The 57471-nt window shown below is 70.8% G+C and carries 51 protein-coding genes and 3 pseudogenes (2 of these 54 only partly in view); 36 read left to right on the forward strand and 18 right to left on the reverse strand.

Annotated features, from left to right (window positions below; all coding sequences use genetic code 11):
* Positions 1 to 336: the 5' end (the start) of an ABC1 kinase family protein gene (locus ABEA87_RS03985; RefSeq protein WP_345626130.1), read on the reverse strand. It extends 948 nt beyond the left edge of the window; only the first 336 of its 1284 coding nucleotides appear in the window; the start codon lies at positions 334 to 336; the stop codon falls past the left edge of the window.
* A gap of 108 nt (positions 337 to 444) precedes the next feature.
* Between ABEA87_RS03985 and ABEA87_RS03990 the strand changes: the two genes are divergently transcribed.
* From ABEA87_RS03990 to ABEA87_RS04030, 9 genes are all read left to right on the forward strand, one after another.
* Positions 445 to 879 carry an SRPBCC family protein gene (locus tag ABEA87_RS03990; RefSeq protein WP_345626132.1) on the forward strand — a complete coding sequence of 145 codons (435 nt, stop codon included), beginning with the start codon at positions 445 to 447 and terminating at the stop codon, positions 877 to 879.
* A gap of 239 nt (positions 880 to 1118) precedes the next feature.
* A complete protein-coding gene (locus tag ABEA87_RS03995; protein WP_345626134.1) occupies positions 1119 to 1598 on the forward strand; it encodes a VOC family protein in 480 nt (159 codons plus the stop codon).
* Positions 1599 to 1819: 221 nt separating this feature from the next.
* Entirely contained in the window at positions 1820 to 2791 is a 972-nt protein-coding gene (locus ABEA87_RS04000) for a DUF1702 family protein (RefSeq protein ID WP_345626136.1), read from the forward strand.
* A 93-nt stretch (positions 2792 to 2884) separates the two neighbouring features.
* Positions 2885 to 4798, forward strand: a complete 1914-nt coding sequence (locus ABEA87_RS04005) for a CRTAC1 family protein (protein ID WP_345626138.1) — start codon at positions 2885 to 2887, stop codon at positions 4796 to 4798.
* A 164-nt stretch (positions 4799 to 4962) separates the two neighbouring features.
* Positions 4963 to 5943 (forward strand): enediyne biosynthesis protein UnbU, encoded by a 981-nt coding sequence (locus tag ABEA87_RS04010; protein ID WP_345626140.1) that lies wholly within the window; start codon positions 4963 to 4965, stop codon positions 5941 to 5943.
* 8 nt (positions 5944 to 5951) lie between these two features.
* Positions 5952 to 11747 (forward strand): type I polyketide synthase, encoded by a 5796-nt coding sequence (locus tag ABEA87_RS04015; RefSeq protein WP_345626142.1) that lies wholly within the window; start codon positions 5952 to 5954, stop codon positions 11745 to 11747.
* A gap of 5 nt (positions 11748 to 11752) precedes the next feature.
* A complete protein-coding gene (locus ABEA87_RS04020; RefSeq protein ID WP_345626560.1) occupies positions 11753 to 12208 on the forward strand; it encodes an acyl-CoA thioesterase in 456 nt (151 codons plus the stop codon).
* The gene (locus ABEA87_RS04025; RefSeq protein WP_425570746.1) at positions 12189 to 12953 is read left to right on the forward strand and encodes an NADPH-dependent F420 reductase; all 765 of its coding nucleotides are present in this window, start codon (positions 12189 to 12191) and stop codon (positions 12951 to 12953) included. Before ABEA87_RS04020 ends, ABEA87_RS04025 begins: the two co-directional genes overlap by 20 nt.
* Positions 12950 to 13873: a hypothetical protein gene (locus ABEA87_RS04030; RefSeq protein WP_345626146.1), complete on the forward strand. Its 924-nt coding sequence runs from the start codon at positions 12950 to 12952 to the stop codon at positions 13871 to 13873. The genes ABEA87_RS04025 and ABEA87_RS04030 overlap by 4 nt, the downstream gene beginning before the upstream one ends.
* A gap of 70 nt (positions 13874 to 13943) precedes the next feature.
* Here the strand turns inward: ABEA87_RS04030 and ABEA87_RS04035 are convergent, their stop codons facing one another.
* Positions 13944 to 15794, reverse strand: a complete 1851-nt coding sequence (locus ABEA87_RS04035; RefSeq protein WP_345626148.1) for an AfsR/SARP family transcriptional regulator — start codon at positions 15792 to 15794, stop codon at positions 13944 to 13946.
* A 238-nt stretch (positions 15795 to 16032) separates the two neighbouring features.
* Complete coding sequence (locus ABEA87_RS04040; protein WP_345626150.1) at positions 16033 to 16839, reverse strand: helix-turn-helix transcriptional regulator; 807 nt, start codon at positions 16837 to 16839, stop codon at positions 16033 to 16035.
* A gap of 317 nt (positions 16840 to 17156) precedes the next feature.
* Between ABEA87_RS04040 and ABEA87_RS04045 the strand changes: the two genes are divergently transcribed.
* The 10 genes from ABEA87_RS04045 (at position 17157) to ABEA87_RS04090 (ending at position 29929) form a co-directional block, all read left to right on the forward strand.
* Positions 17157 to 18482, forward strand: a complete 1326-nt coding sequence (locus ABEA87_RS04045) for an ABC1 kinase family protein (RefSeq protein WP_345626152.1) — start codon at positions 17157 to 17159, stop codon at positions 18480 to 18482.
* Positions 18483 to 18491: 9 nt separating this feature from the next.
* The gene (locus ABEA87_RS04050) at positions 18492 to 19751 is read left to right on the forward strand and encodes a KR domain-containing protein (protein WP_345626153.1); all 1260 of its coding nucleotides are present in this window, start codon (positions 18492 to 18494) and stop codon (positions 19749 to 19751) included.
* Complete coding sequence (locus ABEA87_RS04055) at positions 19748 to 20881, forward strand: FAD-dependent monooxygenase (RefSeq protein WP_345626154.1); 1134 nt, start codon at positions 19748 to 19750, stop codon at positions 20879 to 20881. Before ABEA87_RS04050 ends, ABEA87_RS04055 begins: the two co-directional genes overlap by 4 nt.
* Positions 20882 to 20954: 73 nt before the next feature.
* Positions 20955 to 21836: an SRPBCC family protein gene (locus ABEA87_RS04060; RefSeq protein WP_345626155.1), complete on the forward strand. Its 882-nt coding sequence runs from the start codon at positions 20955 to 20957 to the stop codon at positions 21834 to 21836.
* 20 nt (positions 21837 to 21856) lie between these two features.
* Positions 21857 to 22696 (forward strand): helix-turn-helix transcriptional regulator, encoded by an 840-nt coding sequence (locus ABEA87_RS04065; RefSeq protein ID WP_345626156.1) that lies wholly within the window; start codon positions 21857 to 21859, stop codon positions 22694 to 22696.
* A gap of 145 nt (positions 22697 to 22841) precedes the next feature.
* Positions 22842 to 24158 (forward strand): HEAT repeat domain-containing protein, encoded by a 1317-nt coding sequence (locus ABEA87_RS04070; protein ID WP_345626158.1) that lies wholly within the window; start codon positions 22842 to 22844, stop codon positions 24156 to 24158.
* A 37-nt stretch (positions 24159 to 24195) separates the two neighbouring features.
* Positions 24196 to 24846 carry a DUF6073 family protein gene (locus ABEA87_RS04075; RefSeq protein ID WP_345626160.1) on the forward strand — a complete coding sequence of 217 codons (651 nt, stop codon included), beginning with the start codon at positions 24196 to 24198 and terminating at the stop codon, positions 24844 to 24846.
* A 109-nt stretch (positions 24847 to 24955) separates the two neighbouring features.
* The gene (locus ABEA87_RS04080; protein ID WP_345626162.1) at positions 24956 to 26239 is read left to right on the forward strand and encodes a cytochrome P450; all 1284 of its coding nucleotides are present in this window, start codon (positions 24956 to 24958) and stop codon (positions 26237 to 26239) included.
* A 131-nt stretch (positions 26240 to 26370) separates the two neighbouring features.
* A complete protein-coding gene (locus ABEA87_RS04085) occupies positions 26371 to 28608 on the forward strand; it encodes a methyltransferase (protein ID WP_345626163.1) in 2238 nt (745 codons plus the stop codon).
* A gap of 10 nt (positions 28609 to 28618) precedes the next feature.
* Positions 28619 to 29929 (forward strand): ABC1 kinase family protein, encoded by a 1311-nt coding sequence (locus ABEA87_RS04090; RefSeq protein WP_345626165.1) that lies wholly within the window; start codon positions 28619 to 28621, stop codon positions 29927 to 29929.
* A gap of 82 nt (positions 29930 to 30011) precedes the next feature.
* Here ABEA87_RS04090 and ABEA87_RS04095 read toward each other — a convergent pair whose 3' ends face one another.
* On the reverse strand, positions 30012 to 30440 hold the full coding sequence (locus ABEA87_RS04095; RefSeq protein ID WP_345626167.1) for an ester cyclase: 429 nt from the start codon (positions 30438 to 30440) through the stop codon (positions 30012 to 30014).
* A gap of 195 nt (positions 30441 to 30635) precedes the next feature.
* On the opposite strand from ABEA87_RS04095, the gene ABEA87_RS04100 reads away from it, so the two are divergent.
* The 6 genes from ABEA87_RS04100 to ABEA87_RS04125 all read left to right on the forward strand — a co-directional run bounded on the left by ABEA87_RS04100 (position 30636) and on the right by ABEA87_RS04125 (position 35825).
* Entirely contained in the window at positions 30636 to 31286 is a 651-nt protein-coding gene (locus ABEA87_RS04100) for a nuclear transport factor 2 family protein (RefSeq protein ID WP_345626169.1), read from the forward strand.
* A 275-nt stretch (positions 31287 to 31561) separates the two neighbouring features.
* The gene (locus ABEA87_RS04105; protein WP_345626171.1) at positions 31562 to 32977 is read left to right on the forward strand and encodes a cytochrome P450; all 1416 of its coding nucleotides are present in this window, start codon (positions 31562 to 31564) and stop codon (positions 32975 to 32977) included.
* Between the two features lie 139 nt (positions 32978 to 33116).
* Positions 33117 to 34091 carry an ester cyclase gene (locus ABEA87_RS04110; protein ID WP_345626173.1) on the forward strand — a complete coding sequence of 325 codons (975 nt, stop codon included), beginning with the start codon at positions 33117 to 33119 and terminating at the stop codon, positions 34089 to 34091.
* 69 nt (positions 34092 to 34160) lie between these two features.
* Positions 34161 to 34856 carry an ester cyclase gene (locus ABEA87_RS04115; protein WP_345626174.1) on the forward strand — a complete coding sequence of 232 codons (696 nt, stop codon included), beginning with the start codon at positions 34161 to 34163 and terminating at the stop codon, positions 34854 to 34856.
* A 176-nt stretch (positions 34857 to 35032) separates the two neighbouring features.
* A complete protein-coding gene (locus ABEA87_RS04120) occupies positions 35033 to 35398 on the forward strand; it encodes a VOC family protein (RefSeq protein ID WP_345626176.1) in 366 nt (121 codons plus the stop codon).
* Between the two features lie 43 nt (positions 35399 to 35441).
* Positions 35442 to 35825 (forward strand): PadR family transcriptional regulator, encoded by a 384-nt coding sequence (locus ABEA87_RS04125; RefSeq protein ID WP_345626178.1) that lies wholly within the window; start codon positions 35442 to 35444, stop codon positions 35823 to 35825.
* A gap of 679 nt (positions 35826 to 36504) precedes the next feature.
* Here ABEA87_RS04125 and ABEA87_RS04130 read toward each other — a convergent pair.
* From ABEA87_RS04130 to ABEA87_RS04140, 3 genes and pseudogenes are all read right to left on the reverse strand, one after another.
* Positions 36505 to 37335 (reverse strand): annotated as a pseudogene (locus ABEA87_RS04130) (transposase family protein); the annotation flags it as partial.
* A 275-nt stretch (positions 37336 to 37610) separates the two neighbouring features.
* The gene (locus ABEA87_RS04135) at positions 37611 to 37748 is read right to left on the reverse strand and encodes a hypothetical protein (protein ID WP_345626180.1); all 138 of its coding nucleotides are present in this window, start codon (positions 37746 to 37748) and stop codon (positions 37611 to 37613) included.
* 27 nt (positions 37749 to 37775) lie between these two features.
* Positions 37776 to 38912 (reverse strand): epoxide hydrolase family protein, encoded by a 1137-nt coding sequence (locus ABEA87_RS04140; RefSeq protein WP_345626181.1) that lies wholly within the window; start codon positions 38910 to 38912, stop codon positions 37776 to 37778.
* 61 nt (positions 38913 to 38973) lie between these two features.
* Here ABEA87_RS04140 and ABEA87_RS04145 point away from each other — a divergent pair, with 61 nt between their 5' ends.
* The 3 genes from ABEA87_RS04145 to ABEA87_RS04155 all read left to right on the forward strand — a co-directional run bounded on the left by ABEA87_RS04145 (position 38974) and on the right by ABEA87_RS04155 (position 41116).
* Positions 38974 to 39927: a helix-turn-helix transcriptional regulator gene (locus tag ABEA87_RS04145; protein ID WP_345626183.1), complete on the forward strand. Its 954-nt coding sequence runs from the start codon at positions 38974 to 38976 to the stop codon at positions 39925 to 39927.
* A gap of 84 nt (positions 39928 to 40011) precedes the next feature.
* Complete coding sequence (locus tag ABEA87_RS04150; protein WP_345626185.1) at positions 40012 to 40569, forward strand: copper resistance CopC family protein; 558 nt, start codon at positions 40012 to 40014, stop codon at positions 40567 to 40569.
* Between the two features lie 4 nt (positions 40570 to 40573).
* A complete protein-coding gene (locus ABEA87_RS04155; protein WP_345626187.1) occupies positions 40574 to 41116 on the forward strand; it encodes a carboxymuconolactone decarboxylase family protein in 543 nt (180 codons plus the stop codon).
* 283 nt (positions 41117 to 41399) lie between these two features.
* On the opposite strand, the gene ABEA87_RS04160 is transcribed toward ABEA87_RS04155, so the two are convergent.
* Complete coding sequence (locus ABEA87_RS04160; protein WP_345626562.1) at positions 41400 to 41864, reverse strand: MmyB family transcriptional regulator; 465 nt, start codon at positions 41862 to 41864, stop codon at positions 41400 to 41402.
* A 163-nt stretch (positions 41865 to 42027) separates the two neighbouring features.
* Positions 42028 to 42312: a MerR family transcriptional regulator gene (locus tag ABEA87_RS04165; protein ID WP_425570748.1), complete on the reverse strand. Its 285-nt coding sequence runs from the start codon at positions 42310 to 42312 to the stop codon at positions 42028 to 42030.
* 963 nt (positions 42313 to 43275) lie between these two features.
* Here ABEA87_RS04165 and ABEA87_RS04170 point away from each other — a divergent pair.
* A complete protein-coding gene (locus ABEA87_RS04170) occupies positions 43276 to 43653 on the forward strand; it encodes a hypothetical protein (protein ID WP_345626190.1) in 378 nt (125 codons plus the stop codon).
* A gap of 293 nt (positions 43654 to 43946) precedes the next feature.
* Positions 43947 to 44549: a dihydrofolate reductase family protein gene (locus ABEA87_RS04175; RefSeq protein WP_345626192.1), complete on the forward strand. Its 603-nt coding sequence runs from the start codon at positions 43947 to 43949 to the stop codon at positions 44547 to 44549.
* Here the strand turns inward: ABEA87_RS04175 and ABEA87_RS42510 are convergent.
* Positions 44500 to 44751 carry a hypothetical protein gene (locus ABEA87_RS42510; RefSeq protein ID WP_425570749.1) on the reverse strand — a complete coding sequence of 84 codons (252 nt, stop codon included), beginning with the start codon at positions 44749 to 44751 and terminating at the stop codon, positions 44500 to 44502. The two genes, ABEA87_RS04175 and ABEA87_RS42510, sit on opposite strands and share 50 nt — an antisense overlap.
* Before the next feature lie 102 nt (positions 44752 to 44853).
* On the opposite strand from ABEA87_RS42510, the pseudogene ABEA87_RS04185 reads away from it, so the two are divergent.
* A pseudogene (locus ABEA87_RS04185) lies at positions 44854 to 45034 on the forward strand (mycothiol transferase); the annotation flags it as partial.
* Positions 45035 to 45619: 585 nt separating this feature from the next.
* On the opposite strand, the gene ABEA87_RS04190 reads toward ABEA87_RS04185, so the two are convergent.
* From ABEA87_RS04190 to ABEA87_RS04200, 3 genes are all read right to left on the reverse strand, one after another.
* The gene (locus ABEA87_RS04190) at positions 45620 to 46411 is read right to left on the reverse strand and encodes an ABC transporter permease (protein ID WP_345626193.1); all 792 of its coding nucleotides are present in this window, start codon (positions 46409 to 46411) and stop codon (positions 45620 to 45622) included.
* Complete coding sequence (locus ABEA87_RS04195; RefSeq protein ID WP_345626195.1) at positions 46408 to 47370, reverse strand: ATP-binding cassette domain-containing protein; 963 nt, start codon at positions 47368 to 47370, stop codon at positions 46408 to 46410. Before ABEA87_RS04195 ends, ABEA87_RS04190 begins: the two co-directional genes overlap by 4 nt.
* A 188-nt stretch (positions 47371 to 47558) precedes the next feature.
* The gene (locus ABEA87_RS04200; RefSeq protein WP_345626197.1) at positions 47559 to 48365 is read right to left on the reverse strand and encodes a GNAT family N-acetyltransferase; all 807 of its coding nucleotides are present in this window, start codon (positions 48363 to 48365) and stop codon (positions 47559 to 47561) included.
* A 192-nt stretch (positions 48366 to 48557) separates the two neighbouring features.
* Between ABEA87_RS04200 and ABEA87_RS04205 the strand changes: the two genes are divergently transcribed.
* From ABEA87_RS04205 to ABEA87_RS04220, 4 genes are all read left to right on the forward strand, one after another.
* Positions 48558 to 49532, forward strand: a complete 975-nt coding sequence (locus ABEA87_RS04205; RefSeq protein WP_345626198.1) for a LysR family transcriptional regulator — start codon at positions 48558 to 48560, stop codon at positions 49530 to 49532.
* A 23-nt stretch (positions 49533 to 49555) separates the two neighbouring features.
* Positions 49556 to 49921 (forward strand): hypothetical protein, encoded by a 366-nt coding sequence (locus tag ABEA87_RS04210; RefSeq protein WP_345626199.1) that lies wholly within the window; start codon positions 49556 to 49558, stop codon positions 49919 to 49921.
* A 55-nt stretch (positions 49922 to 49976) separates the two neighbouring features.
* Positions 49977 to 50864 (forward strand): phosphotransferase family protein, encoded by an 888-nt coding sequence (locus ABEA87_RS04215; protein ID WP_345626200.1) that lies wholly within the window; start codon positions 49977 to 49979, stop codon positions 50862 to 50864.
* 289 nt (positions 50865 to 51153) lie between these two features.
* On the forward strand, positions 51154 to 51738 hold the full coding sequence (locus ABEA87_RS04220; protein WP_345626201.1) for a hypothetical protein: 585 nt from the start codon (positions 51154 to 51156) through the stop codon (positions 51736 to 51738).
* Positions 51739 to 51882: 144 nt separating this feature from the next.
* On the opposite strand, the gene ABEA87_RS04225 is transcribed toward ABEA87_RS04220, so the two are convergent.
* The 5 genes and pseudogenes from ABEA87_RS04225 to ABEA87_RS04245 all read right to left on the reverse strand — a co-directional run bounded on the left by ABEA87_RS04225 (position 51883) and on the right by ABEA87_RS04245 (position 57129).
* Positions 51883 to 52320: a GNAT family N-acetyltransferase gene (locus tag ABEA87_RS04225; RefSeq protein WP_345626202.1), complete on the reverse strand. Its 438-nt coding sequence runs from the start codon at positions 52318 to 52320 to the stop codon at positions 51883 to 51885.
* Between the two features lie 83 nt (positions 52321 to 52403).
* Positions 52404 to 52508: pseudogene (locus tag ABEA87_RS04230) on the reverse strand (hypothetical protein); the annotation flags it as partial.
* A gap of 150 nt (positions 52509 to 52658) precedes the next feature.
* The gene (locus ABEA87_RS04235) at positions 52659 to 53747 is read right to left on the reverse strand and encodes a phosphotransferase enzyme family protein (RefSeq protein ID WP_345626203.1); all 1089 of its coding nucleotides are present in this window, start codon (positions 53745 to 53747) and stop codon (positions 52659 to 52661) included.
* A 125-nt stretch (positions 53748 to 53872) separates the two neighbouring features.
* Positions 53873 to 54448 (reverse strand): sigma-70 family RNA polymerase sigma factor, encoded by a 576-nt coding sequence (locus ABEA87_RS04240; RefSeq protein WP_345626204.1) that lies wholly within the window; start codon positions 54446 to 54448, stop codon positions 53873 to 53875.
* 188 nt (positions 54449 to 54636) lie between these two features.
* Positions 54637 to 57129, reverse strand: a complete 2493-nt coding sequence (locus ABEA87_RS04245) for a hypothetical protein (RefSeq protein ID WP_345626205.1) — start codon at positions 57127 to 57129, stop codon at positions 54637 to 54639.
* Positions 57130 to 57354: 225 nt separating this feature from the next.
* Between ABEA87_RS04245 and ABEA87_RS04250 the strand changes: the two genes are divergently transcribed.
* Positions 57355 to 57471, forward strand: partial view of a response regulator transcription factor gene (locus ABEA87_RS04250; protein ID WP_345626206.1) — the start only. It continues 516 nt past the right edge of the window; only the first 117 of its 633 coding nucleotides appear in the window; the start codon lies at positions 57355 to 57357; its stop codon lies off the right edge, out of view.

Consider the following 57471-nt stretch of genomic DNA (forward strand, 5'->3'; position numbering starts at 1 on the left):
CGGGGCCGGCGTGACGGTCGGGTCGGGAACTCCCAGCACCACGGCGATCTCGGCGGCCGGCGGCGCCGGTACGTCGCGGGTGAGCCGGGACAGCGCCTCGCACCAGTCCTCCGGCAGCAGGTCGCGCCGGGTGCTGAGCAGCTGACCGAACTTGATGAACGAGGGCCCGAGCCGGGCGAGCAACGCCACGGTGTCCTCGCACCACACCTCGCGCGAGCCGCCACGGCGGCGCAGCACGCGGATCACCGACACCAGGGTCGTACGCGACAGGCTCGCGCAGCTCACCGAGAGCACCCACCCCGCGCGGCGCAGCCCCGGCGCCCGGGGCCCGGTCACGGGGCCGCTCCGGGGCACCGGCCGGGCCGACCGGCGCCGCCGCGCCTCGCGCCGTTCTCGGGCGCGGTGGCTTGCGACGACCGATCGATGAAGTGAATAATCCCGAACGTGACTATAGAAAATGATAAGGAACTGGCGGCCCCGGGGGTGGTGCGGATCGGGCGCACGCTCGATGCCCCGCCGGCGCGCGTGTGGCGCGCGTTCACCGACCCCGACGAGCTGGCGGGGTGGTTCTGGCCGCCGAGCTTCAAGACCTCAGCCGCGCTCGACCTCCGGCCCGGCGGGCAGTACCGGATCGCCGCCAGCACGCCCGAAATGGCGGTGTCCGGCGAGTATCTCGAGGTGGAGCCGCCGCGCGAGTGCGCGTTCGCCTGGCGGTGGGACGGCGACGACCACACCAGCGTGGTCAGGATCGAGCTGCTCGGCGACGGCGACCTGACCGAGCTGCGGCTCGCCCACGAGCAGTTGCCCGCCGACGCGGTCGACGCACACCACCAGGGCTGGTCGGACTGCCTCGACCGGCTGCCCGGCCACCTCGCCTGAGCGGACGCGCACCGCGGGCCGCCGTGGACACCTCGCGGATTACGGTCAGGTCGCACCCGTCCCTTCTGTCACGCAACCATTGTCGATGTCAAGAGAATCGATGAATCCCGTCGGTTGCGGCCTCGGACCGGACCGACGATAACTCAGTGCGATGATATGAAAGTTTTCCGCGTTGCGCCCAGCGCGCAACGGCGGCGAGAATCCACCGCGCCGGCGCGGTGCCGGGCGATAATCAACTCATGACGATCGGCAGCGCGACCGAATTCCCCGGCGTGACCGCGCAGCTCACGGTCTCCGACGCCAATGCGGCGGTGCGGTTCTACCGGACCGTGTTCGGCGCCGACGAACTGCTGCGCAATGTCGGGCCCGATGGCCGGATCATGCACTGCGAGCTTCTGGTCAACGGCGGTCGACTGTTCGTGCACGACGACTACTCGCCGGCACGCGACCAGACGCCGACCGCGCTGGGAGGCGCGGCGGTCACCCTGCACATGTATGTCGACGACGTGGATGCCGTGTTCGCCGGCGCGATCGCCGCCGGAGCCACCGAATTGAAGGCGCCGGCCGACCAGTTCTGGGGCGACCGGTACGCGATGCTGCGCGATCCCTTCGGGCACGCCTGGTCGCTGGCGACTCCCCGCGAGGAGCTGTCCATCGCCGACATCGAGGAGCGCGGCGACAGCTGGGCACGGGCGAACTCCGCCGTCGAGCCGGACTGATCCACCCCGCCGCCCCGGCGCACTGACGGCCCCCCGTCGCGTCCTCTCACCCTCACCGCCACTCCCCCCGGCGCGAGCACGCGCGCCTGCCTGGGCAGTGGCGCCACGGTGCCGACGACGCATCGGCCTGAATCGGACTCCAGCGGGCTACAGAAACATTCAACTCGCGGCTGGCAGGCTGTCCCACGGCGTACGGGACCGGACAGCCTCCAGGAGCCGCGATGACCGGAACACACGTCAACCGACGACTTCCCACTCCCGCCGGATGGCGACGGGTACTGGCACTGAAACCCACCATGGTGGACTTCGTCGAGCGTGGTTTCCGGACCACCCCGGCCGGCACCCGGTCCACCTTGGAGAGTGCGGCCGGGGCGTTCCTGGACGGGTTCAACGCCGAACTGGCCAGCCCGGCCGGCCAGCCACCCGACCTGTCGCCGGTGCCGGCGGTGCGCAGGGGTTTCGCCGCCGAGGGTGCCGGCATGGCCGCAGCCCTGCTGGACGCGCTCACCCCGGCCGGCACCCGCCGGCTGGCCCGGCTGCGCGCCGAGTACGACGGCCGGTACGCGTACCTGGTGCACGTCGGGGTGGGCTGGAGCATGGCCAAGCTGTACCGGCACCGGCTGCCGCGCTCCACCGGCGATGCCCCGCTGCTGCGCTGGCTGGCCTACGATGGCGTGGGTTTCTGCCAGTCGTTCTTCGCCTCCCCGCGCAGGTTCGCCCGGTGGTCGGCGCACCCCTCCTCCTGCCCGCCCACCTGTGACATCCAGTACCAGGGGGTGGGGCGCAGCCTGTGGTTCCGCGCCTGCGCGGACCCGGACGTCCTGGGCAGCTACGTCGAGGGAATGCCCGAGGCGCACCGCGGCGACGTGTGGAGCGGCATCGCCCTGGCCGCGACGTACGCCGGCGGGGTGGAGCCGGAAGCGCTGCGGCGCCTGGCCGAGCTGACCGGCGCGCACCGGGCCGCCGCCGCTCAGGGCGCCGCGTTCGGCGCGGAGGCCTGGCGACTGTCCGGCTCCGTTCCCGCGCACGCCCGCGCCGCGGTAGAGGCTCTGGCGAACTCCACGCTGGAGGAGGCCGCCGCGTGGACCTGGCAGGCCCGCCGCGGGCTGGACGTTCCAGGCGCCGACGCCACCCACTACCGGCGCTGGCGGCTGGCCGTGCAGCGACGGGCCACCGTCGCGCTGACCGGCTGAGCCCGCGCGGATCGCCGCGCGCGGCGGCACTGTTTCCGACCGGTGCGAGACCCATCACGACGACCACCCGGAGAACGGAAAGAGGGATGCGAAATGGACGTTCGGCTCCGCGCCCGGCACGCCACGGTCGCCCTGCTCGCCGTCGCGCTCTGCGTAGCGGCCGGCGTCGCCACGCGGATACCCGGGGCCAGTGCCGCGGAAGTCAACACCTTGGCCTCCCGATTCTCCTTTTCCATCAGCGACCTCAACAGCCCGCCACCCGGCGCGCGTACCGAGCGCGTGGTGGAGCCGGAACTGCGCCACCTCCAGTCGTGGATCTCCGCGGTCGGCGCCAGCGCCGGCCTCGCCGACTTCGACGGCGACGGGCTGCCCAACGACGCGTGCCTGGTGGATCCGCGCGATGACTCGGTGACGATCCGGCCGGTACCCGCACGCGCCGACGGCTACCCACCGATCCGGTTGGCGTACAGCGGTGTCGCGTTCGACGCGAAAACCACCGCGCCGATGGGCTGCGTACCGGCCGACCTGAACGAGGACGGGTATACCGACGTGCTGGTGTACTTCTGGGGCCGCACCCCCGTCGCGCTGCTGCGCCGACCGGGCACCGCGCTGTCCGCGTCGGCGTTCCTGGCCGTCAACGTGGCGGCGGATCCGACCCAGATCTGGAACAGCACCACCGCCAACGTGGTGGACCTCGACGGCGACGGGCATCTCGACCTGTTCATCGGCAATTACTTCCCCGACGGCGCCCAGGTGCTCAACGCTGACGCGAACCACGATCCGCTGATGCAGATGCAGGACTCCATGTCGGACGCGGCCAACGGTGGGCGCAACGCGATCCTGCGGCTGGACCACATCGACGTGGTCGACGGCGTGCGGGTGCCCCACTACACCGATCAGTCGGACGCGCTGACGACCAACCAGTCGCGGGCGTGGACGCTGGCCACCGGCGCGCAGGACCTCAACAACGACGGGCTTCCGGAGCTGTACGTGGCCAACGACTTCGGCCCGGACTATCTGCTGCTCAACCGGTCGATCCCGGGAGATATCCGGTTCGGCACGCTGACCGGCTCGCGAGACGCGACCGAACCGAAGTCGAAGGTGATCGGCGGCGATTCGTTCAAGAGCATGGGAGTCACCTACACCGACCTCAACTCCGACGGCCGGCCGGACATCCTGGTCAGCAACATCACCACCGAGCACGGGCTGCAGGAGAGCAACTTCGCGTTCGTCAGCACCAGCACAGGTCCGCTGGTCGGGGGCAAGGCGCCGTACCGGGACGACAGCGAAAGCCTGGGCCTGTCGCGCAGCGGCTGGGGCTGGGACATCAAGGCGGCCGACTTCGACGGGGACGGCACCGACGAGCTGGTCCAGGCGGTCGGGTTCGTCAAGGGCACCACCAACCGCTGGGCCGAGCTGCAGGAGCTCGCGATGTCCAACGACCTCCCGGTGCGCGAGCCGTGGGCGTGGCCGGACTTCCCGCCCGGTACCGACATCGCCGGGCACCAGCGCGACCCGTTCTTCGTACGCGGCCCGGACGGCCGGTTCGTGGACATCGCCAAACAGCTGGGCATCGACAACCCCGGAGTCAGCCGCGGCATCGCGATCGGGGACGTGGACCATGACGGCCGGCCCGACGTGCTGATGGCCAACCAGTGGGCGAACTCCCAGTTCCTGCACAACACCGGGCCGGCGCGTGGATACCTCGGGCTGCGGCTGCTGCTGCCGCCGGTGTCCGGTGCCCCGGGCGCGCTGCCCCGCCCCGCCATCGGCGCCTCGGTGACCGTGACCAAGGCCGACGGCACGGTGTCGCGCGCCCAGCTCTACCCGGCCAACGGGCACACCGGGGTCAACGCGCCCGAGCTGCTGTTCGGGCTCGGCGCGCCCAGCTCCGCGCCGGTGTCCGTGACGGTCACCTGGCGGGACACGACCGGCCCGCACAGCATCGGCACCACCCTGAGCGAGGGCTGGCACGACCTGATGCTCACGCCGGGCACGGCCGGCTGACACCGCTGCCCGCACACCCTCGTCGTCGTCAAGGACAGGAGGCACACCATGAGCGAGCGTGGAATTGGCGAGCGCGGCGGAGCCGCTCCTCCCGTGAGGATCAGGAATCGGAGTTGCAGCGCGCGTGTGCCTCATGCCGGACCGCAGCGAAGCGAGGATCTGGCATGAGCGACCCAGGCGCACCCGCCCGCCCCAAGACCGATCCCGGACTCATCGCTCTGCGCCGGTTCGCCCTCTCCATCACCGCGCTGAACGTGCTGGGCCACCTGTTCCTCGGCTTCGAGCAGGCGTACCTCACCCCGGTGGTGGCGGTCCTCGTCGCGTACGCGCTGAGCATCGTGCTGGAGACGGTGGACGCCTGGGCCAGGCACCGCAGGCCGCGCTATCTCGGCCGATGGGTGAATCTGGTCAATTTCCTGCTGCCGGCGCACATCGCCGGGCTGGCCTGCGCCATGCTGCTGTACGGCAACGAACGGCTGTGGCCGACCGTGTTCGCGGTGACCGTTGCCATCTCCAGCAAGTACGTGCTGCGCCTGACCGTGGGCGGGATACCGAAGCACTTCTTCAACCCGAGCAACCTCGGCATCAGCACCACCCTGCTGGTGTTCACCTGGATGGCGATCGCCCCGCCGTACCAGTTCACCGAGTACTACAGCTTCGTTTCGGACTGGGGACTGGCCGCCCTGGTGCTGGTGCTGGGCACCATGCTGAACGCGAAGCTGACCCGGCGCACCCCGCTGATTCTGGGCTGGGTCGGCGGTTTCGTCCTGCAGGCGCTGCTGCGCGCGGCGTTCCTGCCCGACTCGCTGGTCTCCGAGCTGTTCGTGGTGACCGGGGTGGCCTTCATCCTGTTCACCAACTACATGATCACTGATCCGCAGACCACCCCGAAGCGCCCCCGCGACCAGGTGGTGTTCGGCGCGTCCACGGCCCTGGTGTACGGCGCGCTGGTGGCGCTGCACATCACGTTCGGCTTCTTCTACGCGCTGACCATCGTGTGCGCCGGGCGGTTCGTGCTCACCTTCGCCCGGCAGCGGTGGCAGGCGAAATCGGTCATGCCGGGCCGGCCGGTGGTACCCGACGCCAGCCCACCGGTTCCCGAACCCGAGCGCACCCCGGTCTCCGTGGTACCGCCGGCGAAGTAGCGGCAGCGATGAGCCCCTCAGTCGTCATCGTCGGAATGGCCTGCCGGTACCCGGAGGCCGAAGACCCCGAGCAGTTGTGGGAGAACGTGCTGGGCCGGCGCCGATCGTTTCGTCGCATCCCGCCACAGCGACTGCCGCTGTCGGAGTACGGCGGCACGGAGCCGGACCGGACCTACGTCACGCACGCCGGACTCATCGAGGGGTGGCACTTCGATCGGGAACGGTTCCGGATCCCGGGCGGCACCTACCGCGCGGTCGACACGACGCACTGGCTCGCGCTGGAGGTCAGCGCCGCCGCACTGGCCTCGGCGGGGTTGCCCGAGGGCGAAGGGCTGGACCGGGACCGGGTGGGCGTGGTGCTGGGCAACTCGCTGACCGGTGAGTTCTCCCGCGCCGCCCTGCTGCGTACCCGCTGGCCGTACGTGCGCCGGGCGGTGGCCGACGCGCTGACCGAGGCCGGTACCCCGGTTGCCGAACGGGACCGCGTGGTGGGGCTGGTTGAGCGGCGGTTCAAGGAGCCCTTCCCGGTGCCCTCGGACGAGACGCTGGCCGGTGCGCTGGCCAACACCATCGCCGGCCGCGTCTGCAACCACTTCGACTTCCACGGCACCGGGTACACGGTGGACGGTGCCTGCGCCTCGTCGCTGCTGGCCGTGGCGGCCGCCGCCACCGCGGTGGCCGAGGGTCAGCTGGACGTCGCGCTGGCCGGCGGGGTGGACCTCAGCCTCGACCCGTTCGAGCTGGTGGGCTTCGCCCGGCTGGGTGCTCTGGCGCGGGACGAGATGCGCATCTTCGACCGCCGGCCGACCGGGTTCCTGCCCGGCGAGGGCTGCGGGGTGGTGGTGCTGGCCAGCGAGCAGTACGCCCGCCGGGCCGGCCTGACCCCGTACGCGTATCTGCGCGGCTGGGGTACCTCGAGCGACGGCAACGGCGGGCTGACCCGGCCGGAGCTGGCCGGGCAGCGGCTGGCCCTGCTCCGCGCATACGAGCGGGCCCAGCTGGATCCGCGGCGGGTGGGCCTGATCGAGGCGCACGGCACCGGCACCGAGGTCGGCGACCTGGCCGAACTGGGCGCCCTGCTGGCGGTGCGCGGCCCCGGCGCGGACACCGCGGCGCTGGGCAGCGTCAAGGCGAACATCGGGCACACCAAGGCCGCGGCCGGCGTGGCCGGGCTGATCAAGGCCACCCTGGCGGTTCACCACGAGGTGCTGCCACCCACGACCGGCTGCGCCGAGCCGCACCCGATGATCGCCGGCTCCGGCGGCTCGCTGCGGGTACTGGACGAGGCCCGGCCGTGGGGCACCGCGGACCGGTACGCGGGGGTCAGCGCGTTCGGCTTCGGCGGCATCAACGCGCACGTGGTGGTCGGCGGCGTGGCGCCCACCCGGCGGCACCGGCTCACCCGGCGGGACCGCGGCCTCGCCGGACGGCACCCCGACCGGGAGTTGGTGGTCTGCACCGCGGACCGGCCCGAGCAGCTGGCCGCCCGGCTGGTGCGGATCCGCGACGCCGCCCGGGGAATGACCCGTGGCCAGCTCACCGACCTCGCGGCCACGCTGGCCGGCACCGAGCGCGGCGAGGCGCCGGCCCGGTTCGCCACCGCCGTGGCCACCCCGGACGAGCTGGCCGCCGCGGCCGACGCCGCGCTGGCCCGGCTGGAGGCCGGCGACCGGGTGGTTCTCGACCGGTTCCGCCGGGTGTTTCTGGTCGTCGGCCGGCCGCTGCGGGTGGGGCTGTTGTTCTCGGGACAGGCCTCGCCGTGCTACCCGGACGCGGGCGCGCTGTCGCACCTGCTCGACGAGCTGCCGCCCGGCTACGACGACGCGCTGGCGCTGCCGGCCGACCGGGAGGCCGCCGTGGACACCGCGGTGGCGCAGCCGGCCATCATCCGGGCCGCCCTGGCCGGGCTGCGCTGGCTGGACACCCTCGGGGTGCGCGCGCACGAAGCGCTCGGGCACAGCCTCGGCGAACTGGGCGCGCTGGTCTGGGCCGGGGCGCTGGACGACGCCGACGCGTACAGCCTGGCCGCCGCGCGCGGCGCGGCGATGTCGGCGGCCGACACCGGACCGGCCGGCATGGCCAACCTGGCCGCCGATCTGTCCACAGTGGAGCAGCTGCTGCGCGGCGAGGACGCCGTTGTCGCGGCCGACAACGGTGACCGGCGGATAGTGGTCTCCGGTACCCGGGCCTCGGTCAGCCGGGTGGTGGCGCACGCGGCCCGGCGCGGGATCGGCGCGACCTGGCTGCCAGTACCGCACGCGTTCCACTCGCCGCTGATGGCGCCGGCCGCGAGCCGGGTCAAGGCCGCCGCCTCGGCCATCGACTGGCGGGCCGCGTACCGGCCGGTCGCCTCCACCGTGACCGGCGAGCGACTGGCCGACGAGGACCTGGTGGAGCTGCTGGTCCGGCAACTCACCGCGCCCGTGCGGTTCCGCGAGGCGCTCGCCACGCTGCGAGCCGAGCTGCTGGTCGAGGTCGGGCCGGGGCAGGTGCTCGCCGGGCTGGCCGGCCCGGGCGCGGTACCGATGGATGCCGGCGCACCCAGCGCCGACGGCGTCGCCACCGCCACCGCCGCGCTGTTCGCCGCCGGCGCCTTCTCCAGCGCGGAGCCGTACTTCGCCCGCCGCGCGCACCGCCGGTACGACCTCGACGCGCCACGCACCCTGCTGACCAACCCGTGCGAGCTGACTGCCACCGGCGTCCCGGAGGTGCCCGCACCCGACGCGGCCCCTCCGGCGGCCCAGTCGCCCGCCGAGAGCGCCGATCCGGTCGCGGCCGTGGTGGCCCGGGTGGCGGCCGCCGCCGAACTCGACCCCGCCGCCATCGGGCCGGACGTGCGGCTACTGGCCGACCTGCACCTCAGCTCGCTGCGGGTGGGTCAGCTCGCCGCCGAGGTCGCCGGGGTACTGGGCCGGGCGGTACCGGCCGCGCCGCTGCGCATGGCGACCGCCACCGTGGCCGAGTTCGCCGACGCGATCGCCGCCCTGCCGCCGGCCGAGGCGGCTCCGCCGGTGGTGGCCGGGATCGCCGACTGGGTACGGGTGTTCGCCGCCCGACCGGTCCCGGCACCCGCCCCACTGCCCGTACCGCGCCGGTGGGAGATCGTCGGTGACCTGTCCGGCCACCCGCTGGCCGCGGCGATCCGCGAGGCGTTCCCGACCGGTCCCGGCGAGGGGCAGCTCACCCGGCTGCTCGCGCTGCCACCCGGGCTCGGCCCGGTACCGGTCGGCGACGTCGTGGACGCGCTGCGATCCTGCCAGCGCGACGGCCGGCCGCTGGTCGTGCTGCACCACGCGGGGGTGGGCGCGGCGGTCGGGCGCAGCCTGGCCGTCGAGGCACCGGAGGTGCCGGTCCTGGTGGTCGAGGCGCCGCCCACCCCGGCCGGGATCGCGTCCGCCGCCACCGAGGCCGAGCAGGACCCGGACGGGTATGCCGAGATCGTGCTGGGCGTGGCCGGCGGCCGGAGCACTCCGGCGCTGCGGCCCCTGGCGGTACCGACCCGACAGGATGCCCGGATCGGGCTCGGCCAGGCCGAGACGTGCGTGGTGACCGGCGGCGCCAAGGGCATCGGGCTGGAGTGTGCGGTCGCTCTGGCCGCCGCCACCCGGGCCCGGATGGTGCTGCTCGGCAGGTCGGCCGCTGCCGACGAGACGGTGCGCGCCGCGCTGAGGCGGATCGTCGACGCCGGTGGCACCGCGGCGTACCGGCAGGTCGACGTCGCCGACCCGGACGCGGTCGCCGCGGTGCTCGGCGCCGAACGGCAGCGGCACGGCCCGGTGCGCGGGCTGCTGCACGCCGCCGGGTACAACGTGCCCACCCCCATCCGCGAGCTGGACGCCGCCGGGGTGCGGGCGGCGCTGGCGCCCAAGGCGGCCGGGCTGGACAACGTACTCGCCGCGCTGGACCTCACGGAACTGCGGTTCGCGGTCGCCTTCGGCTCGGTGATCGGCCGGACCGGCCTGGCCGGCGAGGCGCACTACGCGATCGCCAACGAGTGGCTGGCCCGCCGCTGCGAGCAACTGGCCGCCACGGCACCGGCGGTGCGCTGGCTCAACATCGAGTGGTCCGCCTGGGCGGAGACCGGGATGGGGGTGCACCTGGGAGCGCTGGACGGGCTGACCCGCCAGGGCCTGGTCCCGATCCCGACCGCCGAGGGCGTTGATCTGCTGCTGCGGTTGCTGGCCGCGCCGGACCTGCCGCCCACTGTCACGGTCGCCGGACGGCTGCCGGACACCCCGACGCTGCGCTGGGACACCGGCGGCGCTCCGGCGACCGCGCCGGACGCCCGGTTCCTGGAATCGTCGCTGACCCATACCCCGGCGGTCGAACTGGTGGTGGCCGCCGAGCTGTCCCTGGGCACCGATCCGTACCTGGGTGACCATCGGGTGGACGGCATGCCGGTCGCGCCGGCGGTCATCGCGCTGGAGGCGATGGCCCAGGCGGCCACGGCGCTGGGCGGTGGTTCCCCGCGGGCCGGGATGCCCGGTGCCGGTGCGGGCCGGATCGGGTTCTTCGACGTGGCTCTGGACCGGCCGATCACCGTACCGGACCGGGGCCGGCAGGGCCTGCGGGTGGCCGCGCTGGCCGGCGAGGACGGCGGCGTCGAGCTGGCCGTGCGCGGCGAGGAGACCGGCTTCGCGGTCGACCATTTCCGGGCCAGGTATGCCGACCCCGGCGACGCGCCGGCCCCGCCCGGTCCGCCGCCGGCGGGTGAGCTGATGCCGGCCCGACACCTGTACGGGCCGCTGTTCTTCCACGGCCCGAGGTTCCAGCGGGTCCTCGGCTTCCACGCGCTGTCCGCGTACCGGTGCTCCGGAGAGATTGCCGCCGACCGGCAGGCTCGCTGGTTCGGCGCGTTCCTCGGGCAGCGGCTGGTGTTGGGCGACCCCGGTGCCCGGGACGCGTTCCTGCACATCCTGCAGGGCTGCGTGCCGGACCGGCGGGTGCTGCCCGTCGGGGTGCGCGCGATCCGGGCGTACCGGCCGCCGGAGGGAACCCTGACGCTTGCCGCGCGGCAGTTGGGCGAGGACGGCGACGAGTACCTGTTCGACGTGGCGGTCACCGACGCGACCGGCGCGCCCGTGGAGTACTGGCAGGAGTTGCGGCTACGCGCGATTTCAGAGCTGGCCCAGCCGAGGCTGCCGATCGAGCTGCTCGGCGCGCAGCTGACCCGGACCCTGCGTCGGCTTGATCCACAGTGGACGGTCGACCTGGCGGTGGCACGGGCCGGCCGTACCGATCACGACCGCACCCTTTCGGTGGCCGGCTGGCTGACCGGTCAGGCGGTAACGCGCACCGGCGCGGGGCGGCTGCTCGCCGCGGGCGCGGGTACGCTCTCGGCCAGCCACCTGGACGGTCACGTGCTGGTCGCCACGTTCACCGGCGCCGGCACGCCCGGCCATGTAAGCGGTGCCGGCACGACCGGCGGTGCGAACGGCACCGGCGCCGCGGGGGTCGTCGGCACCACCGGGACCACGGGTGAGGCCGGGACGCCGTTGGTGGCCGTCGACTGGGAGTTGGTCGGCGCCGCCGCTCCCGCGTTGAGCGCGGCCGACGCCGCGCTGGCCGGGTACCTCGCCGGCCTGCCCGGTGCGAACGGTGACCCGCCGCACGCGGCGGCGTTCCGGGTGTGGACCTGCCGCGAGGCGGCGCGCAAGCTCGGCCTCGGGCCGACCTCCCCGCTGAGCGCGGAGGCGGCGGATGCCGGGCATCCGGCCAGGCTGCGCTGCGCGGGGCACCCGCTCGCCAGCGTGGTGCTGGAGACCACGGTGGGGCCGGTGGCCGTCTGCGTCGGTGTGCGGTGAGCGCCGTGCCCGAGCAGTACGTCTATCGGCACCTGGTGACGTTCGACGAGACGAACCTCGTCGGCAACGTGTACTTCGCGCATTACCTGCACTGGCAGGGACACTGCCGGGAACACTTCCTGGCCGAGCACGCCCCGGCGGTACTCGCCGAGCTCGACGACGGCCTGGCACTGGTGACCGTGAACTGCTCGGCCGACTTCTACGCGGAAAGCCGGGCCTTCGACCGGGTCGAGGTGCGCATGGTGCTGGAGACGCTGGCGAGCAACCGGATCGCGATGAGCTTCGACTACGTGCGGACCCGGGAGGACGGCGACGAGTTGCTGGCCCGCGGTACCCAGACCGTGGCGTGCATGCGCCGCGGCGCGTACGGGTTGGAGCCGGCCCCGGTACCGGACGAGTTACGCCAGGCGCTGGCCCGCTTCGGTGCGGCCACCCCCGCCGGTGAGGGGCGGCGGGGATGACCGGCTGGAGGACCCCTCGATGACGGTTGGAGTTCTGGGCACCGGCCGGATGGGCATGGCGCTGGCCCGCGCGCTCGCCGCCGCCGGTGAGACGGTGCTGCTGTGCAGCGCCCGGCTCGGCTGGCCGCCGCCCGACATCACCGAGCCGGGCTGCGTGGCGGTCAGCCTCGGCGAACTGCTGCGCCACGGCGAGCTGGTGCTGCTCGCGGTGCCCTTTCCGGTGGCCGTCGGCTTCGTCAGCGGCCCGGCCGGTCGGTTCGGGGCCGGACGGACGCTGGTCGACGCCACCAATCCGGGACAGAACTCGTGGCGCGGCGCGGTCCGTGGAGCCAACCCTCCCGCCAGCCTGCCGCCGGGCATCTCCGGCGGCGAGCTGATCGCCGAGGCCGCGCCCACCTGGCAGGTGGCCAAGGCGTTCAACACGGTACCGGCCGACCAGGTGGCAGCCTGCCGGCTGGCCGGGGCGGCCGTGACGGTACCAGTCGCGGGCGCCCCCGCCGCGAAGGCCGACGTGTCGGCGCTGGCCAGACGCCTGGGCTTCGAGCCGTTGGACGCCGGCGGCATCGAGGCCAGCCGGCACCTGGAGTCACTCGCCACGCTCCTGATCGCGGTGAGCGCGGCGCACCACCTGCACGGCCGAGTGGGCATCCACATAGGACAGCCAGATCCGCCGGTCGGCGCCCAGGCGGCCCGGAATCCGGCGACACCGACCGCGGCGCCCGCCGCGACAGGGAGGCATTTATGACCACGACCATGGATCGCCCGGCGGTACCCGAGAGCCGCCGGCGCTCCCGTCACCCGGCCGCCATCGTGGTGGGCATCGTCGCCGGCGCGATCCTGGCCGCCGCGTGGTCGGGCCAGCTGGTCGACGACCGGATCGGGATGAACGTGGCCAGCGGGGTGCTCGGCCACGACGCCGACAGCACCTCGATCGCCAGCCTGGTGGCCGGCACCCTCTTCGCGTTCGTCTCGGGCTTCGCCGGCACTCTCACCGCCTGCAACATCGCGGTGTTCGGCGCGCTACCCACGGTCGCCGGCGCTCCGGCCGGTCGGGGCTCCCGGGTGCGGGCGGCCCTGCGCGGGCTGGGCTGGCTCAGCCTCGGGCTGGTCGGCGTGGCCGCGGTGTACGGCTTCGTGGCGGTGCTCGTCGGCACCCGGCTGCCCCAACTGTCCACCGCGACGGCCGGCGACCACATGCCGGTACGGCTGTTCCAGTCGATGGTCGTGTTCGGCGTGATCGGCGTCGCGTTCGGGTACCTCGGGCTGGCCGCCCTCGGGGCGGTGCCCGATCCGTTCGCCGGCCGCCCCCGGGCCCGGCTGATCACGCTGGGCGGGCTGATCGCCGGTTTCCTGGTCGGCCGGCCGTACCCGCTGTTCTTCAAGCTGCTCGGGTACGCGGTGCACTCGCACGACCCGTTCTACGGCGCGTTGGTGCTCGCCCTCCAGTCGGTGGGCAACGTGGTCATCATGGGTCTGCTGGCGGTGCTGCTGGCCGCCGGTACGGGTGCCCGGGCGTCGAGCTGGCTGGCCCAGCCCCGACGCTCCGCGCTGGTGGCCGGGGTGGCGCTGATCCTGCTCGCCACCTTCCTCATCCTCTACTGGGACATCCGGCTGCCGGCCAACTTCGGGTACGGCTGGTTCCCCACCATGCCCTGGAACCACTGACCGCCAAGGCCACGACCCGATGCGAACCCACGGCCCGATGCGAACCGACGGCCCGATGCGAGCCCGCGGCTCACGCGAACTCGGTGGCGCTCAGCTCGATCGCGAAGCGGTGCACCAGCCGCGGCACGCAGTAGCTGGGCCCGCCGGGTTCGTGCCGGATCAGCAGCAGCGACATGTCGACCAGCCGGGTCAGCACCGCCCGCACGTCGACCGGCCGCCGCCAGGGAGCACCCTCCCAGGCCCCCTGCGCCACCGAGAAACGGAAGCAGCGCGGCAGGCTGCCCAGCCGGATGAAGCACCACCGTTCGTACTCGTTGAGGCAATCGATGCTGCGGCGCAGCGCCGCCCACAGCGACCGCTGGTGGGCGGGGGTGCCGCGGCGCGGCGGCTTGAACTCGTGCAGCGGGTTGGCCAGCCGCTGGACCAGTTCGTCGAGGGTGTCCGTGGCCAGGCAGCCGGCGGCCAGCTCGACCGCGAGCGGCAGGTCGTCGAGGCTCTCGCAGAGCATCGCCACGGTGTCCACGTTGTCCGGGCCGAGCCGGAACCCGGGACAGACCTGCGCGGCGCGCCGGGCGAACAGCTGTACCGCCGGCCGTTCGCTGGCCGACACCTGGGCCTCCCCGGCCACGACAGACAGCGTGGACAGCCGCCAGATGGTCTCGTAGGGCAGCCCCAGCGGCTCCCGGGAGGTGACCACCACCGAGACGTGCCGGCAGGTGCGCACCAGGTCGTCCACGACCGCCGCGCACAGATCGATCATGTGCTCCACGTTGTCGAGCACGATCAGCATCTGCCGGGCGCCCAGCAGCTCGTTGGGCACGTCCGCCTCGGAACCACCGTCCAGCGTCCGAAGCAGGCCGCCACGCAACTGGTCCTGGTCGGTCAGCCGGGAACACTCCAGCACGGTGACGCCGCCGGAGTACTCGTCGCGCACCCGGGCCGCCACCTGCAGGGCGAGTACCGACTTGCCGCAGCCGGGCGGCCCGGTCACGGTGACCAGCCGCTCCTGCCCGAGGATGTGCCGCACCGCGTCCAGGTCCCGCTCGCGATGGATGAGCTGGCCGGGGCCGGGCCCCGGCCCGCGCCACGGCGGGCGGGGCGGCGGGGTGCGCCAGGTCGGCTCGGCCACCGTGGTCACCGCGGGCTCCTCGGCGGCCAGCAGCACGCTGCGGTACGCGCCCGACAGCTGCGGTCCGGGCGCCACGCCGAGTTCGTCGTTCAGCGTGACCCGCACGTCGTTGAAGTGCGCGATGGCCGCGGCGCGCTGGCCGGTCTGCTCCAGCGCGGCGAGGTACCGGGCCTGGATCAGCTCGTGCATCGGCTCGGCCGCGGCCAGTTGCTGCGCGACCGGCAGCACCACGGCCGCCTCACCAAGGTCCAGGCCGATGGTGACGTACTCCAGGGCGGCGTCGGACCAGGTCTGGCGCAGCGCGTCGATGTTCTCCGCGGTGTGCAGCAGCCCCCCCAATTCGGCCAGCGTCGGGTCCCACCACATCCGCATCGCCTCGGACAGCAGATTGAAAGACCTGAGGGATTCTCCGATTGCGCGATACTGCCTCGCCTGGCGGCACAAAACGTTGAAACGGGTAAGGTCGACAGATTCCGGCGCGGTGACCAGACAGTAGCCGCCGTGCGTCGACGCGATCGTCCGGATTCGCGCACGTGGCGGCATTTCGGGTTCAAGAATGCGTCGCAACCGTGCCACATAGGTGTGCACGAGCTGCCGGGAACTCACCGGCTGTTCACTTCCCCAGACCGATTCCAGTAATGAATCTATGGAGACCGACTGACCGAACTGCAGGGCGAGCGCGGCGAAGACGGCCCGCTGCTTGGCCGGGCCGAGGTCTACCGCCGCGGGACCACGGTACACCCGAACCCGTCCGAGCACCTCAACACGCAATGACGTCGCCGATTCGGACATGGGCACCCCCGAAGCGGGTATTCACCGGACGGACGGCCACTGGGATGGTGTCCTAACAATTGTTTGATCAGCGGTCGGTCCTCACCGTGGGCTTCACCGTTCAGCGAGACTCATGGATATATCCCCTGGTAGATATCAGAAGAATCTATTGCCCGCCACGGAGGTCCCACGCTCCGGTATCGTCAATTGACACTGTTCCCCGTGAATTCATCCTAACTGGAGTGCACGGCGACAACAGTCACACAACGGACCGAACAAGCCAGTCGATCGGCGTAACCGCGAGGTTCGGTGGGTCGGTCAACTCCGGCCAACGCAGGATCGTGTGCACCCGGGCGACCGCCTGATCCTTGGCCGTCAAGGACACCCGGGTTCGTCCGATCAGGTAGCTGCCGGGTCGGTCGATCAGCGCGTCGGCCAGCCGTACCGCACCCGGCACCACCACGGTGAACACCGCGTACTCGCCGGGCCCCGGCGCCACGGGCAGCCGCACCGAGCCGGTGCCGCACCCGGTACCCAGTGCCCACAGGCTCCGATCGTCCGGCCGGTCGCTGGCGTACAGGCGCCCCACGACCAGCGACTCGGCTCCCGGTGCACCCGACAGCGCCATGGTCGCGCCGGCCGATCCGACGGAGCCGACGGCCAGTACCGGCAGTCGGGCCTCGACCCGCTCGTCGCCGAGCGACCGCACCAGCACCCGGAAGCGGGCCGGCGACAGCCCGACCAGCCGGCCGAACTGCGTACAGAAGGTGCCGGGGCTGGTGTATCCGACGCGCTCGCCGATCCGGGTGACCGGCAGCCGGGTGTGTACGAGCAGCCGGCGCGCCTCGGCCATGCGCACCGCCGCCAGGAACCGCGCCGGGGTGACCCCGGTGACCTGCCGGAAGATCCGGTGGAAGTAGAAGGGGCTGAACAGGCCGTTCTTCGCCAACGTGCTCAACGGCTGCGGGCTGGCCGGCTCGGCCCGCATCGAGACGATCGCCCGGACCACCGCGGCCCGTCGATCCGCCGCACCGCCGGCGGCAGCAGGGCGTGCCAACAAGTTCATCGATGGCTCCTCACAGTGATCGATCGACTACCGTCGTAGATTGTCAAACCAGACTTGAAGACTTCTATATAGAAGTTAAACATTGTTATGACCGGTTTCTCCCCTCGCGCACCACGGCCGGGGAGCAGTCATACTTCGACCTTGCCGAATCGCCGGCCGCACGTTGTCCGTCCCCGCTGACCGGTCTTTGATTCGAACGGCACCGCCCCATCCGGTCGCCGTAAGCGAGGATCTGGCATGACCGAGCGCCAGCGAGGGAATCGACGTTGCAGTGCGGGTGTGCCTCATGCCGGACCGCAGCGAAGCGAGGATCTGGCATGAGTGTGCTGTCGACCCGATCCGAGCCCGCGCTCGATCCGCGGGAGCCCGACCCCGAACCCACGGCCACCGTCGGGCGCGCCTACGTCGCCGCCCGCCTCGCCACCTGGATCGCCACCGTCGCGGCGCACGGGGCCCGCACCGGCGCCGAGGCGGTCACCGGCCGCCTGCGCCGGCCGGCCCGCCGCCAGGTGACCGTGCGCGGGCTGACCCGGCTGCTGATCCGCCTCGGCCCCACGTTCGTCAAGGGCGGTCAGCTGCTCAGTACCCGCCAGGACCTGCTTCCTCCAGCGTGGTGCACGGTGCTGGGCCGGCTACACGACCGGGTGGGCCCGATGCCGCGGCGGGTCGCCGAGGCGGCGCTGCGCGGCGGGTACCCGGACGACGCGCCGCCGTTCGCCGAGTTCGACTGGGACGGGGTGGCCAGCGGCAGCATCGCCGGCGTCTACCGGGCCCGGCTGCGTGATGGCCGGCAGGTCGCCGTCAAGGTGCGCCGCCCGGCCATCTCCCGCCGCATGCGCGCCGACTTCCGGCTGCTGCGCGCCGGCGCGCGTCTCGGCCAGTCGGTGCCCGGGCTGCGCCGGGTACCGATGGCCCGGATGGTCGACCACCTCGCGCTGGCCGTGCTGCGCCAGCTGGACTTCGCCGCGGAGGCCCGGGCGCTGGAGGAGCTGCGGCGCAACCTGGACGGGCTGATCCAGGTACCCCGCCCGATCCCCGAGGCCAGCGGCGACGGCGTACTGGTGATGGAGTTCGTCGACGGGCTGGACCGGTTCGCGCCGGCCGACTTCACCCGGGAGCAGCGTCGCGAGATCGTCGTGCGGGTGCTGCACGGGGTGTACCGGATGCTGTTCGTGGACGGCCTGGTGCACTGCGACATGCACCCGGGCAACCTGTACCTGACCAGGGCCGGCACGGTCGTCCTGCTGGACGCCGGCTTCGTGGTGCGGCTGGACCCGAAGATCAAGCGACTGTTCGCCGAGTTCTTCCTCAACCTGTCGACCGGGCGCGGAGAGGCCGGCGCCGACGTCGTGCTGGCCAGCGCCGAGCACGTGGCGCCCGGCGCCGACCTGGCCGCCTTCCGGGAGGGCGTGGTGGATCTGATCAAGGTCAGCCACCGGCAGACCGCCGGCCAGTTCCGGCTGGCCCCGTTCGCCGCGCGCCTGTTCGACCTGCAGCGCCGGTACGGCGTGGCGGCCGCGCCCGACTTCGTCTTCCCGCTGCTGTCGCTGCTCGTGCTCGAAGGAATGATCAACGACTTCGACGTGGACGTCGATTTCCAGGCCGAGGCCATCCCGACCCTTCTCACCGTGCTGCGCCGATAGGAGAGGCCGATGCGGACGGTACAGGCGTGGGCGCCGTACCCGGTCGGGCAGCCCGTGCCGGCCGGGCCCGGGTACGCGCGCCGGTGGTACGTCGTCGGGCCGGACCGGCATCCCGCCGCCCCGGTGCTGACCGCCGCCGGCGACGGCGCGCCACGGGCCGGCGCGGGTACCGCCGTGCTGTTGGGCACCGAGTTCACCCCGGCGGACAACGCGCTGCTGGCCACCGGGGTACGGGCGGCGGTGCGGCGCGGCGGGCGGCTGGTACTGCTGCACCTGGGCGCCGGCGGCGCCAGCCTGGTGCGCGCCGCGCTGGGCGAGAACCGGGCGCTGCGCGGCCTGACCGTCGAGCTGCCGGCCCGCCCGTCGGCCGCGGCGCTGGCCAGCGCGGCGCGGCTGGCCACCGGGGACGTCAGCACCGCCGTGGAGCTGCGGGTCGACCAGCAGGGCCGGGTCACCGGTACCGGATGGCGTCCGGTGAGGCTGCCCGACCCGGTACCGGGCGGGGCCGGGCCGGGGCTGGCGGTGATCACCGGCGGGCTGGGCGGCCTGGGCATCCGCGTGGCCGGCGTGCTGGCCGAGCGGGATCACCTGCACCCGGTGCTGGTGGACCGCGGCGACCCGGACGAGCTGCCGCCTGCCACCGCCCGCTACCTGAGCTGCCTTTCGGGCGGACCGACCGGGGTGACGGTACGCCGGGCCGATCTGACCGTCCCCGCACAGGCCGCCGCCGCTCTCGTGGGGCTGCCCGGCCCGGTGCGGGTACTCGTGCACTGCGCCGGCGTCATGTGCCACGGCCCCGCCAGCGGGTACGCCCCGGAGGAACTGGCCGCCGCGCAGGCGGTCAAGGTCGCCGGGCTGGCCAACACGCTGGCCGCGATCGACTCGCGCCGGCTGCGCAGCCTGGTCGTGTTCGGCTCGATGCTGGCCGAGCGGCCGCCGCACACGCTCGGCGGGTACGCGCTGGCCAACGAGCTGCTCCGGCGTGCCGTGCCCCGGCTGACCGCCGGGCTGCCCGGCACCGACGCCGTGGTGGCGCAGTGGTCGATCTGGTCCGGCGCCGGGATGGCACACGATCTCGCGGTACTGCCCCAGGCCAGAGCGATGGGGCTGGTGCCGGTGTCGCTGCGCCCCGGGCTGCGGGCGCTGCGCCAGCTGGTCGGCGGCGGAGTCTCCGGCCCGCTGATGTTGCTGGGCGCCGAGGGCAATTTAGAAGAAGGCGGCACCGGAACCCCGACATACGGTCGGCGGGGGCGGGGAGGGTTGGCATGACGGTACGCGGGACAGCAGTGGTGATCGGGGCCGGTCCGGCCGGGCTGGCCACCGCCATCGCGCTGCGCGGCGCCGGCTTCGACCCGGTGGTGTACGAGCGGCAGGCCCGGCTGAGCGCCGAGGGCGGCGGCCTGACCCTGTGGCCGAACGGGCTGGCCGCGCTCGCCAGTATCGGCGCCGACCGGGAGGTGCGCGAACGGGCGCTGCCCTCCCCGGGTACCGCCATGCGCGCCGCGAATGGGCGGACGCTGTACGAGATGTCCGCGGCCGACATGGAGCGGGTCGGCGGCTGCGGTGTGGCGATGCACCGGGGCGAACTCGTGGCGGCGCTGGCCGGGCGGCTCGGCAGCGACGCCATCCGGTTCGGCGCGACCTGCGTCGACGTGCGCTCCGACGCCTCCGGCGCTACGGTCGGCTTCGAGGGCGGCGAGCGGGTACGCGCCACCCTGGTGGTGGGCGCTGACGGCATCCGGTCCCAGGTGCGTACCGCCTGCGGGCTCGGCCGGCCGCTGCGCTACGGCGGCTCGACCGTGTGGCGGGCCGCGGTCCGGTACCGGCTGCCCGAGCTTCCGGGCCTGCTCACCCTGGGCGGACCGAACCAGTTCGGCATCTGGCGGCTGCCCGGCGACCGGGTGTACTGGTTCGCGTCGGTGCCGGCGCCGCCGGGCCGGTACCGCAGCGGGCAGTCCCGCCCGCCCGAGGAGTTCGCCCGGTGGCACGACCCGATCGGGGCGCTGCTGGACGCCACCCCGACCGACGAGATCATCGTGACCGACGTGTACGACAGCGGACCGCTGAGCTCCTGGAGCGCGGACCGGGTGGTCCTGGTCGGCGACGCGGCCCACCCGAGCCTGCCGCACATGGGCCAGGGCACCTCGCAGGCGTTCGAGGACGCCGCGGTACTGGCCGACCGGCTGGCCGCCGGGTCGGACATCAGCGCGGCGCTGCGCGGGTACCACGAGCGCCGCCGGGACCGGGCCCGCTCGGCCTGGGCGCAGGCGCGCATGCTGGCCCGGGTCGGCGCCTGGCGCGGCGGGTTCTCCTGCTGGCTGCGCGAGAGGATGATGGCGGCGGCCCCCGCCCGGGTACAGGCCGGACAGCTGCACCGGATGTTCGCCTTCCGCACCTGAGGTGGCGCTGTCTTCGAGCGCGGCGGGTGGCGCACCGGTTCGAGCAGCGGTCGACCAGACGAAGGGGTACGCCATGAGTGAATCGGGACCGGCCACCGGGCTGTTCGCCAGCACCGACGCCGGCACGGTGCGGGTCGGCATCCGCAGCCCGCGCCCACCGAGCGAGGTCTGGCCCGCGCTGTACGAGGTGGACCGCGTCGCGCAGTGGTTCGGCACGCTCGACCGCCCGTGGCGGGCCGGGCAGGCCAGCCGGGTCGACTTCGGCGACGGCGACTTCTTCGACATTGGCACGGTGGCGGTGGTGCCGGGAGAGTCGATCACCTTCGACTGGAGCTTTCTCAGCATCGGCACGACCGCCCGGGTCCGGTGGCAGGTCATCCCGGCCACCGCCAGCGCCGCCGGCAACGACCGGATCGCCGGCACCGAGGTGCTGGTCGAGGACCGCCAGCCCGGCCGCACTCCGGCCGAGGCCGACGAACTGCTCTCCGGCTGGACCGACTTCTTCGAGCGGCTGTCCCGCCACCTCGCCACCGGCCAGCGCACCCGGTACGACACCCGGGACGACATCGACGGCTCGGTCACACTCACCGGGCACGCCCCGCGGCTGGCCGAGCCGGACACCATCCACCGGTGGCTGCCGATCGCCACCGACGGGTTCGTGCCCCGATGGTTCTTCATCGTCGACGAGGACGGGCCGCGCCGCTTCCGCGTGGACGCCTGGCAGGCCGAGCCGGACGGTGTGAGCTTCGTGGTCGAGGTGCCGGAGGCGCTGCGCGCCACCGAGGCGCGAATCTGGCTCAGGCGCACAGATTCCGACTGGCACCTGTCGTTCCGGCACGCCGGATGGGCCCGCCTCGGGCTGCCGGACCGCCAGGCCCGGGTGCTGCGCGGGCGGTTCACGGCGGCCTGGGTCACCGCCCTGCGCGACGCGCGCGAACTGATGGGAAGCGCCTAACGAGAAGACCGGGAGGGTGAATGGACGGCGAGCACGGCACGTCGCGGTACATCGAGGAAAGCACCGCGGACGACTGGATGCGGGCGGTACTGCGCTCGATCGGCGTGATGCGGGAAAATCTCGGGCACGAGCATTCGCTGCGTACCCTGGCCGAGGTGGCCTGGCTCAGCCCGTTCCACTTCCACCGCGTGTTCCACAAGGTCACCAACTTCACCCCGGCCCGGTTCCTGGCCGCCTGGCGGATGGCCGAAGCCAAGCGGCTGCTGGCGTACACGCCCGACAGCGTCACCGACATCTGCATGCGCATCGGGTACTCCAGCCTGGGCACGTTCACGTCGCAGTTCACCCGGATGGTCGGGGTCTCCCCGGGCCGGTTCCGGCGGCTGCTGGCCACGGCCGGCGACCAGCCGTTCAACGAGATGCTCGCCGCGCTGGGCCGCACCCAGCGGCCACCGTCGCGGGTACAGCTCACGGTCACCGTGTCCGGCGGGCCACACGCTCCGGCCCCGACCGCCGTCGGCCTGTTCTCCACCGGCATCCCGCAGCAGCGCCCCGCGTTCTGCGCGGTGACGTGGGCGCCCGGTACCGTGCCGGTCGGTGACCTGCCCGACGGCGTGTACTACCCGCTGGCGATGTGCTTCGACCCGGCGGTCACCGTCACCGAGGCAGTTGCCATGACCGACCTCGAAGGGTGCTTCGTCGGCGCCGCCGAGAGTGTTGTGTCCATTGTGGGTGGACGGGTGGCGTCGCCCGCCACGGTACCGGTGCGACTGCGCAACCGCCGGGAGACCGATCCCCCGCTGGTGCTCGCCCTGCCGTTGCTGATGGCCGCGGGCGCCACCGAACGCTCCGCCGCCTGAGGCTCGCACCGAACGCTCTGCCGCCGAAGAATCCACGGGGGCGGCGGGCCGCGGGGCGAGACGGCAACTTAGGAGAAGGATCGTGCCCGGCCCGGTCAGCAGACTTACTCGTACCACATCGATGGTGACGGGAAGGAATGCTGGGATGGCTATCGACCTTTGCAACAAGTCGCCGGGCTCGCTGGCCGAGCAGGATCCGGGATCCTGGGACGAGGCGGTCGAATCTCCGGTGCTGCTTGAGGATCTCGGCACGGATCAGCGCGAGCGGTTGAACTTCGCCTACCGGACCACGCTGAGCTCGGTGGACCCACGGTTCGTCGCCGGCGACCCGGCCGCCTGGTCCAGCGACTTCGGTTACGCCCTGGACAAGGTCGCGATCCGGCTCGACAACCGGAGCAACGAGGAGCTGCGTCGCGCGGCGCTCTCGCACCCGGATCCGGCAATGCGCGAGCAGGCACTGTACGAGTACGCCGACCGGGACCACCGCGACGCGATAGAGCTGCTGCGCGACGCGGTGCGCAACGACCCGAACCGCGAGGTGCGGTGGGACGCGCTGTGGGCGATCGAAAAGCTGGGCGGCCCGCAGGCCATCACGACGCTTCGCGAGTTCCTGAGCGACAGCGACCCGGAGATCGCCGAGTGGTCCAAGCTGTTCATCAGCGAGCTGCAGACCGGTGACCCCGCCTTCGACGCGCGGGCCGGGCTCTACACTCCGGGCCGCACCTTCGACGAGTCGATCTACCTGCTCATCCACTGCGACCTGTATGTGCGGCTGGACGCCAGCAACACGCACTGGGGCAAGATTTCCCTGGCTCCGCAGGGCCTGGCCCGCATCTACGGTCAGGCGCACGCGTGCCCGAACGTGGCCACCCGAGAGCGCCAGCTGGTGATCGCCAAGACCATCTCGGGCCTGCACGAGGACGGCTCGCCGCACTGCGACAACTACCTGTTCCGGGGCTTCACCGACCGGACCCGGCGCGACCGGGGCAACTTCTTCTTCGAGTCGCTGGTGCCGCGGACGTTCTTCCGGTCGGGCCACGCGGACGACCCAAGCGCGGGCGTGACCCAGGCCAACATCGGCTTCGCCCGGTACGGCACCTGGCACCTGGAGCCCAAGTTCCAGGTCCACGAGGAGGCGGCGATCCGCTACGTACGCGGGCGCTTCCAGGGCTGGGGCTACGTCAACCTGGCCAACATCGCGGGCAAGTCGCTGGAGGAGGTCCTCACCCCGGGCAACGGCGTGCTCTCCACGCTGCACCACCCGGAGGTCGGCCCGATGACGAACGCGTTCATCCTGGGCACCTTCAAGGGCAAGCTCAACGACTGGGACGGCGACGGCGTGATCGATCTCAACTCCCGCGACGTCTACTCCACCGTGGACGGCGAGATCGACTCGAACCAGGACGGTGTGGCCGACGAGGCCGGCCGTACCTGCTGCGACTACACCAACCTGCTGCCCTGACCGGACCGCCCTCGCGCGAGAAACCTGGAGTCAAACGATGACTACACCAACGCAGCCGTCCATCAAGTACGGCCGGCCGGTGACCACGGACGGCGTACCCAATCTCTACGCGGGATCCGTGGTGGTCCCGTGGACCCCGCCGGACCCGGGCATCGACAACCTGGGCATCAGCTCGGTCGACACGTTCGCCGTGCCGGGTGTCGGCGAATACACCGTCGCGTTCGACGGCTTCGTTCGGGTGGTGCGCTCCGAACCCACCTCCCGGGAGTGGTCCAACGCCGAGGTGTACACGAACCTGATCGAAATGAAGATGGTCGGGCACTGCGACGAACTGGGCACGATCACCGTCGTACTCAACCCGGACTGCCTGTCCACCGGTCAGATCCGCACCCCGTTCGACCCGTACGCGGGTGAGGGACCGTCGGCCAAGGCCTGCCGGATGGCGGTCGGCGCGGTGTTCACCATGCCGAAGCTGGGCCTCACGCTCATCAACAAGGAACCCATCATCCTGACCATCGACGACGTGCGGCAGATCCCGCCGGCCGGCTCGCCCGGCAAGGGCCAGATCTACCGCATGCTGCCGCTGCACGACGTGAACCACCCGGACGACGAGCCGGTCGCGTACGTGACCAGCCTGCGGTTCACCATGGGCGGCTACATCACCGCCGAGGAGATCGCCGCCAAGTAGCGCCGAACGGGTGTGGGCGGCCGTTGGTTGACAGCGGCCGCCCACATTCCGCTGTGTGCCTGTTCAACCGCCGCGATGCCGCGGCCGCCGTGAACCGAGGAGGCGAGGCGTGACACTACCGACTCCCCCGATGATCAAGGGCCTGCCGCTGCTCGGCAGCCTGCTGGAGTGGCGCCGCGACCATCTCACGCTGTTCCAACGCGCCTACCGTGAGCACGGCCCGGTCTTCGCCGTGCGGCTCGGTCCGCAGCGCGGCGCGCTGCTGATCGGGCCGGAATACCACGACTTCTACTTCCGCGAGGTCGATGGGCGGCTGTCGGTGCCGGAGCTGTACAAGTTCGTGGTGCCGATGTTCGGTGACGTGATGATGGCGGCCACCGACACCGCCCGCCGGCGCCGGCATGTGGCGCTGCTGCAGTCCGCGTTCCAGGGCCGGCGGCTGGAGCGCTACAGCCAGGTGATGGCGGCCGAGGTCGACGCCTGGCTGGACGGGCTCGGCACCTCCGGCGCGTTCGACCTGTGGAACACCCTGGAGCCGGTGGTCATGCGGATCGCCGCCAGCGCGCTCATGGGTCCGGAGATCCGGGCGAGGATCGACCAGTTCCGCCCGCTGCTGGTCGACCTGGCCCGGGGCATGGAGTTCATCCTGCCGCCGAACCTGCCGCTGCCGCGGTTCGTGCGGCGCGACCGGGCCCGGCGGCAGCTGACCGCGATGCTGCGGCCGGTAATCGAGCAGCGGCGGCGGCATCCCGACCGGCACGAGGACTTCCTGCAGATCCTGGTGGACGACCCCGGGCTGGGCGCGGAGGGCGACGACGTCCAGGTCGGCATGGCGCTGTGCACCATCTTCACCGGGTACATCACGACGGCCGCGCAGGCGTGCTGGACTCTGGCCCTGCTGCTGCGCCATCGGGACTACCTGGACTCGATCCTCGCGCTGCCCGAGGGGCCCGCCCGGGACGCCCGGCTCAGCTGGGCGTTCAAGGAGGCGCTGAGGCTGCGGCCGGTCATGGGCTTCTACGCGCGCAACAACGCGGTGGACATCGATCTCGACGGGTACCGGCTGCCGCGCGGGTGGATGACCATGCTGTGTCCGGGGGTGGCGCACCGGCTGCCGGAAATCTTCACGGATCCGGACCGGTACGACCCCGAACGGTTCGCCCCCGACCGGGCCGAGGATCGCCGGCACCCGCACGCGCTGATCGGGTTCAGCGGCGGCTTCTACCGGTGCCCGGGCCAGGCGTTCGGCACGAACGAGGTGCTGATGCTGCTGGGCGGGCTGCTGTCGCGGTACGAGCTGGACCCGCTGCCCGTCGACCCGCCCGCCGACCTCGACCTCGGGGTGACCCGGCCGCGCTCACCCACCCTGGTGCGCTACCGCCGCCGGGACTGACTGACCTATCGGACCACCGCAGGCCGGACCGCCCGGCTGAGCCGTCGCCGGGCGGACCCCGCCGCCCCGGCGCACTACCGCAATCAGAGAGAAGCAGCGATCCGGTACGGGCTTTTACATTCGGCATGCCGATGACTGTCGATCACAAGGGGTTCACCATGCCGACAGAAAGCGTGCCGATGGGAAGCCTGCTACCCGCGGGAATGCCCAGCCTGCCGACGTTCGATCTGACCGCCGCCGAAGCCTCCTTCCAACCGCTGGGCGGGCGCGCCTTCCCGGCCGTGCAGGACCGGTGGGAGCGACTGGTGAGCATGGCCAGCATCCCCGAGCCGGCCGACCGGATCTGGGACGCCCTGATCAACCCCGACCACATTGGACAGTGGCTGGGCGTGGTACACGGCGGCTGGGCGCAGCGCGGCCGAGAATCCACATTGGACTTCGAGGACGGTGAGTTCTTTTACTGCCGCACCGATCAGTCGACGCCACCGGCCGGTGCCCGCGCCGGCACGCTGCGGTACCTCTGGCGATGGGTCGGCATCGGTCCGGCGAGCGCGGTCACCTGGACCCTGACGCCCGGGCCGGACGGCACCATGGTGACCGTGGTGGAGGAGGCGACCAACCCGCCCTCGGACTGGCGCTCCTGGAACGGGATGGGCTGGCCAGGCATCCTCGACCAGCTCGCCAGCTACCTGCGCACCGGTACCAACAGCCGGTGGCCGTGGCGGCGGATGGGACCGTACCTGCAGATCCCGCTGCCGGTCATGCCGTTCCAGGCCTGGGACATGCTCACCAGCCCGTCGGCGGTCAAGCACTGGATGGTGCGTAGCGCCGGATCGCTCGCGGTCGGCGACCCGATGACGCTGGTGATGGGCGACGCCAGTGGCACCGTCGAGCTGACCGTCACCAAGTCGGTCGACACCGGTCAGGAGTTCCCGTCCTACCTGCCGTACGTGGAGTTCGAGCTGCGCCGGCCGTGCTGGAACGCCCCGCTCGGCGGCCGGATGTGGATCGAGCCAGCCGGTCTCGGGCAGAGCATCCTGCAGGTGTTCCACTTCAACTGGGAGCGCCTGGACATCCGCGATCCGGTGACCGAACGCAAACTGCTGACCGGGTTCTGGGCCGGCGCGGCCGCCCGGGCACAGATGCTGTTCGCGCCGCAGGGTGCGCCGGCCGGGCCGCACGGCTGGACGGCGAGCGCTCCCGGCGCGGCCGATGGCGCCAACGGGGTCTCACAAGCCGGCGCCGGCGCCGCCCCGGCCGCCATGAGCAACGGCAACGGCAACGGGCACCACGCCGGGAACCCGCTGTCCACGATGGACTTCCCGGCGGCGATGTCGTTCGCCGGCAGGGTGATGGGCGACCTGGGCGCCGCGACGACCAGCCTGCTCACGGTACTCGGGGTGCGGCTGGGCCTGTTCGGCGCGCTGGCCGGCGGCCCGGCCACCAGCACCGAACTGGCGGACCGCACCGGAATGTCCGAGCGGTACCTGCGGGAATGGTTGTGGGGCCTGCACAGCGCCGGGTACCTGCGACTGGACTCGAACAGCCGGCGCTTCAGCCTGCCGGTCGAACACGCCGCGGTGCTCGCGATCGAGCAGTCCCCCCTGTACCTGGCCTCGGCGTACGATCTGCTGCCGCCGATGGCAGCGATGCTGGACGAGGTGTCCACGGCTTTCCGCAGCGGGCAGGGCATTTCCCCCGACCGGTACCCGGCCAGCCTGTTCACGGCGATGGAGCGGATGAGCGCCACCTGGCTGGACACCGCGTTGCTGGGCGAGTGGCTGCCCGCGGTGGACGGTCTGATCAACCGGCTCCGCAACGGCGCGAAGGTGGCCGACGTCGGCTGCGGCGGCGGGCGCGCCCTGATCACGATGGCGGGCCAGTTCCCCAACAGCGAGTTCGACGGCTTCGACAGGTACAAGCCCAACGTGTCCCGGGCGCAGGCCGCGGCCAAGGCGGCCGGTGTCGCCGACCGGGTGCGGTTCCATGACGCCGACGCGGCCGACGGGATGACCGGACCGCTGGACCTGGTGACCATGTTCGACGTGCTGCACGACGCGCCGGACCCGCACGGGGTGCTGGCCGCCGCGCACGGCGCCCTGGCGCCGGTGGACGGGGTGCTGCTGGTGCTGGAGAGTGCCGCGGCCGCCGACCCGGCCGACAACGCCGGCCCGTCCGGTCAGATCCTGTATGCCACCAGCGCGCTGTACTGCGTACCGACCGCGCTGGCCGACGGCGCCGACGCGCTGGGCACCCTCGGCCTGCCGTACCAGAAGTTGTCCGAGCTGGCGCGCGCCGCCGGTTTCGCGAGCGTCGAGGAGTTGCCCATCGCCAGCCCGCTCAACGCCCTGTTCGTGCTGCGACCCTAGGGGGAATGCCGTGTCGGAACCCACAGACCTCCACGAGGAGCCCGCGCCGCGGGTGCCGGTGTGGCGGATGCTCGTACGCGCCGCGGTGATCGCGGCCATCGTGCTCGGCGGCACCGTCGCCACCCTGTTCGGCATGCTCGGTGGCCTGATCATCGGCGGGCCGAAGCGGGCACGCCAGATCGGCTACCGCGCCATGGTCGGCACCCTGCAGACCCTCGGTCCGACCTTCGTGAAGTTTGGCCAGACCTCCAGTACCCGCAAGGACACCATGTCCGAGGGAATGGCCGCGGCAATGGGCCGGCTGCACGACTCGGTGCGGCCGATGTCGCGGCGCCACCGGGAGCGGGCGCTGCGCGAGGCCAACCTCAGCCAGCTGGTCGAGGTGAGCCGGGACCCGGTAGCCAGCGGCAGCATCGCCTGCGTGTACCAGGGGAAGCTGGCCGACGGTCGGGTGGTCGCGGTCAAGCTCAAGCGACCCGGCATCGACCGCCGGATGCGCACCGATCTCGCGTTGGCCGAGTCGATGATGCGCGGCATGCAGCGGATGCCGAACATGCGCGGCATGCCCATGGCCGACCTGGTCGGGTACGTGAGCAAGGCGATCCTCGGCCAGCTCGACTTCGGCCGGGAGGCACGCAACATCACGCACCTGCGCACCTGCCTGCGCGAGGTCGGGCAGATCCGGATACCGGCGGTGTACCCCGAGGTGTCCGCACCCAACTGCCTGCTGTTCGAATACCTGCCCCAGTTGGACGTCAGGACCCCCAGTACGCTGCCGGCCGACGTGCGCAAGGCGCTGGCCGACCGGGTGCTTCAGGCGGCCAACCAGATGATGTTCAAGGACGGCTTCGTGCACTGCGACCTGCACCCCGGCAACGTGTATCTGACCCCGGACCAGCGGGTGGTGATCCTGGACGCCGGGTACTGCGTGCACCTGCCCGACCGGGTACGGGACCTGATCGGCGAGTTCTTCGAGTGTCTGGCCTTCGGTGAGGGGCAGCGGTGCGGCCAGATCGTGCTGGAGAGCGCGGTCAACCCGGACCCGGCCGACGCGGACGCGTTCATCGCCGGCATGGTCGACATCGTCGACCGGCACGCCGGTCCGGGCAAGGAGTTCGACATGAAGGTCTTCGGCGACGAGGTCTTCAAGCTCCAGCAGAAGCACGGCATCTACGCGGCCTCGGACTTCGCCTTCCCCCTGATGTCGCTCAACGTGCTGGACGGCACGGTGCGGGGATTCTACGAGTCGGTCGACTTCCAGCAGGTGGGCGTGGCCGGACGCAGCGCGCCCCGGCCGTCGCCGCAGACTCGGGTCGCCTGAGCCGGTCCGGCACGGCAAGCGCGGAGCGGGTCGTCCCGCTCCGCGCTGTCGTCGTGAATCCGTCTCAGGCCATGCTGGCGTCTCAGCCCATGGCGGCCAGGACCGCCTCCGGGAGCAGACCCACCTGCTGCATCAGGTGCAGCTCGTCGGTCACGCCCCAGTGCTCGACCAGTTTGCCGCCCGCGACCCGGGCGATCCCGAACACCGAGCACTCCACCGGCTTGCCGGTGGCCGGCATGCCCATGTACTCGCCGGTGTGGGTCGCCCGCGCGATCATGCGGCTGGCTACCCGGTCGCCGTCGGCCACCAGGTCGACGATCTCGAACTGCAGGTCCGGGAATGCGGTCATGAAGCCGGACACGATGTTCAGCACCGCGTTGAAACCGTGGCTGCCCATCCGGGTGTGGTGCACCATGTCGGGCGACCAGAACTCGGCCATGCCCGGCAGGTCGCCCCTGTTCCAGGTCTCGATGTAACGCCGGACCAGCGCCTTGTTGTCCTCAGTCGACACGTGTCGCCTCCTCGTGCATCGGGTACCGGCCCGCCGAGGCGAGCGGTGGTTTTCCCTCCTCTGGGCATCGTCGCGGACTGGCACGACGCGTGCTTCTTCCGGCTTGCTTGTCCTGCCGGATCAGCGCAATGTGGAGGAAGTCAACCGATACCCGTCAAGACCACACTGACGGGCATACAGGGAAGGAGTTCCGCAATGCCGATGCAGGACGAGCAACGACGCGCGTACCTGGAGCGCGCGGGAGTCACCCAGGAGCAGATCGACCAGACCGTCGGCGAGTTGCCCATCCACGAGGGCAGCTACCAGGCGCGGGGTCTGTCCCGCGACCAGGCCCACCGGGTACGCGAGGCGGTGCGCCAGGTGGTGGCCGACGCGGCGATCATCGCGGCGAAGTACAGCACGATCGCCAAACGCGCCGACGGCGACGTCGGCCGGGAGGTCGCCGCGGACGAGCTGGCCACCGACCGCAGGCACCTGGACGAGCTGTTCGCCGACGAGTACACGCTGCACAACCCGTTCGGGCAGGACGAGGGCAAGGAACACGTCATCGACGCCATGCTCAAGGGCATGATCAGCTATGACGGCATGGGCAGCCAGGGCTTCGAGGCGTCGAGCCAGTCCCTCCAGGTCCACGGCGACAGCGCGGTGGCCATCGGCGACTACCGGATGCGCGCCACCGGCCGGGCGAAGGACGCCGAGAGCGGTGAGGTGTACCAGCAGGACCTCGGCGGCACGTACCGGATCACCAACACGTACGTGCACCGCGATGGCCGGTGGCAGGCCGCCACCTCGCAGATGACCGCGATTCCCGCGGAGCACAAGTTCGTGCTCACCCCCGACTCGTAGATCGACGACCACCGCAGATCCGAAACGGATCGGTGCCCAGCCGGGATCCGGCTGGGCACCGACCCGTTTCGGGGCTGTGCCGTCGAGGCGTCTCAGCCCGTCGAGGCGTCTCAGTCCACCGAGGCGCTTTTTCGGGCCGTCGGGGCGTTGTCGGGCCCTCAAGCGGGGCGGACGCCGGCGGTCCGGGCGCATCGCGCAAGCCGCAGGAAGCGCACTTGCCCGGGCGCGCGCCAGGCTGACCGGGGTACCCGTGTGACGACCCCGGAGGTGTGTCGATGCCCGTTCCTGAGATCCCGGGTCCACGAGCGATGCCGGTGATCGGTCACCGCGGCAACTTCGCCCGGTTCGCCTTCGACGCGGTGACCTACCTGCGCCGGCTGCACGAGCAGTACGGCGAGATCGCCTCCCTGGTCCGCGGCCGCGGCGACTACGTGTTCGTGTTCTCCCCCCGCTACAACCAGATCGTGCTCACCGAACCGGCGCTCTACGAGAACCTCGACGCCGCGTCCTCACCGGTGCGGATGGGCGAGGACAGCTCGCTGCGCCGGCTGTACGCGGGCCTGACCAACATGAACGGCGCCCAGCATCGGCGCCAGCGCAAGCTGATGGGCGCGGCCCTGCAGCGCCGGCACGTCGAGGCGTACGCCCCGGACATCAACGCGCTCGCCGAGCGGCAGTTCTCCGGCTGGCGGCTGGGCCAGCGGCTGGACCTGCTGCAGGAGATGCGCGCGCTGACCATGGCGGTAGCGGTGTCCACCATGCTCGGCCTGCCACCCGACAACCACGGGCGCCAGATGGGCCGGCTGCTGCAGGACTGGATGGACACGGTGTTCTCGGTGCGCGCCCTGGCGCTACCGGTGGATCTGCCCGGCCTGCCGTACCACCGGCTGCAACTGCTGTCCGACCGGCTGGAGCGGGCCGTGCGGGGGCTGATCGACCGGCGCCGCGCGCAAAGCACCGGTACTGACGTGCTGTCCCGGCTGATCCGCGCCAACGACGACGAGGGGCGTGGACTGACGGATGACGAACTGATTGGTCAGACCACGTTCCTTTTCATCGCCGGTCATGCCACCACCGCCAGCGCGCTGACCTGGACGATTTTCTTGCTGTGCACCCATCCGGGAATCATGCGCGACCTCGTAGACGAGCTGACCGGCACGCTGCGCGGCGACCCGCCGGAGGTCTCCCGGCTGCAGGACCTGCCACTGCTGGACCGCGTCGTCAAGGAGAGCCTGCGGCTGCTGCCGCCGGTGATGTGGTGGAGCAAGGTAGCGGCCGGTCCGGTGCGGCTCGACCGGTACCCGCTGCCCGCCGGCGCGCACGTGGTGTTCAGCTCGTACATCACCCACCGGCTGCCGGAGCTGTACCGCCGTCCCGACGTGTTCTGGCCGGACCGATGGCTGTCCTGCGACCCGACCCCGTACGAGTACCTGCCGTTCTCCGCCGGCCCGCGCACCTGCCTGGGCGCAGGATTCGCGATGATGGAGATGAAGCTGATCCTCGCCGCGCTGCTGCAACGCTGGCGCCCCGAGATGCCCTCGGGCAGCCGGGTGGATCCGGGCGGCCTGATGGTGTCGCAGCCCAAGCACGGGCTACCGGTCACGCTGGCCCGGACGGTGGGTCTGGCCCCCGAGATCGAGGTCTCCGGGAGCATCCGCCGGGTGCTGGATCTGACCGGCGCGCCCGGCTGATCCGCGGTGTCCCCACGGCGTCGCGAAACCTTGTGCCACAGGGTAGTGGCGGGCGGCCGGCGAGCAACGACGAAGAAGTCCCGCGATCGGCACCGATGCGAAACTGACTGGCAAGTGCCACCCCTCCCGGGAGGATTCTATGAGCGCAACTGACAAGCCGAGCCAGGCCCCGCAGGGGGGTACTGCGCTCAAAGAAATTCAGGGCCGCTGGTTCGAGATGCAGAACGCCTTGGCCAAAACCAACGGCAATACCAACGCGGGCACCGACCTGGCCGTCTCCGAGTCGCAGGAGACCCAGCCCCCCAAGGGCCTGCGCGACGGTCTGTCACTCATCCAGCGGCTGCCGGCCGGAGCCCGTGAGCAGCTGTTCGACCAGTTCCTGGCGACCGTCTCCGCGCGGTTCGACGGCACCATCACGGTGTCGCAGCCCATCAGCGAGGACCGCCGGCAGCGGAACATCGACATCTTCTACAAGTACATCGAGTACGAGAACGCCCGGAACTACGAGGGAATGGCGAAACTGTTCCACCCCACCGAGTTCCGCAGCAAGACGTACTTCGGTAACGACCCGATCAGCCCCGAGGCGCACAACCGCATGCTGCGCGGGCTGTTCCGGTCCTTCCCGGACTGGTTCATGGTGATCAATGAGATCATCTCCGCCGACAACGAGGCGGTGGTCGGACTGATCACCGGGCGCGGCACCCAGTACGAGGAGTTCGCCGGGCGCCCACCCCGCGACCACCAGATCGCGATCCCGACGCTGCACTCGATCAAGGTGCGCGACGACCTCATCATCGAGCACCGGCACATCAACCCGTTCGAGGACATCTTCGCCAACCAGATCATGGCGCCGCTGACCGAGGACATCATGGCGGTGCGGGCGCAGCAGGGCTTCGACAGCAAGCTGGCCCAGCGTGCGTACGAGGCGGCGGTTGCCGCCGGGGCGGACGAAAGCAAGCTCAGCGAGCTACGCGCACTCATCGAGTTGAAGCGCCGCCAGTGCCAGGTGCTGCTCAAGGGCACCCTGCGCCGCTGCGCCATGATCGCGCCAATCGGCGAGATCTACTGCGAGCACCACCAGAAGCACGGATACGGCATCGACGGGTTGGAGTAGGCCAGCCGCCAACCAACCGGCCGCACACGCAACGGGCCCACGGGAGCGGCCCGGATGAGGAGAACGACGATGACATCCGCCGAACACAGCGCCGTACAGCAGCAGGACCCGGTACAGGGGCAGATCAACGAGGCGGCCAACCGGCTGCGCGAACTGCTCGGGCTCGACGTCAGCACCGAAACGGTGGTCAGCGCGGTCGAAGACCTCAAGCGAATCGAGGAGAACAAGAAGGTTCTGCTGCGCTTCCAGCGCGAGGTCTTCAACGCCAGCGACTGGAGCACCGAAACGCTGCAGCGCAACCTCACCGACGACTTCATCGACCACGCCGCGATGCAGGGCGACCCGCCCGGCCTCGAGGGCGTGCAGATGCGCTTCTCCGCCTGGGCCTCGGCCTTCGACGAAGCGCTGGAGGAGAACGAGGCGATCGTCGGGCAGGGCGACCTACTGGCCGTCATGTACACCCTGCACGCCCATCACCGGGGCGCGTTCATGGGCGTCGAGCCGACCAACCGCGAGGTCGCCATCCCCGGCATGGAGCTGGTACGCATCCGGGACGGGAAGATCGCCGAGCACTGGGGGATCTACGACTTCCTGCGTACCGCCGAGGAGATCAACACCAACCTCGCGTTCATCCCGCGCGGCGGAACCGCCGACCCGGCCCGGCCGCAGGTGCCGTGGGCGATCAAGATGACCGAGGAGGACGCGGCCGGTCTCGGGACCGCCGCCGAGGATTATCTGCGCCCGCGCGAGGGCGAAGAGTCCTGAGAGCAGCCGATCGCGCCGCGCCGGTCGACCGGCGCGGCGCGTCCGCGCGGGCGCGTCCGCCCCGCGCGTCCCCGGTGCCCCGCGTCCTGGTTCCCGGTTCGCCCCACACCCACGGACACTTTCGGTCTAGTATCCACCGTGGATATATTCCCTCTAGGGAAGCGTTGGGAGGATCAATGATCACCAAGGTGAACACCGTCGCCCTCTACGTTAACGACCAGGAGGCGTCCCGTAAGTTCTACGTGGACGTGCTCGGGTTCGAGGTGCGCACGGACGCGCAGATGGGTGAGATGGGCCGGTGGCTGGAGGTCGCGCCGCCCGGTGCGCAGACCGCGTTCGTGATCTCGGACGCCAAGGGGTTCGGCAAGCAGGACCGGGTGGGCGACTCCGCGGACATCACCCTCACCTGCGACGACGTGTACGCACTGCACCAGTCGCTGGCCGCCCAGGGCATCTCGGTCCCCGAGCCGGAGAAGCAGGACTGGGGCACCTTCCTGCGCGTCACCGACCCCGATGGGCACACGTTCGTCATCAGCAGCTGACTCGAGTGGGCCGGCCCTCGCGCCGGCGTGGTGGGGCGAAGCCATGTCAGAACCGTTGACTCCGGCAATGTTCGCCCTGCTGCTCGCCCTCACCGAGTCAGAGCGCCACGGGTACGGGCTGATGAGCGACGCCCAGCGGTTGAGCGGGGGCGCGCTCACGCTCGGCCCCGGGACGCTGTACCGGACGCTACAACGCATGCGCGTCGAGGGGCTGATCGAGGAGGTCGACGCCGATCCGCTGCCCCCTCGGGCGGATCGGCGCGCCGAACGGCGGCGCAGCTACCGGATCACCGATGCCGGACACGTGACGGTCAGGGACGAGGCGCACCGGCTCGCCGCGCTGCTGGACAGCGACACGGCCCGGGCACTGCTCGAGCCGGATCCGGCCGAGCGCGACCGGTCCCGGCGGCTCCGGCGTGAGCCGTAGCCAGGCGCCGGCCCGGCAATTTCGAAGAATTCGCGTCCGGGTGCGGACCCTATCCTCCGACTGAGCGAGCAGCTCGCGTCGACGGCGAAGGGACCGCCATGTCAATCGCGGCAGCCAACCGATCCTCGGGAGTCATCACCGCCCTCAACGGCCGCTACCACCGCTGGCACTGAACGTCTTCATGGTCATTGTGCTCGGGCACTGGGCCGAGCACGTGGCGCAGGCCTGGCAGATCTGGGTACTCGGCTGGCCCGTCCCGCAGGCGCGCGGGCTGCTCGGCGAGCCGTTCCCCTGGCTGATCACCTCGGAGTGGCTGCACTACGGGTACGCCCTGGTCATGCTCATCGCGCTGTTCCTGCTGCGTCCCGGATTCACCGGCCGGGCCCGCACCTGGTGGACCGTGGCCCTGGTCATCCAGTTCTGGCACCACATCGAACACCTGCTGCTGCTGATCCAGGCCCAGACCGGGCACTACTTCTTCGGCAGGCCGGTGCCGACCAGCATCCTGCAGTTGGCCTTCCCCCGGGTCGAGCTGCACCTGTTCTACAACTCGATCGTGTTCATCCCGATGCTGATCGGCCTCTACTTCCACCTGCGTCCGGCCCCGGCCGAGCTCGCCGGCGCACGCTGACCCTTTCCGCGTCACTGTTTGCCACGTTGGGTGAGGGGCGGGGAGTGGACGGCCGTTTTCGACGTGGAGGAGGACGAGCGCGGCGCGGGCGATGTCCCCGATGCGCCACGGGTCGAGGCTGATCAGCTGCAGAGCGGCAAAGGTTTCCTTCAGCAAGGCGTTGGCGCGTTCGCAGATGCCGTGGATCCCGCGGATGACCTTGTTGTAGGTGCTCTGATCTGTAGTGAGCTCACCACCGGCGGGTTTTTTGACCGGGTGGAGGATCGCTGGGGACACATCGATGTAGCCCAGGTCAGTCAGCGTAGGCATGCCGTCGTCGGCGGCGACCTGAAGGCCTGGCAGCAGGCCGTCGGCGGCGCGGGCGCAGGTGGTGTCGTGCTCGCGTCCCGGGCGCACGTCGGAGGTCCAGATCAGGAAGCCGGCCGTGTCGGAGAGGACTTGGATGTTGTCGCCGTGGTCCTTGCTCTTGCCCGACCACCACAGGTCGGCCCCGTTCGGGCCGGGAGTCGCGACCCGGTCGGTGTGGATGAGCGTGCCGTCCAGGTTGACGTGGGTGTTGCCTGCGACTTTCGCCGCGGCCAGTGCCGTGTGCAGGTCCGGGGCGAGCGCGGCGAGCACGTCGATGCCCTCGTGCAGGTAGTCGTAGGCGGTGCTCTTGGAGATCCGGTTGTCGGCGGCGAGTTGGCGGACACGGGCGTTGTCCGTGAACCAGCGCAGCACAAGCACCGCCTGCGCGAACGCGCCCAGTGCCCGGGTGTCGCGCCGGGTGCCGATCTCGGCGCGATGCTGCTGCAGCAGCCGGGCCAGGAACCACACGGTCTGCCTCCGGACGGTCAGGGCGGCGGTGAACACGACGGGATCGTCTGCAAGACTGGGCACGGCAAAGCCTCCGGCACGAGACAGGTATCAGTATCCGTACTCATACCGGCGACTTCGCCGTCTTGCTTCACTCGCGATCAGGGAACTGATCGAACGCGGCCGAAGGTACGCACTGCCTGATCGCTACCGTACGTCACGATCATGCTGCGGAAAAGGCCCAGCGGATCCTTGATATCCCTTGTCTGGCAACACGGTCAGGCCGACCGCTGCCGGGCAGGGTAGAACAACACGTGAAACCTCTCGGTATGCAGCAGATCATGAACCAATCAGCTGATCTACCAGGAGGTCTCGCCATCTCCGCGCAGCGAGGACGGGTGTGGTGACCCGCCTACGTTCCAGGAGCGGGTGAGCAGCCACTGGGTGAGCAGCTCCAGCTTGGTGGGCCGCATGGTGGTCTCGTGCACGATCGCCATGCGGCCCGTAGTTCCAGACTCCCGGAATCAGCGGAGTTTGCGGAAGAATTCGCGCAGGTCGCCGATCATGAGGTCAGGGGCCTCCATCGGCGCGAAGTGGCCGCCGCGGTCGAACTCCGACCAGTGCACCACGGTGTTCTGCTTGTCGGCGATGCCGCGGATCGTGTTGTTGCCCGGGAAGACCGCGATGCCGGTGGGCACACCGGAATCGGGGAGCTCCGCGCCCCAGTGCCGGGATTCCTTGTACAACCGCATGGACGAGCCGGTGGTGTTGGTGAACCACAGGACCGAGAGATTGGTGAGCAGCATGTCGCGGTCGATCGCGTCGGAGGGCGTGGCCTTGGCGGGATCCTTGAACGTGTTTACCACATCCAGTACCCACGCCAGCATGCCCGCGGGCGAGTCGGCGACGGCCGGCGCGAGGGTCTGCGGGCGGGTGGCGTGCATGCCCGCGTAGCCCGAGGTGTCCTTGCTGCTCCAGTCCCGCATTCGCGCCAGCTTCTCCTGATCGCTTGCGCTGTAACCGGATCCGTCGTCGCCCCAGGAAGGAATGGTGATCGGATCGTTGAGGTGGACACCCGCCACCTGCCCGGTGTCGATGCGGCCCAGGTCCGGTGCGATGAACGAGCCCGCATCGCCGCCCTGTGCGCCGTAGCGCTCATATCCCGACTCCGCCATGAGTCTTGCGATGAGCTCCGCGCTGCGCTCGGTCGACGCCGCACCTGCCGCGTGTGTCGGGCCGGAGAAGCCGAACCCCGGGAGCGTCGGAATCACCAGGTGGAAGGCATCTTCCGGAGCACCGCCATGCGCAACCGGATCGGTGAGCGCGCCGATCATGGCGGTGAAGTCCTCGAAGGGCCAGCCGTGCACCAGGACCAACGGCAGCGCATCGGGCTCGGCCGAGCGGATATGCAGGAAATGCACACGCTGCCCGTCGATTTCGGTCACGAACTGCGGGTACCGGTTCCGGGCCGCCTCCTGCGCCCGCCAGTCGAAGCCGGTACGCCAGTACTCGGCAAGCTCCCGCACATAGCCAGTCGGGATGCCGTAGGTCCAGCCGACGCCGGGCAGCTCCTCGGGCCAGCGGGTGGCGGCCAACCGCCGGTACAGATCCTCGATGTCGGCATCTGGAATGTCGATGCGAAAGGGAGCGAAAGTCGTCATGCCCTCAAAGTAGGAGGACCTTAGGACAGATTCCTTCCTAAGCTAGTGAGATCCTCGGATCATGCTCGAAACCTCGGCTCGGCTCCTGCGCCTGCTGTCCCTGCTGCAGATGCATCGCGACTGGTCAGGCGGCGATCTGGCAGAACGCCTCGGCGTCAGCACCCGGACCGTGCGCCGGGACGTGGACCGGCTGCGCGAACTCGGCTATCCGGTAGACGCCGTCCAGGGCACGGCGGGATACCGGCTGGCCGCGGGCAGCACCCTGCCGCCGCTGCTGCTCGACGATGAGGAGGCGCTGGCCGTCGCGGTCGGCCTGCGCACCACGACGGGCGGCACCGTGGCCGGCTTCGAGTACTCCGCGCTGCGCGCCCTCACCAAACTCGAACAGGTCATGCCCTCGCGCCTGCGGCACCGTCTGCAAGCCTTGCAGCGCTCCTTGATCCGCGTGGAGGCGACCGCTCCACGCGTGGAACCCGACACCCTCATCGCCATTTCCGACGCCTGCTACCGCCACGAGCGGCTGCGCTTCGAGTACACGAATTTCCAGGGCCGCCAGTCGATCAAGGATGTCGAACCGCACTCGGTGGTCAACTTCAACCGGCACTGGTACCTGGTCGCGTGGGACACGGCGGCCGCGGACTGGCGTTCCTACCGGGTGGACCGGCTGCACCCTCGGATACCCGCCGGCCCGCGCTTCCCGCCCCGCGACGCGCCGGAAGGCGATGTGGTCACCTATCTTGCGAATCAGCTCTCCGCTCGCGCGTGGCCCTACCGTGCCACCGTCACCCTGCACCGCTCGGCCGCCGAACTGGCCGACCGTATTTGGACGGGTATGGGCGTGCTGGAGTCGATCGACGACGCCAGTTGCCTGCTCCATGTCGGCGCCGACTCCCCGTGGGCGCTGTCCTGGATGATCACGTCCATCGACACCGACTTCACCGTCACCGATCCCCCGGAGCTGGTCGAGCAGATCGAAATCCTCGCTCGCCGTTGCGCAGTCGCGATCCGGGCCTGAGGGAGGTCAGTCGGGCGAGCCGCCGGGTGCCAGGGAGATGCCGAACGCCCCAATTCGCCATCGCGTCCAGCACCCGGCCGAAATGTGCGGCGCCACGCCGCCGCGGCACTGTTCGCCGTGCTGTTCGCCGCGGTGCTGGCCGGCACGGGCGCGCCGGCGTGGGCGGGCCCACGGACGGTCGCCAGCACCCCGGCCGACGGCGCGGTACTCTCCGCCGCGCCGTCCGAAGTGGAGCTGAGCTTCACCGGCACACCGGATCCGGACTCCTCGCACGCCGCCGCGCGCACCGGGTCGGGCACCACAGTGCCGTCGGGGCCGCTGCGCCGGGTCGGTCGCCACGGGCTGCGCCTGCCGGTCACCGTCACCGCGCACGGTGACTACCTGGTCGCGTACCACGTGGAGTTCACCGACGGTACCGACCTGGTCGGCGCCGTGCGTTTCAGCGTGGGTACCGCCGCGCCGCCGGCCCTGGCGGACGCGGTGACTCAGGGCGCTGAACGCCAGGTGGCCGCCGCGCACCACCACGACATCGATCCGCTCAGCGCCACCCTGCTGGTGGTTGACGGATTCGTACTGCTCTTCGTTATCCTGCTGCTGCGCGTGCGCAGACCACCGCGGCGTTTCGACGAATCGGGAGCGTGACCTGATGGCACACATCGATCTGGGCATCGACGAGACGGAAAACCCGGGCATCCGCGGACTCATGAGGTACCGGCCGGAGACCGCCGGCCCGCTGAACGCGCTGGCCGAGGCGCTGCTGCGCGCCCCGAACTCGCTCACCTCAGGCGAGCGCGAGCTGATCGCGGCGTACGTGTCCGGGCTCAACGAGTGCGTGTACTGCTGCTCCTCGCACTCGGCATTCGCGGCGGCGCAACTGCCCGAGGGAATGCCCCTCGTCGACCAGGTGCGCACCGATCCGGACGGGGCACCGATCTCGGCCAAGCTGCGCGCGCTGCTGGGCATCGCCGCCGTGGTGCGCGACGACGCGCGCAAGGTGACCGGGGAACTGGTCTCCGCCGCACGCGCCGAGGGCGCCACGGACCTGGAAATCCACGACACGGTCCTGATCGCCGCGGCGTTCTGCATGTACAACCGGTACGTCGATGGGCTGGGCACCCTGGCGGCGGATGACCCGCAGCGCTACGTGGAGAACGCCAGGCACATCGTCGAGCACGGGTACGGCCGCTGAATCGGCCCGCACCGCCCCTCGCGCCGACCAACAGGGTGCACAATCCCGGTGGGTGGGGGTTGGCTTCAACGGGATGCGACACGGCCCCCTACTCGGGCACGCTTGTCGGAGAGACGCTGAATCAGCAGCAGAAGCTTGCAGTCGGCCTCGGCTCGGCGGGACAGTTTCGCCGATTCGGCGCCGAATAGCGCCGCCGGAAACCTGGCTGTCGCCACCCGCCCGAACATTCCCCGGGCTGGCTGGGAGCATCGAGCCCGGCGGTGCGCAAGTCGGGCGGCCCAGGTCAGACCGCGCGGAGGGTGGCGCGTTGTGGGCGGTGACGCAGCTGATCGACTGCCGCAGCGGTCGCTTCGTCGGCGGGCAGCCAAATGACTAACTGTTGGGCATCCGGGCTGGGAAGTTCAAGCACCTCCCGATCCCATCGCAGCTGATTGGCGCGGGGGTGGTTCATCGTGAGCGGTACCCGAGGCGGGGTGAGGTGGCGGTGTAGCCGTCGGGTGAACTCGGCGCCCGCGACGGGCGCGAAGTCGGCTGTGAACCATTCGAAGCTCTCGGTTGAGGGTCCGAGCCACAGGTTGAAGACCTGCTCGTCCGCCACCTGATGCCAGTTGACGAAGGTGGCCCTGGCCTGTGGGTGCGTGAAGACGTATCTGGTGACGTTGGGCATTTCGGCGTCGAGCAGCCCGGTGTCGCGCATGACCACGGCGAAGCTGCCGGTGTGGGCGACGCCGTGCTGGTGCAGGCGGATGACATCGCGGCGCGTGCGGACCGGCTAGGGCAGGGCGCGTAGGTGCACCGTCTGAGCGTTTGCGGCGCGGGGTCGCGGCCGGCGACGACGAACGGTCCCTGCCCTGGTGGGAGGGACCGTGTGGCGGTCGCGTCGCCCGGTCTGCCGCCGGGTCGGGGTGTGGTCAGTGGGCCTGGTCGGATTGGTTGTGCCGCAGGGCTTCTTCGAGTTGGTCTTCGAGGATGATGATCCGTACGGCGGACGCCATGTCGGTGCCGTGGTCGCACATCTCGCGAGCGCGGGCGGCAAGCCGGATCTGGTAGCGGGAGTAGCGGCGATGGCCGCCGCCGGAGCGGTGCGGATCGATCAGTTTCGCCTCGCCGAGCCTGCGCAGGAACTCCGGCGAGCAGCCGATAATCTCCGCCGCGCGGCCCATCGTGTAGGCCGGGTAGTCCTCGTCGTCGAGCATGTCATCCGATTGGGCCATGCACACCTCCATCACGAGGGCCCCGGCGCCGTAGCGCCGGGGCCCAAGGGTTACGGGTCAGAAACACCATTCACCGACAGGGACGTCGGTCTGTCATGTCCGCACCAGCCGCGCGAGTCGGCTTCGGGTGCGAGGATCGCGTAAGTGTGACCGGAGACCACCTCTCGTTCGATGGAAACATCGGTGTCCGCGCCCAGCCCAGTCGATGGGGCCGGCAGCGGGCGATCCAACGGTGTGTAAGGCCCTCCCTTTCCTCTGACTTCTTCTACTCGTACTTGCGTGCTGTCCGCCGGTGTCGGAACCCCACGCGATCTCATGGCCCCGAACACGTACGACGGAACGGTTACTGCTAGCAGCGGAACCCCGAAAGTTAACATTGGCCCCACCACTTCGGTGCGCCCGGGCGCCTGTCTCACAGCCCGGGGTACTGCCGACTTCACTTCCACTACGAGGTGCTGTTGGTGCTGTCCTTCACTTGCGTGGTGCTTCTCGTGCTGAGCGGGCCGTGTAGTTTTGCTGGCCCTACTCCTTCGCCTCGTCGGGCGGTTCGTCTGCGTCTTTGTCGTTCCTTCGCTCTCAACAAGAGAAACCGTAACCGGTGACGGCGAGCATGTCTACTAACTCGCGCATAGTTTTTCTCCGGCGGGGCACGTAGCGTTCAGGCTGCTAGAAGATCGTCAGAAGAGGTACGGCACCGGCCAGGCCCGGCAGCAGCGGCCCGCGCTGCTCCCGGACCGCCACCGTGGTCACGACGGCGTCCGGGTGCAGCGGCACCGACAGGTCCGGGGGTCATGGCGCCAGAGCGCGTGGATCAGCACCGCAAGCACGGCGATCGGCTCAGCGCCGCCCATCAGCCCGGCCGACTCGGCGAACGAAGCGTCAAACTGAGGCAGCGACCTTCGAGCAAGATCGACAGTTACGCCGCGAGATTGTGCACTATCTTCGATGCCGCCCTTCAGCGAACCCGGCAAGCCTGACCTCGCACTGGTCACCACCGACCTGACCACCCCCGCCGCCGCCGTCCTGGAACGCTACGCAAGCCGCTGGGCCATCGAGGTCGCCTTCCACGACGCCAAGAACACCACCGGCGTCGGCGAAGCCCGCAACCGCACCCGCGAAGCCGTGGAACGCACCGTGCCGTTCGGGCTCTACACCCAAAGCCTCGTCATCATCTGGTATCACCTCGCCGGGCACCACGCACACCTCGTCCGCGACCGCCGCGACCGCGCGCCCTGGTACACCACCAAGAAATATCCGTCCTACCTCGACATGATCGTCAAACTACGACGAGTCCTGATCGCCGCCCAATATGACGAGTCCTGATCGCCGCCCAATATCAGGCCGAAGTAACTGGCCAGCCGACACCCGAGGAAATCCACGCCGTACAACTGGCCTGAGCCCAGGCAGCCGCGTAACCGCGAAACTCGAGGTCACCCATGGAAACCCGAGAATTGGCACATTTGTTCGTTTTGGCCGGCCCGCGCGCAACGCGACGGATGCGTGAGTGAGCCGAGTCTTCCGGGTTCCGCTCAAAATCTCTTCGGGCGCTGTCGAATTTCGAGGAACCCGATCGACGTACTCGAGAGATCCGAGCACGGCCGACACCGGGAGACCCGATGAAGCTCACCGTACAGACGTTCCTGACCCTCGACGGAGTCATGCAGTCGCCGGGCAAGCCCGATGAGGACCCCCGAGGTGGGTTCACGCACGGCGGCTGGCAGTTCCCGCTCCTGGACGACGACGCATTCCGGTACAACTCAGGGGTGATCGGCAACGCCGACGCGCTGCTTCTCGGCCGTACCACGTATGAGATCTTCGCTGGGCACTGGCCGCACGTCACCGACGAGAGCAACACGGTCGCCACGCGCCTCAACACGATCCCGAAGTACGTCGTGTCCACCACGCTCAAGTCCACCGGCTGGCACAACTCCACGGTCATCAACGAGGACATCGCCGGCAGCATCGCGAAGCTCAAGGCCGAGCCGGGCAACGAACTTCAGGTGCACGGCAGCGGGAGGCTCGCCGCGAGCCTGATGGCGAACGACCTCGTCGACGAGTACCGCCTGTGGATCAACCCAGTGGTGCTCGGCTCCGGGCAGCGGCTGTTCACCGACACGAAACCGCTGGGGTTCCAGCTGACCGACGTCACGACCACCGGCCGCGGCGTCATCATCGCGAGCTACCGGCCGGCCGGAGCCCCGACCTACGGCTCTTTCTGAGCGGAATCGCCGACTTCCACGAGCGGCGTCTCGGGCTCGAACCCGAGCCCGAGACGCCGTAGATGACCGAGCAACGGAAGCCGAGAATCTCGCGGCATCCGCTGAACTTGTCCATGAGGAAGGCGTGCAGGCCGTCCACGTCCGGTATGGCGACGTGGACAAGGAATTCGTCGCCGCCGGCCACGACAAACACCGACAGCACCCCGGGCAGGTTGAGAGCGGCGAGACCGACCTCGGCGTGGTACCGGTGATCACGCCGCGTTCACGCAGCGCGCGCACGCGTTCCAGGCAGGTGGACGGCGCGCTGTCACTGCTGGGGCTGATCCGACACCTCGCCGATGTGGAGCGCCGCTGGTTCCGCTGGGTACTGGCGGGTCAGCACGCGCCCGCACGGTTCTCGTCCCACGCCGATCGAGGAGTACGCCCGCCACAACGGCCACGCCGACCTGCTGCGCGAACGAATCGACGGAACCATCGGCATGTGAGCCAGCCCCGCCCCCAAGATCAGGAGAACCCGGAAATCGCACCCGCGCTGTACCGCATCGTTAGTGGAGGCCGGCACCCACCCGATCGAGCACCTTGAAACCGGGCTGCCCGCTGTGTACACACGGTAATTTCGCGGTATGGGCTTCGGCGGAGGAATAGCCTGCTGCGTTGTGATCGTCGCGCTAGTGGTGATCATCCTGGTCTGGGTCTCCCGGAAGCGGCGCGGCCCGAAGCCACCGCCACCACCGCCGCCACCGGACTATCCGACGCCGCCGCAGTACCCGCCCGGCCGACGCTGACTCGACGACCGACCGGTCCTGGTGCGGCGCCGACCGCTACCACCCCTGGACCAGGTCGTCGGTGAACCGGGGGCCGCCTCCTCATTCGATACCGCCGCATTCGATACCGCCGGGCGAGATCGGAAGGGCCGCTCCCGCGACCGCCCGAGTCGCCCGCCAAGACCATCGCCCGGCTCGCCGGCGGGTGGAACGACTACCGATGGGGCGGCGTACACCGACGTGGTGTCGGCGCACGCCGCCCTCGGGCGCGAGAATTCGCGGAAACGGCCCACGCTGTCCCGGCGATTACTTCGGGTCGCGGTTGAACTTCGAGGCCGACCAGACGTAGCCGAGCACCGCGAGACCCAGGCACCAGACGACCGCGAGCCACCCGTTGTGGCCGATCTCGCTGCCGAGCAGCAGGCCCCGGAGGGTTTCGATGGCGGGCGTGAACGGCTGGTACTCGGCGATCGGCTGGAACCAGCCGGGCATGGCGTGGACCGGGACGAAGGCGCTGGACAGCAGCGGCAGCAGGATCAGCGGCATCGCGTTGTTGCTGGCCGCCTCGGCGTTCGGGCTGATCAGGCCCATGCCGACGGCGATCCAGGTGAGCGCCGTGGCGAAGAGTACGAGCAGCCCGAACGCCGCCAGCCATTGCAGGACCCCGGCATCCCTGGACCGGAAGCCGATGGCCACGGCGACCGCGCCCACGAGGACCACGCTCATGACTGACTGCAGCACGCTGCCGACGACGTGCCCGACGAGCACCGAACCGCGGTGGATCGCCATCGTACGGAAACGGGCGATGATGCCCTCGTTCATGTCGTTGGCGACGGAGACCGCGGTCCCGATCACGGTGCTGCCGATGGTCATCAGCAGCAGGCCCGGGACGAGGTACCTGATGTACTCGGAGCGGCCCCCACCGCCGTCGCCGATGCCCGAGCCCATCACGTCGCCGAGGATGTAGACGAACAGCAACAGCAGCATGATCGGGGTGAGCAGCAGGTTCAGGGTGAGGGACGGATAGCGCCGGGCGTGCAGGAGGTTGCGGCGCAGCATCGTGGACGAGTCGTGGACGGCGAGGGACAGGGTGCTCATCGGACGGCCTCCATGGCCTGGTTGGGGACGCCGGCGCCGCCGGTCAGGGCGAAGAACACGTCGTCGAGGTCGGGGGTGTGCACGGTGAGGGTGTCGGCGTCGATATCGGCGGAGTCCAGCCGGTCGAGGATGGAGCGCAGCGCGCGCTGGCTGCCGTCGCTGGGAATCTGCAACGCGAGGGCCTCGTCGTCGCGGGTGGCGTCGCGCAGCGTGAGGGCGGCGCCCTGGTACTTGGCCGGGTCCGTGAAGCAGAGCCGGACGTGCCCGCCGGGGATGAGCCGCTTCAGCTGTTCGGCGGTGCCCTCGGCGGCGATCTTGCCGTCGTTGAGCACGGCGATGCGGTCGGCGAGTTCGTCGGCCTCCTCCAGGTACTGAGTGGTGAGGAAGACGGTGGCGCCGTCGGAGACGAGCTTGCGGATGATCTGCCACATGTTGTGCCGGCTGCGGGGGTCGAGGCCGGTGGTGGGCTCGTCGAGGAAGATGATCCGCGGGTTGCCGACCAGGGTCATGGCGAGGTCGAGGCGGCGCCTCATGCCGCCGGAGTAGGTGGAGGCGGGCTTCTTCGCGGCGTCGGTGAGGTCGAAGCGCTCCAGAAGCTCGGTGGCGGCGTGGCGGCCCTCACGCTTGGACAGGCGGTGCAGGTCGCTCATGAGCAGCATGTTCTCCTCGCCGGTGATCAGGTTGTCGACGGCGGAGAACTGGCCGGTGACGCCGATCGCGGCGCGGACCGCTTGCGGGTCGGTGGCCAGGTCGTGGCCCCCGACGCGGATGTCGCCGGAGGCCGGGTCGGGGGACATGAGGGTAGAGAGGATCTTGACCGCGGTGGTCTTGCCGGCACCGTTCGGGCCGAGCAGCGAGAAGATGGTTCCTTCGGGGATGGCCAGGTCGACGCCGTCGAGTACGAGCTTGTCGCCGTAGGACTTGCGCAGCCCGTTCGCCGCGATGGCCAGATTGGTCATGATGGAGTGCTCCTCAGGGGGCTGTGGGCGACGGTGTCGCCGTGGGCGGTGGTCGCGGGGGTGTTCCGGTCGGCGGCGCCGTCAGCCTGGGCCGCCGCGGCACCGGGATTTCCGGCTATTCATGACAAACTCCTCTCACCTGGCGCGCGTGGTCACCCCGAATCGGGTTGGGTTGGGGTTGGGGCGGGTTACGGCAGGACGAGCTCGTAGAGGCGAGTTCGCCGGATGAGGTGGAAGCCGAGGTGCTCGCGGGCGGCGAGCAGGTGCGGGTCGTCCAGGGCCCTGGCGGCCTCGATCTCGTCGATCTGTGGATGGACCTCGCGCAGCCGCTGGATCAGAGCGGCGTTGACCCAGAGGCCCAGACGCCGTCCGCGATGGTCAGGGAGCACGGCCGGCCCGTACTGGCGGGCGCGGGGCGGGGAGAGCGCACCGACGACCGCCACGGCGTAGGCCGCCAGGTCACCGTCCGCGTCCGCGGCGGTCAGCACGGCGTTACCGGGACGGCTCGGGCTGGCCAGCAGTTCCTCGACCCGGGGCGCGCGGGGAAGGTCGCCGGTCCAGTGGGTCAGGCGGTAGCCGGGGGGCTCGGCGTCGACCAACTCCCCCAGCCAGGCCTGGTGAACATCGCAGTAGGTGAGCAGGTCGTGGCGTCCGGACCGGGTGTGCCGGAAGCCATGCCGCAGGCAGAACGCCTCCCCCGGCGAGCCCGCGGCCACGTCCGCGACCAGGAGCGGCTCGGTGGCATGGGCCCGGACGGTGGCCAGGAGCCGGGAGCCGATCCCGCGACGCCGCCACTCCGGCTCCACGTACAGGCTCAGCTCGGCGGCACCCGGCTTCACGGTCTGGGCCGGATCCGGCAGAAATTCGTGCCCGAACGAGACGACCGGGCGCAGGCTGGCGACCCCCGCCACGAAGCCGCGCGGCGCCACGGCCTGCCACCGCGAGACCCCGGAGTGATCCGGCAGCGCCACGATGTCCATCGAGTGTTCGGTCATGGCACTTACGATCACCCCGACCACCCGGGTGGAACAACGCGCAAGATCGAACCGCCCGATAAGCCACCGGTTATCGGTTGACACCACACGCGGCCCGCGATGGTCGCTCCGGCCCGGGTCATGATCGCGGAGCGGCGCCCGCAGCCGTAAACTCTCGAACCGAGCAGGTCGGGGACGGGACTCGTACGCGCGGTGACCGGAGGGAGAGACGGCCAGGTGGAGCTGCGCGACATCGAGATCTTCCTGGCGCTGGCCGAGGAGCTCCATTTCGGGCGTACGGCCGAACGCCTCAGGGTGTCCCAGGCGCGGGTCAGCCAGTCGATCAAACAGCAGGAGCGCCGGATCGGCGCCGCCCTGTTCGAGCGAACCAGTCGCAGCGTACGGCTCACCCCGCTCGGCGAGCGGCTTCGCGACCGGCTCGCCGCGGGCTACGGCGAGATCATGGCAGCCCTCGACGAGGCTGCCGCCGCCGCTCGCGGGCAGGTCGGCACTCTGACCATCGGCACTTTGGGCCCTCACCACCCGGGGATCGCGGCCGTCCTCGATCTGTTCCGGCAGCGGCATCCGCAATGTGAGCTGCGCATCCGCGAAATTCTGCCCACCGACCCGTTCAGCGGGCTGCGCGCCGGCCGGATCGACATCGGACTGCTCTGGCTGCCCATCCGCGAGCCCGACCTCGCCGTCGGGCCGGACGTCTACAGCGAGGAACTGGTTCTGACTGTCGCCGCCGACCACCCCCTAGCCAGCCGGGTCCAGGTCGCAATGGAGGATCTCGGCGATTACCCGGTGGTGTATCCGGAGGGGCCGATTCCGGAGTATGTGTGGGAGGCGCACACTCCATCCGTGACGCCGGCCGGGCGACCCATCCGGCGCGGAGTCCCCGTGTCCACCCTCGAAGAGGCCCTCACGGCGATCGGCGGCGGTAGCGCCGTATCCCCCGTCGGGTTGTACAGTGTCGCCTCGCGGCTACGCCAAGACCTCACCTTTGTCCCCATCACCGATGGGCCGATCCTGCGGTACGCGCCGGTGTGGCGCAGCGCCAGTGAGACCCCGCTGGTCCGCGCCTTCGTCCAAGCCGCCAGGGACGCGCGGACACCGGGGCAGCCGACTCGCAGCCGGGGACAGGATCTCGGTACCGGAGGCGATCGGGAGGGCGCGCGCAGGTGAAATCGCTCTCCGAGTGGGAAGCGATGACCGAACGGGAGTACTTCGCGAGCATCCGCCAACGCCCGGGCATGGTCATAGGCGCCCCGCCCTCCTTCCACAAGCTGACCGCGTTCCTGATCGGATACGACCAGCACGCCCTTCGGCACGGCGGACCGGGACTCGCCGGCTGGCACGAGTGGCTCGTCGCCCGACGCGGCCGCGGCTGTAACCACGCGTGGCCCGGCCAGGTCTTGCACATCGCGCTTCCGGACGGCTGGAAGACCCGGCAGCTTTCGGCCGAGGACGACCAGCGCGCGGTGAAGACCCTGTTCGAGCTCCTCGGCGAGTTCGCGGCCGAACGCGAAGCTACAGAAGGCGCACAATCATGGACCGCTGGTCGGTCGGGGTGAGTTGAACGGTGAATATGCGCTCGCGAAGGTGAACTCTTCGGGATACGTTCACGGCGTGGATCATCCCGACCAAGTGGCCGCACTCGTCGCGCGGACCGAACTGAGGGAGGCGAGCGCGCCGGTACCGCTGGCCGCCGGGGCCTGGTCTACAGCCTACGCGCTGACCGTGGCCGGGGAACCCATGGTGCTGCGGGTCGGCCGGCACGGCGCGGACTTCGCTAAGGACGCGGTAGTCGCGGCGGTCGCCGGCAGCACCCTGCCGGTACCGGCGGTCACCGCCCGCGGCGAAGCCAGCGGATGGGCGTACGCCGTGTCCGAGCGGGCTACCGGCACCCCGCTCGACGATCTCGACGCGGACGGTCTCGCCGCCGCCCTGCCCGCACTGTTCGACGTTATGGACGGCATCGGTCGGATCGATGTCGGCGGCTGCAGCTACGGCCAGTGGGAGCCGGATCGCGTCGGTCCGTACCGCTCCTGGCCGGAGGCGCTGCTTGCGATCGAGCGGGAGAAGTCTCGGGTCCCTGGCTGGCGGGCGGTCTTGGCCGCCTCGCCGATCGGCATGGAGCCGTTCGAGCGGGCGCTGCACACCCTGCGCCGGCTCGCGCCGGACCTGCCGGACTTGCGTCGCATGGTTCACAACGACCTGCTCGCCCGCAACGTACTGGTCCAGGGCGACCGGATCATGGCCGTCCTGGACTGGGGCAACGCCTCCTTCGGCGATCCGCTCTACGACGCCGCCTGGCTGCTGTACTTCTGGCCCTGGTACCCGCAATGGTCGACGATCGACATCGAGGCCGCGATCCGCCGCCGGTGGCGGCCCGACCCGACCGCCCTTCTCGCGTACCAGATCCACATCGGCCTGGATTCGATGGCGTACTGCGCGTCGCGCGGCCGCATCGACGACGTGGCCCGCAACGCGGACGCGCTGCTCCGGCTTGCTTAAGCTCTGTACGAGCGACCACCGCCACCGCCACACCGTCGGCCGCCCGCCCATGCCCAAGTTGGGCTTTGATTTCGGCTCAGCCCGAAAGGTTTGCCGCGCGCCGGTGTTTCGCAGAACTTTGGTGTTGGGACCGGCAAAGGGTGTCTGTCTACCACCACTCGGGCCCGTTTAGAACGCGTTGGCCACGCGGCCAGGGAAGGTCGCCTGGAAAGGAGTTCATCGCCCTCACGCGATTTCGCGCGATTCCGCAGATGAACTCTTGCGCCAGGTCTGACCCTGAACCCCTTCGATGGAGGAGATCGACTTGTACGAGAACGGCAACCAACCCGCACCCGCGGCCTCCGCGGGCGTCCCCGCCCCGAAGCACGCCCTCGGACGCCGGGTCCTCACCGGTGTCGTGGTGGCCTCCGCCGCCATGCTGGGTTTCTCACTGATCGGCATCGGCACGGCCTCGGCCGCGACCCCCGCGGCCGGACACGTCGCCGCGAGCCCTAACGGTGGCGGTGGACCCGGCTCCGGCGGTGGCGGCGGCAACGGCGGCGGTGGCAACGGCGGTGGCGGTGGCGGTGGCGGTGGGGGCAACACGTGGGACCAGACCAAGGTTCCGCTGCCGCACCTGCCGGGCCAGGCCCCGATTTTCGACCGCAACCTGCAGTCGGCCACCGTGGCCGACGTGGTGGCGCTGGACCAGACCAGTGAGACCGCGGCCGACGCCTCGATGATCGCGTTCTACGAGAACAACACGGGCTGCACCGTCGACACCAACGGAAAGCCCAACGTGCAGGACACGATCATTTGCCCGCGCGGCACGGCGACGACGACGGACGCGCTCGACGGCACCACCTGGATTCACGTGTTCCGCCTGGCGAACTAAGAGTCGGGTCGGTCACCTGGCACCAGTTCGGTGCGCGCGCCTCTCGTCGGGGCGCGCGCACCCCGTGCTACGGCGGCCCGGCGGACGTAGGTGCCTCGGCCGTGTCTCCAGAAACGAGCCCTCGGTAGGCGCGGGCTTCCCGGCTCACAGAACGTTGGTCAGCCGATACACCTTCGAATCACGGAGCTCAAAGCCAAGTCGCTCGTACAACCGGTTCGCCGCCTCTCGCGACGGCCGCGACGTCAGATCGACGGTCCGGGCGCCATCGGCACGAGCCAGCCGGACAGCCTCCTGGGTCAGAGCAGCCCCGATACCGCGTCCCCGCGCGGCTTCGTCAACAACGACGTCCTCGATCCACGCCCTCATGCCCGTCGGGATGGGGAACATCACGAGCATCAGGGCACCCATGATCTCGCCGTCCACGCGGGCGACAAGAAGCCGGTTACATTTCCAGGCCACCAACTCGCGCAGCGCGTCCTCGTCGAAAGGCTTCGCGGATTGAGACAACTGTGGGAGCAACCGGGTGATCGCCCTCGTCACCTCGTCGCTGATGGCCCGCACGACCTCGATGCCAACGCTCATGGCGGCGACTTTACAACTCTCTACACGTAGCTGGTAAGTCGCTGGTGTTCGGGAGGCACGTCGGAGTGCGGCGCCCATGCGGGTCATGCCGCCGTACAGGTCGGTGTGGGTGATGAATCGCTGCCATTCCAACTGCCGAGGAACCCGAACTCCGTGCTGGCCGCGGCGCCGAGCGTGCCGTTGTAGCTGACGTTGCGGGCTGGTCCTGCGCCGCGCCGGGCTGGTCATGAGGCTGCGCGAGGGACGGCAGGTGATCTACACCCGAACCGCGAAAGGGGACGCCCTGACGTCGGGATGATCGGCCCCGCTCAAGCTGACCGACCCGGGCCGGTACGCGATCACCGTCGATGGCCGTCCCGCGCACCTGCCCCCGGCCGAGCGGAGATGGCCGCCAGCATGTCCTCGGCCTCGTCGAGCCGGTGCAGGAGCGTCGCCACGGTCTGCTGGCGCCGCACCCAGAACCGGTCGAGCGCGTCCTGGAACAGCCCCGGGCGCAGGTAGTGCTCCCTGATGCCGTAGACGCTGCGCAGCAACTGCAGCAGGGCCACCCGCGCACACGCGCGCACGTCCCCGGCGCGGACCTCCGGGTGTGCGCCAAGGTATCCCGCGACGAGCGCCTCGGCACCCTCCAGCCATGCCGGATCGGTGGCGATCGTATCGGGGTTGAACGCGATCCGGCCCAGTTCGTAGGCCAGAAGGAACGGATCGGGTGGGCGGAAGTCGACGACCGCGCTGAGCCGATCGCGGTCGAACAGGACGTTCACCAACGTGAAGTCACCGTGCAGCAGCTGTGTCGACAGGTCCGGCAGCGCTTCGACCAGCCGAGGCAGCCGGTCTATCATCCCGCGCCGCTCGTCCAGGGTGCGCGCCGCCACCTCGTCGAACGGTTCGGACGGGCCGGACCTGAGCCGGCCGGCCACGATGCCGCGAAGCTCGTCGATTCGTGCCGTCAGCGCGTCCGGGCGCAGCTTGGCACGCCAGCGCGCCACCTGATCGGGCGCCGCGGCGCCTCCCGGCAGCGCGGCGAACACCCGGTGGATGCGCCCGAGCGTGGCACCCAGCTGCTCGTACCGGGCGGCCGTCAGCCCTTCGATGACCACCGACCCGGGCATCCACTCCCAGACCGAGATCGCGGCGGTGCGCTCGATGACATCGCCGTCGACGGTTGGTACGACAGCCGGCACGGGTACCTCGTGCCGCGCCGCGATCACCGACTGCCCGATGGCGGCTTCCTCGGCCACCAGGTCGGTCCCGGGCGGGTAGCACTTGACGAAGACCTGACCGTCCCCGTACCGGGCGCGGTAGTTGACCGTCCCCTGCCCGATCGGCAACTGGGTGAGCTGCTGGGTGTGGAGCCCGTAGCGCTCGGACAGCACCGCGCTGATCGCACGCTGCCGTTCTTGAGACTTCTGGTCCGCCGAGCGCACGCCTCTCGCCTCCGTCTGCCAACCAATGGTGCCGGTGCGCCTATCCTGCTACGGCGACGAAGCGCATCGGATCCGCGTCCCGGTGGGGTTGCTGTCGCCCTGTCCTGGACCGGCGCGCTGGCTGGCTACGCGGCGATCTCCCGGTGCAGGTACTCGCGAACGGTCCTCAGTGCGTAGAACGATCGCGAGCGGACCGTGCCCTCCGGGATCCCGATGCCCTCGGCCGCCTCGGCCACCGACGCGTCCCGGTAGTAGAGCGCCACCAGGACCGTTCGGTGCTCGGGGGTGAGCCGCAGCAACGCGTCGCGCAGCGTTGCCCGGTCGAGCAGCTCTTCAAAGGTGTCCTCGGTGGACCGAACCCACGTCACGTCCTCGCCGCAGACCTCGACCGGCCGGGACAGCTTAGCCCGGGCCGCGTCGATGGCCAGGTTGCGGGCCACGGTGAACAGCCATCGGCGGACGGATTCCGCATTCTCCGGCAATTCCTCCAGCTTGCGCCAGGCTCGGAGCATCGTCTCCTGCAGGAGATCCTCGGCCGCCTCGACCAGGCCGTGCGTCTGGCGCAACAGGAAGCGGCGCAGCGGCCGGGCATTGGCTGTGAAGATGGTCTGCATACGGCGTTCACGTTCGGCCGCGTCCAGGCGTCCGGCGGAGACGTCGCCGAATTCCTCGGCGGGCGGTGGGCAGGCATGCGCGATCATGGGTAGCCTCCTCGCGTCGTGCGCTGGGATCAGGGGACCGGCTTCGACGAGGAAGTTAATGACTGCGAGGTCCCGGGCGACTGAGTCGAAAGGCCCAGGAGGGCCCAGGCCCGGACCCGGTTTACGCAGGTACTGGCGGGTAACCCACGCCTGGTCGGAGTACGGGAGACCCAGGCGAGGGTGACGAATCACCTCGCGGCGCTTGCGCCGGCCGCCGTGCCACCGTCGGAGGCCAGGAAATCGGTCAGCGGGACGCCGCCCGAACCGGGCACCGAGCGCCAGCTCAGTCGCCCCGGCGCCAGCACCTGCAGCACGGTCACCGTGTCGTAGTCGCGAGCCGGCAGGATCAGCTCGATCTTCTCGCCGTTCAACGCGCCGGCGCAGGACAGGACCGAGGAGAGTTCGGCGAGTTGGGCCGTGACCGCGCGCACATCGATGGCCCGCCGCCGGGGCACCCTCAGCTGCAGCAGCCGGTGCCCGGCTTTGGGCCGCGGCTTGCCGGACAGCATGGCCAGCGCGCCACCGGCGGCCGCGACCCGGGAGCCGGGCAGGAGTGCGTACGCGGTGGTGTCGGCCGCCCTCGGCCACCGGGGCACGTCGGCGGGTAGCCCGTCGATCCCGTGCCGGGCTCCGCGGCAGCGCAGCCGCAATGGCTGCTCGCCACCGAACTCGGGCCCGGGCCGGTACCCGCCGGCCGGGTCGGTGAGGTAGCCGGCGAGCAGCCGGGTCCGCTCCAGCAGCCCGCCGGGCAGCAGGTAGGACTCGCCCCAGCCGGACAACAGCAGCTGCAGCGTGGGCGGCACGTGCACGTCGATCGAGGACAGGTCGACGGCGCCGGCTTCGCCCACGCGTACGCGGACCAGGTTCTCCCCTGGGCGCAGTGAGTCCGGCGCGGGCGGGCGGAGCAGGCCGACCGCGAACAGGTGCGGCGTCGGTAGGCCGTCCTCGGCAACCTGATCGGGGGTGGCGCCGCAGATGACGTAGAGGTCGATCGGGTCGGCGTTGACCCGGGGACGATCGGCCAGCCAGTAGATGCCGTGCTTCAGCCGGGAGCGGGCGCTGTGCAGGCGCGGAGTACTGCCGGTGGGCGGCATCGGGAACGGGTTCCGGGACGGGACTGGCCCCCCGGCAAGCGCACGCTCGACCGGCGGCTTCTCCCCGGTAAGAGGATCATTGGGCGCGGCGTCGGGGTCGCACTCCGATCCGTCGCGGCCGGTGGCGGCCGGCGCCGGGTCCGGGACCACCTCGGACGTACGCCGAACCGGTCCTTGTCCTTCGGTCGAGCGTGAGCCGTCCGGACGAACGTCGGCCGGAAGCAGGATCCCGTCGGCCGAGCGCCAATGGGCGCTGTCCCCGTCGGCCAGCCGCTCCCAGGCCACCGGGCGGCCCTGGCGGTCGAGCGCCCGTGGAATACCGTTCCGCACGGCGATATCGGTCTCCGCCGGCAGCACCCAGATCCCGGCCCCCAGATCGTCGGCCAGCCACCGCCCGTGCCGCCGCAACCCCTGCCCGGCCCCGGCTGGGTAGGAGGCCAACAGCATCAGGTCCTCGCCGCGCCAGCCGGTCGACCGCAGCACCCTCTGGAACTCGCGCGGACCGAGCACGTGTGGGCCGGATCCGGCGTGCTGCACGGCCCAGCGGCCATCCGGCAGCACGGTCAGGTCGACCGCGAACAGACCGCCCCGCGGGGCCACCTCGGCGTACCAGTGCCTGGCGGCCCGCCAGCGGTCCGGTGGCACGCTGATCAGCGGTACACCGTCGGTGGAGCGGGTCAGCAGCTCACCGGCCGGAGAGAGCCGCCCGTCGGCGTCCGACTCAAACCGGGGGATGCCGGCCAGCGTAGGCGAGTAGACCCGCCAGGTCGCCGGGCGACCGTCCCGGGCGCTCACGCTCAGGTCGCGGCAGCCGTCGAGCACTTCGGTGGTGGCTTCCGGCGCCGGCGCCCACACGATGGCACCGGTGGTCTCGGCGAAGTTGCGCAGGTTGCGGTCCAAGCGCTCCTGCTCGTCGCGGTCGGCCGGCCAGGCGATCCACATGCGGACCTCGGTGCCGTACAGGGGCAGCTCGGCCAGCGACGCGGCCAACCGTCGGCCGTCGGCCACCTCGTGCCCGCCGGCATAGTCACCGACCACGAACCCACCGGCCCGGACCGCGGCCCCGATCGTGGTCAGTTCGGCGTGGCCGGGCAGCAGCGTGGCCGCGGCGGCCCGGCGGGCCACGAAATCGGCCCGGGTGGCCAGCATCAGACCGCCGGGCAGCGGCAACGTCACCGTGCCGGTACGCTCGCGGACCACACCGTCGCTGGTGTCGTACCAGCCGGGCAAGTCGGTGGCCATGGCCGGCGGCTGCACAACCCGCCAGTCGGCCGGGCAGGCGGTGGCCGCATCGACGGGCGTGGCGGCGTCGAGGGATGGGGCGGCGTCGGCGCGCCCGGACGGCCAGCGCGTCTCGCCGCCGGCCGGGGTGATCAGCACGTCCCTGCCGAGCAGGCCGGCCAGCTCGGCGAAGACCGCCGCGTGCCGCCCGGCGCCGGCCATCACTATGCGGACGTCGTCCCCGGCCCCACCGGTCCGCTGGACCAGTTCAGCCAGGCCGTGCGCGTCCATCGGCGTGCCGCTCCGCGGGCCGCGCAGATCGCCGTCCGGCCCGGGCACGAGTTCCACGTCGAACAGACCGTCCAAGCGCCGGTATGCCGTCGGGGGTCGGCTCGTCGCGAGCGCCGGCGGCGGGCCGGCCGGGGCGCTGAGCCCGCTGGGACCACTGACCGTCTGCACACCCCTTTCGACGGATGAACCGGCCGACTCTTCTCAACCGAACTGGTAGTTGCGTTGAACACCGCGACCGGGGCGATCGTCGTCGAGAGAGAGGAGGTCGTCGTGGGCGGAAGTCGGGTAACGGTTGCGATCGTGTGCGAGCAGCCGATGGCGCGGGCCGGCCTGGAGCAGGTCGTTCAGGACTGCCCCGGGGTTGCTCTCTGTGCCTCCGTGCCCAGCGTCGAGGACCTGGAGACGGCCCGGCCGCTG

It is taken from the genome of Rugosimonospora acidiphila, assembly GCF_039543385.1.
Lineage (GTDB): Bacteria > Actinomycetota > Actinomycetes > Mycobacteriales > Micromonosporaceae > Rugosimonospora > Rugosimonospora acidiphila.

Coding starts and splice junctions, on each gene's coding strand:
- ABEA87_RS03995 (WP_345626134.1), top strand. CDS start 1,119: ATGACGATCGGCAGCGCGACCGAATTCCCCGGCGTGACCGCGCAGCTC.
- ABEA87_RS04000 (WP_345626136.1), top strand. CDS start 1,820: ATGACCGGAACACACGTCAACCGACGACTTCCCACTCCCGCCGGATGG.
- ABEA87_RS04005 (WP_345626138.1), top strand. CDS start 2,885: ATGGACGTTCGGCTCCGCGCCCGGCACGCCACGGTCGCCCTGCTCGCC.
- ABEA87_RS04010 (WP_345626140.1), top strand. CDS start 4,963: ATGAGCGACCCAGGCGCACCCGCCCGCCCCAAGACCGATCCCGGACTC.
- ABEA87_RS04015 (WP_345626142.1), top strand. CDS start 5,952: ATGAGCCCCTCAGTCGTCATCGTCGGAATGGCCTGCCGGTACCCGGAG.
- ABEA87_RS04030 (WP_345626146.1), top strand. CDS start 12,950: ATGACCACGACCATGGATCGCCCGGCGGTACCCGAGAGCCGCCGGCGC.
- ABEA87_RS04035 (WP_345626148.1), bottom strand. CDS start 15,794: ATGTCCGAATCGGCGACGTCATTGCGTGTTGAGGTGCTCGGACGGGTT.
- ABEA87_RS04040 (WP_345626150.1), bottom strand. CDS start 16,839: ATGAACTTGTTGGCACGCCCTGCTGCCGCCGGCGGTGCGGCGGATCGA.
- ABEA87_RS04045 (WP_345626152.1), top strand. CDS start 17,157: ATGAGTGTGCTGTCGACCCGATCCGAGCCCGCGCTCGATCCGCGGGAG.
- ABEA87_RS04050 (WP_345626153.1), top strand. CDS start 18,492: ATGCGGACGGTACAGGCGTGGGCGCCGTACCCGGTCGGGCAGCCCGTG.
- ABEA87_RS04055 (WP_345626154.1), top strand. CDS start 19,748: ATGACGGTACGCGGGACAGCAGTGGTGATCGGGGCCGGTCCGGCCGGG.
- ABEA87_RS04060 (WP_345626155.1), top strand. CDS start 20,955: ATGAGTGAATCGGGACCGGCCACCGGGCTGTTCGCCAGCACCGACGCC.
- ABEA87_RS04065 (WP_345626156.1), top strand. CDS start 21,857: ATGGACGGCGAGCACGGCACGTCGCGGTACATCGAGGAAAGCACCGCG.
- ABEA87_RS04070 (WP_345626158.1), top strand. CDS start 22,842: ATGGCTATCGACCTTTGCAACAAGTCGCCGGGCTCGCTGGCCGAGCAG.
- ABEA87_RS04075 (WP_345626160.1), top strand. CDS start 24,196: ATGACTACACCAACGCAGCCGTCCATCAAGTACGGCCGGCCGGTGACC.
- ABEA87_RS04085 (WP_345626163.1), top strand. CDS start 26,371: ATGACTGTCGATCACAAGGGGTTCACCATGCCGACAGAAAGCGTGCCG.
- ABEA87_RS04100 (WP_345626169.1), top strand. CDS start 30,636: ATGCCGATGCAGGACGAGCAACGACGCGCGTACCTGGAGCGCGCGGGA.
- ABEA87_RS04105 (WP_345626171.1), top strand. CDS start 31,562: ATGCCCGTTCCTGAGATCCCGGGTCCACGAGCGATGCCGGTGATCGGT.
- ABEA87_RS04110 (WP_345626173.1), top strand. CDS start 33,117: ATGAGCGCAACTGACAAGCCGAGCCAGGCCCCGCAGGGGGGTACTGCG.
- ABEA87_RS04115 (WP_345626174.1), top strand. CDS start 34,161: ATGACATCCGCCGAACACAGCGCCGTACAGCAGCAGGACCCGGTACAG.
- ABEA87_RS04120 (WP_345626176.1), top strand. CDS start 35,033: ATGATCACCAAGGTGAACACCGTCGCCCTCTACGTTAACGACCAGGAG.
- ABEA87_RS04125 (WP_345626178.1), top strand. CDS start 35,442: ATGTCAGAACCGTTGACTCCGGCAATGTTCGCCCTGCTGCTCGCCCTC.
- ABEA87_RS04135 (WP_345626180.1), bottom strand. CDS start 37,748: ATGGCGATCGTGCACGAGACCACCATGCGGCCCACCAAGCTGGAGCTG.
- ABEA87_RS04140 (WP_345626181.1), bottom strand. CDS start 38,912: ATGACGACTTTCGCTCCCTTTCGCATCGACATTCCAGATGCCGACATC.
- ABEA87_RS04145 (WP_345626183.1), top strand. CDS start 38,974: ATGCTCGAAACCTCGGCTCGGCTCCTGCGCCTGCTGTCCCTGCTGCAG.
- ABEA87_RS04155 (WP_345626187.1), top strand. CDS start 40,574: ATGGCACACATCGATCTGGGCATCGACGAGACGGAAAACCCGGGCATC.
- ABEA87_RS04165 (WP_425570748.1), bottom strand. CDS start 42,312: ATGCTCGACGACGAGGACTACCCGGCCTACACGATGGGCCGCGCGGCG.
- ABEA87_RS04170 (WP_345626190.1), top strand. CDS start 43,276: ATGCCGCCCTTCAGCGAACCCGGCAAGCCTGACCTCGCACTGGTCACC.
- ABEA87_RS04175 (WP_345626192.1), top strand. CDS start 43,947: ATGAAGCTCACCGTACAGACGTTCCTGACCCTCGACGGAGTCATGCAG.
- ABEA87_RS04190 (WP_345626193.1), bottom strand. CDS start 46,411: ATGAGCACCCTGTCCCTCGCCGTCCACGACTCGTCCACGATGCTGCGC.
- ABEA87_RS04195 (WP_345626195.1), bottom strand. CDS start 47,370: ATGACCAATCTGGCCATCGCGGCGAACGGGCTGCGCAAGTCCTACGGC.
- ABEA87_RS04200 (WP_345626197.1), bottom strand. CDS start 48,365: ATGACCGAACACTCGATGGACATCGTGGCGCTGCCGGATCACTCCGGG.
- ABEA87_RS04210 (WP_345626199.1), top strand. CDS start 49,556: ATGACCGAACGGGAGTACTTCGCGAGCATCCGCCAACGCCCGGGCATG.
- ABEA87_RS04220 (WP_345626201.1), top strand. CDS start 51,154: ATGGAGGAGATCGACTTGTACGAGAACGGCAACCAACCCGCACCCGCG.
- ABEA87_RS04225 (WP_345626202.1), bottom strand. CDS start 52,320: ATGAGCGTTGGCATCGAGGTCGTGCGGGCCATCAGCGACGAGGTGACG.
- ABEA87_RS04240 (WP_345626204.1), bottom strand. CDS start 54,448: ATGATCGCGCATGCCTGCCCACCGCCCGCCGAGGAATTCGGCGACGTC.